General features: G+C 70.9%; 52 protein-coding genes and 2 tRNA genes (1 of these 54 cut by a window edge). 27 read left to right on the top strand and 27 right to left on the bottom strand.

The window, feature by feature from the left end:
* The 10 genes from LY625_RS08620 to LY625_RS08575 form a co-directional block, all read left to right on the top strand.
* A protein-coding gene (locus LY625_RS08620; RefSeq protein ID WP_233739626.1) for an oligosaccharide flippase family protein crosses the window boundary here: on the top strand, window positions 1-1,279 show its 3' portion. Its footprint begins 293 nt before the window's first position; the window shows 1,279 of its 1,572 coding nt (coding positions 294-1,572); its start codon lies off the left edge, out of view; it ends in the stop codon at window positions 1,277-1,279.
* Window positions 1,280-1,312: 33 nt separating this feature from the next.
* Entirely contained in the window at window positions 1,313-2,428 is a 1,116-nt protein-coding gene (locus LY625_RS08615; RefSeq protein ID WP_233739625.1) for a glycosyltransferase family 2 protein, read from the top strand.
* 83 nt (window positions 2,429-2,511) lie between these two features.
* Complete coding sequence (locus tag LY625_RS08610) at window positions 2,512-3,840, top strand: O-antigen ligase family protein (protein ID WP_233739624.1); 1,329 nt, start codon at window positions 2,512-2,514, stop codon at window positions 3,838-3,840.
* Window positions 3,837-5,054: a glycosyltransferase gene (locus LY625_RS08605; protein WP_233739623.1), complete on the top strand. Its 1,218-nt coding sequence runs from the start codon at window positions 3,837-3,839 to the stop codon at window positions 5,052-5,054. Before LY625_RS08610 ends, LY625_RS08605 begins: the two co-directional genes overlap by 4 nt.
* 91 nt (window positions 5,055-5,145) lie before the next feature.
* A complete protein-coding gene (locus LY625_RS08600; protein ID WP_233739622.1) occupies window positions 5,146-5,394 on the top strand; it encodes an acyl carrier protein in 249 nt (82 codons plus the stop codon).
* Between the two features lie 7 nt (window positions 5,395-5,401).
* Window positions 5,402-6,913: an AMP-binding protein gene (locus LY625_RS08595; RefSeq protein WP_233739621.1), complete on the top strand. Its 1,512-nt coding sequence runs from the start codon at window positions 5,402-5,404 to the stop codon at window positions 6,911-6,913.
* Window positions 6,910-7,926: an NAD(+) synthase gene (nadE, locus tag LY625_RS08590; protein ID WP_233739620.1), complete on the top strand. Its 1,017-nt coding sequence runs from the start codon at window positions 6,910-6,912 to the stop codon at window positions 7,924-7,926. Before LY625_RS08595 ends, nadE begins: the two co-directional genes overlap by 4 nt.
* Window positions 7,923-9,146, top strand: coding sequence for a GNAT family N-acetyltransferase (locus LY625_RS08585; protein WP_233739619.1), 1,224 nt, complete (start codon window positions 7,923-7,925; stop codon window positions 9,144-9,146). The genes nadE and LY625_RS08585 overlap by 4 nt, the downstream gene beginning before the upstream one ends.
* A 68-nt stretch (window positions 9,147-9,214) precedes the next feature.
* Entirely contained in the window at window positions 9,215-10,408 is a 1,194-nt protein-coding gene (locus tag LY625_RS08580) for a glycosyltransferase family 4 protein (protein ID WP_233739618.1), read from the top strand.
* Window positions 10,405-11,625, top strand: a complete 1,221-nt coding sequence (locus LY625_RS08575) for a pyridoxal-dependent decarboxylase, exosortase A system-associated (RefSeq protein WP_233739617.1) — start codon at window positions 10,405-10,407, stop codon at window positions 11,623-11,625. The genes LY625_RS08580 and LY625_RS08575 overlap by 4 nt, the downstream gene beginning before the upstream one ends.
* On the opposite strand, the gene LY625_RS08570 is transcribed toward LY625_RS08575, so the two are convergent.
* From LY625_RS08570 to LY625_RS08550, 5 genes are read right to left on the bottom strand one after another with little or no spacing between them, the layout of a single operon-like run.
* Window positions 11,559-12,341 (bottom strand): acyltransferase, encoded by a 783-nt coding sequence (locus LY625_RS08570; RefSeq protein ID WP_233739616.1) that lies wholly within the window; start codon window positions 12,339-12,341, stop codon window positions 11,559-11,561. The genes LY625_RS08575 and LY625_RS08570 overlap by 67 nt on opposite strands.
* Window positions 12,338-13,639, bottom strand: a complete 1,302-nt coding sequence (locus LY625_RS08565) for a hypothetical protein (protein WP_233739615.1) — start codon at window positions 13,637-13,639, stop codon at window positions 12,338-12,340. Before LY625_RS08565 ends, LY625_RS08570 begins: the two co-directional genes overlap by 4 nt.
* A 23-nt stretch (window positions 13,640-13,662) precedes the next feature.
* Complete coding sequence (locus LY625_RS08560) at window positions 13,663-14,427, bottom strand: CpsD/CapB family tyrosine-protein kinase (protein ID WP_233739614.1); 765 nt, start codon at window positions 14,425-14,427, stop codon at window positions 13,663-13,665.
* Window positions 14,424-16,007 carry an XrtA system polysaccharide chain length determinant gene (locus LY625_RS08555; RefSeq protein WP_233739613.1) on the bottom strand — a complete coding sequence of 528 codons (1,584 nt, stop codon included), beginning with the start codon at window positions 16,005-16,007 and terminating at the stop codon, window positions 14,424-14,426. The genes LY625_RS08560 and LY625_RS08555 overlap by 4 nt, the downstream gene beginning before the upstream one ends.
* The gene (locus LY625_RS08550; protein ID WP_233739612.1) at window positions 16,007-16,627 is read right to left on the bottom strand and encodes an XrtA/PEP-CTERM system exopolysaccharide export protein; all 621 of its coding nucleotides are present in this window, start codon (window positions 16,625-16,627) and stop codon (window positions 16,007-16,009) included. The genes LY625_RS08555 and LY625_RS08550 overlap by 1 nt, the downstream gene beginning before the upstream one ends.
* A 185-nt stretch (window positions 16,628-16,812) precedes the next feature.
* Between LY625_RS08550 and galE the strand changes: the two genes are divergently transcribed.
* On the top strand, window positions 16,813-17,907 hold the full coding sequence (gene galE, locus LY625_RS08545; RefSeq protein ID WP_233739611.1) for a UDP-glucose 4-epimerase GalE: 1,095 nt from the start codon (window positions 16,813-16,815) through the stop codon (window positions 17,905-17,907).
* Here the strand turns inward: galE and LY625_RS08540 are convergent.
* The 6 genes from LY625_RS08540 to LY625_RS08515 are packed head-to-tail and all read right to left on the bottom strand — an operon-like array spanning window position 17,877 to window position 22,751.
* Window positions 17,877-18,746, bottom strand: coding sequence for an alpha/beta fold hydrolase (locus LY625_RS08540; RefSeq protein WP_233739610.1), 870 nt, complete (start codon window positions 18,744-18,746; stop codon window positions 17,877-17,879). The two genes, galE and LY625_RS08540, sit on opposite strands and share 31 nt — an antisense overlap.
* Window positions 18,743-19,555, bottom strand: a complete 813-nt coding sequence (thiD, locus tag LY625_RS08535; RefSeq protein ID WP_233739609.1) for a bifunctional hydroxymethylpyrimidine kinase/phosphomethylpyrimidine kinase — start codon at window positions 19,553-19,555, stop codon at window positions 18,743-18,745. The genes LY625_RS08540 and thiD overlap by 4 nt, the downstream gene beginning before the upstream one ends.
* A 49-nt stretch (window positions 19,556-19,604) precedes the next feature.
* Window positions 19,605-20,270, bottom strand: a complete 666-nt coding sequence (locus tag LY625_RS08530; RefSeq protein ID WP_233739608.1) for a YoaK family protein — start codon at window positions 20,268-20,270, stop codon at window positions 19,605-19,607.
* A 6-nt stretch (window positions 20,271-20,276) separates the two neighbouring features.
* The gene (locus LY625_RS08525) at window positions 20,277-21,671 is read right to left on the bottom strand and encodes a PhoH family protein (protein WP_233739607.1); all 1,395 of its coding nucleotides are present in this window, start codon (window positions 21,669-21,671) and stop codon (window positions 20,277-20,279) included.
* A gap of 13 nt (window positions 21,672-21,684) precedes the next feature.
* Window positions 21,685-22,173, bottom strand: a complete 489-nt coding sequence (locus LY625_RS08520) for a peroxiredoxin (RefSeq protein WP_233739606.1) — start codon at window positions 22,171-22,173, stop codon at window positions 21,685-21,687.
* Between the two features lie 17 nt (window positions 22,174-22,190).
* The gene (locus LY625_RS08515) at window positions 22,191-22,751 is read right to left on the bottom strand and encodes a glycine cleavage system protein R (RefSeq protein WP_233739605.1); all 561 of its coding nucleotides are present in this window, start codon (window positions 22,749-22,751) and stop codon (window positions 22,191-22,193) included.
* A gap of 210 nt (window positions 22,752-22,961) precedes the next feature.
* Here LY625_RS08515 and dapA point away from each other — a divergent pair, with 210 nt between their 5' ends.
* Together dapA and LY625_RS08505 are read left to right on the top strand one after the other, a co-directional pair.
* Window positions 22,962-23,864, top strand: coding sequence for a 4-hydroxy-tetrahydrodipicolinate synthase (gene dapA, locus LY625_RS08510; RefSeq protein WP_233739604.1), 903 nt, complete (start codon window positions 22,962-22,964; stop codon window positions 23,862-23,864).
* 13 nt (window positions 23,865-23,877) lie between these two features.
* Window positions 23,878-24,399 (top strand): hypothetical protein, encoded by a 522-nt coding sequence (locus tag LY625_RS08505; protein ID WP_233739603.1) that lies wholly within the window; start codon window positions 23,878-23,880, stop codon window positions 24,397-24,399.
* Between the two features lie 43 nt (window positions 24,400-24,442).
* Here the strand turns inward: LY625_RS08505 and fdxA are convergent, their stop codons facing one another.
* On the bottom strand, window positions 24,443-24,766 hold the full coding sequence (fdxA, locus tag LY625_RS08500; RefSeq protein WP_233739602.1) for a ferredoxin FdxA: 324 nt from the start codon (window positions 24,764-24,766) through the stop codon (window positions 24,443-24,445).
* A 114-nt stretch (window positions 24,767-24,880) separates the two neighbouring features.
* A tRNA-Glu gene (locus tag LY625_RS08495) sits at window positions 24,881-24,956 on the bottom strand.
* A 103-nt stretch (window positions 24,957-25,059) separates the two neighbouring features.
* Between LY625_RS08495 and pcnB the strand changes: the two genes are divergently transcribed.
* The 6 genes from pcnB to pgi all read left to right on the top strand — a co-directional run bounded on the left by pcnB (window position 25,060) and on the right by pgi (window position 30,785).
* Window positions 25,060-26,451, top strand: a complete 1,392-nt coding sequence (gene pcnB / locus LY625_RS08490; protein WP_233739601.1) for a polynucleotide adenylyltransferase PcnB — start codon at window positions 25,060-25,062, stop codon at window positions 26,449-26,451.
* A 6-nt stretch (window positions 26,452-26,457) separates the two neighbouring features.
* A complete protein-coding gene (gene folK / locus LY625_RS08485; protein ID WP_233739600.1) occupies window positions 26,458-26,991 on the top strand; it encodes a 2-amino-4-hydroxy-6-hydroxymethyldihydropteridine diphosphokinase in 534 nt (177 codons plus the stop codon).
* A gap of 9 nt (window positions 26,992-27,000) precedes the next feature.
* Complete coding sequence (gene panB / locus LY625_RS08480; RefSeq protein ID WP_233739599.1) at window positions 27,001-27,849, top strand: 3-methyl-2-oxobutanoate hydroxymethyltransferase; 849 nt, start codon at window positions 27,001-27,003, stop codon at window positions 27,847-27,849.
* A 63-nt stretch (window positions 27,850-27,912) separates the two neighbouring features.
* Window positions 27,913-28,767: a pantoate--beta-alanine ligase gene (gene panC / locus LY625_RS08475; RefSeq protein ID WP_233739598.1), complete on the top strand. Its 855-nt coding sequence runs from the start codon at window positions 27,913-27,915 to the stop codon at window positions 28,765-28,767.
* Window positions 28,768-28,858: 91 nt separating this feature from the next.
* Window positions 28,859-29,239, top strand: a complete 381-nt coding sequence (panD, locus tag LY625_RS08470; RefSeq protein WP_233739597.1) for an aspartate 1-decarboxylase — start codon at window positions 28,859-28,861, stop codon at window positions 29,237-29,239.
* A 1-nt stretch (window position 29,240) separates the two neighbouring features.
* Window positions 29,241-30,785, top strand: coding sequence for a glucose-6-phosphate isomerase (pgi, locus tag LY625_RS08465; protein ID WP_343223475.1), 1,545 nt, complete (start codon window positions 29,241-29,243; stop codon window positions 30,783-30,785).
* 15 nt (window positions 30,786-30,800) lie between these two features.
* Here the strand turns inward: pgi and queG are convergent, their stop codons facing one another.
* Complete coding sequence (gene queG / locus LY625_RS08460) at window positions 30,801-31,871, bottom strand: tRNA epoxyqueuosine(34) reductase QueG (RefSeq protein ID WP_233739755.1); 1,071 nt, start codon at window positions 31,869-31,871, stop codon at window positions 30,801-30,803.
* A gap of 55 nt (window positions 31,872-31,926) precedes the next feature.
* Between queG and LY625_RS08455 the strand changes: the two genes are divergently transcribed.
* The 6 genes from LY625_RS08455 to LY625_RS08430 all read left to right on the top strand — a co-directional run bounded on the left by LY625_RS08455 (window position 31,927) and on the right by LY625_RS08430 (window position 39,416).
* A complete protein-coding gene (locus LY625_RS08455; protein ID WP_233739596.1) occupies window positions 31,927-33,423 on the top strand; it encodes an NAD(P)H-hydrate dehydratase in 1,497 nt (498 codons plus the stop codon).
* Window positions 33,423-33,890 carry a tRNA (adenosine(37)-N6)-threonylcarbamoyltransferase complex ATPase subunit type 1 TsaE gene (gene tsaE, locus LY625_RS08450; protein ID WP_233739595.1) on the top strand — a complete coding sequence of 156 codons (468 nt, stop codon included), beginning with the start codon at window positions 33,423-33,425 and terminating at the stop codon, window positions 33,888-33,890. Before LY625_RS08455 ends, tsaE begins: the two co-directional genes overlap by 1 nt.
* Before the next feature lie 97 nt (window positions 33,891-33,987).
* Window positions 33,988-35,505: an N-acetylmuramoyl-L-alanine amidase gene (locus LY625_RS08445; RefSeq protein WP_233739594.1), complete on the top strand. Its 1,518-nt coding sequence runs from the start codon at window positions 33,988-33,990 to the stop codon at window positions 35,503-35,505.
* 72 nt (window positions 35,506-35,577) lie between these two features.
* A complete protein-coding gene (gene mutL, locus LY625_RS08440) occupies window positions 35,578-37,425 on the top strand; it encodes a DNA mismatch repair endonuclease MutL (protein ID WP_233739593.1) in 1,848 nt (615 codons plus the stop codon).
* Window position 37,426: 1 nt separating this feature from the next.
* The gene (locus LY625_RS08435) at window positions 37,427-38,377 is read left to right on the top strand and encodes a DUF1684 domain-containing protein (RefSeq protein WP_233739592.1); all 951 of its coding nucleotides are present in this window, start codon (window positions 37,427-37,429) and stop codon (window positions 38,375-38,377) included.
* 10 nt (window positions 38,378-38,387) lie between these two features.
* Window positions 38,388-39,416 carry a TraB/GumN family protein gene (locus tag LY625_RS08430; RefSeq protein WP_233739754.1) on the top strand — a complete coding sequence of 343 codons (1,029 nt, stop codon included), beginning with the start codon at window positions 38,388-38,390 and terminating at the stop codon, window positions 39,414-39,416.
* On the opposite strand, the gene rnfB is transcribed toward LY625_RS08430, so the two are convergent.
* From rnfB to LY625_RS08400, 6 genes are all read right to left on the bottom strand, one after another.
* Entirely contained in the window at window positions 39,413-39,817 is a 405-nt protein-coding gene (rnfB, locus tag LY625_RS08425; RefSeq protein ID WP_233739591.1) for an Rnf electron transport complex subunit RnfB, read from the bottom strand. The genes LY625_RS08430 and rnfB overlap by 4 nt on opposite strands.
* Before the next feature lie 2 nt (window positions 39,818-39,819).
* Window positions 39,820-41,853: a methionine--tRNA ligase gene (metG, locus tag LY625_RS08420; protein ID WP_233739590.1), complete on the bottom strand. Its 2,034-nt coding sequence runs from the start codon at window positions 41,851-41,853 to the stop codon at window positions 39,820-39,822.
* A gap of 81 nt (window positions 41,854-41,934) precedes the next feature.
* The gene (gene xseA / locus LY625_RS08415) at window positions 41,935-43,281 is read right to left on the bottom strand and encodes an exodeoxyribonuclease VII large subunit (RefSeq protein WP_233739589.1); all 1,347 of its coding nucleotides are present in this window, start codon (window positions 43,279-43,281) and stop codon (window positions 41,935-41,937) included.
* A gap of 28 nt (window positions 43,282-43,309) precedes the next feature.
* Window positions 43,310-44,272: a DUF6607 family protein gene (locus LY625_RS08410; RefSeq protein ID WP_233739588.1), complete on the bottom strand. Its 963-nt coding sequence runs from the start codon at window positions 44,270-44,272 to the stop codon at window positions 43,310-43,312.
* Between the two features lie 53 nt (window positions 44,273-44,325).
* Entirely contained in the window at window positions 44,326-46,557 is a 2,232-nt protein-coding gene (locus LY625_RS08405; RefSeq protein WP_233739587.1) for a TonB-dependent hemoglobin/transferrin/lactoferrin family receptor, read from the bottom strand.
* Window positions 46,558-46,663: 106 nt separating this feature from the next.
* Complete coding sequence (locus LY625_RS08400) at window positions 46,664-46,864, bottom strand: hemin uptake protein HemP (RefSeq protein WP_233739586.1); 201 nt, start codon at window positions 46,862-46,864, stop codon at window positions 46,664-46,666.
* Between the two features lie 103 nt (window positions 46,865-46,967).
* Here LY625_RS08400 and ispG point away from each other — a divergent pair, with 103 nt between their 5' ends.
* Window positions 46,968-48,236, top strand: a complete 1,269-nt coding sequence (gene ispG / locus LY625_RS08395; RefSeq protein WP_233739585.1) for a flavodoxin-dependent (E)-4-hydroxy-3-methylbut-2-enyl-diphosphate synthase — start codon at window positions 46,968-46,970, stop codon at window positions 48,234-48,236.
* Complete coding sequence (locus LY625_RS08390) at window positions 48,193-48,951, top strand: phosphatase PAP2 family protein (RefSeq protein ID WP_233739584.1); 759 nt, start codon at window positions 48,193-48,195, stop codon at window positions 48,949-48,951. The genes ispG and LY625_RS08390 overlap by 44 nt, the downstream gene beginning before the upstream one ends.
* Here the strand turns inward: LY625_RS08390 and LY625_RS08385 are convergent.
* The 7 genes from LY625_RS08385 to LY625_RS08355 form a co-directional block, all read right to left on the bottom strand.
* Window positions 48,911-49,813 (bottom strand): DMT family transporter, encoded by a 903-nt coding sequence (locus tag LY625_RS08385; RefSeq protein WP_233739583.1) that lies wholly within the window; start codon window positions 49,811-49,813, stop codon window positions 48,911-48,913. The two genes, LY625_RS08390 and LY625_RS08385, sit on opposite strands and share 41 nt — an antisense overlap.
* A 2-nt stretch (window positions 49,814-49,815) precedes the next feature.
* A complete protein-coding gene (murB, locus tag LY625_RS08380) occupies window positions 49,816-50,844 on the bottom strand; it encodes a UDP-N-acetylmuramate dehydrogenase (protein WP_233739582.1) in 1,029 nt (342 codons plus the stop codon).
* The gene (locus tag LY625_RS08375) at window positions 50,841-51,899 is read right to left on the bottom strand and encodes a quinone-dependent dihydroorotate dehydrogenase (protein ID WP_233739581.1); all 1,059 of its coding nucleotides are present in this window, start codon (window positions 51,897-51,899) and stop codon (window positions 50,841-50,843) included. Before LY625_RS08375 ends, murB begins: the two co-directional genes overlap by 4 nt.
* Window position 51,900: 1 nt before the next feature.
* On the bottom strand, window positions 51,901-52,236 hold the full coding sequence (locus tag LY625_RS08370) for a DUF4190 domain-containing protein (protein ID WP_233739580.1): 336 nt from the start codon (window positions 52,234-52,236) through the stop codon (window positions 51,901-51,903).
* A gap of 12 nt (window positions 52,237-52,248) precedes the next feature.
* Window positions 52,249-53,781 (bottom strand): aldehyde dehydrogenase family protein, encoded by a 1,533-nt coding sequence (locus LY625_RS08365; RefSeq protein ID WP_233739579.1) that lies wholly within the window; start codon window positions 53,779-53,781, stop codon window positions 52,249-52,251.
* Between the two features lie 249 nt (window positions 53,782-54,030).
* Window positions 54,031-54,107: transfer RNA gene (locus LY625_RS08360), tRNA-Arg, on the bottom strand.
* 647 nt (window positions 54,108-54,754) lie between these two features.
* Window positions 54,755-55,945, bottom strand: a complete 1,191-nt coding sequence (locus LY625_RS08355) for a DUF6161 domain-containing protein (RefSeq protein ID WP_233739578.1) — start codon at window positions 55,943-55,945, stop codon at window positions 54,755-54,757.
* Between the last annotated feature and the right edge of the window lie 66 nt (window positions 55,946-56,011).

The following is a 56,011-nucleotide window of genomic DNA, read 5'->3' as shown; positions in this document are numbered from 1 at the left end:
CCGTCGCCAGTGGGCCTGCATGCTGCTGGTGGGCGTGGGCTTCGTGCTGCTGGTCCCGTTGCTGGTGCCGGCGGGCTGGGGCGGCGACGAGCTCGGCCTGTTCGTGGCGGTGACCCTCGCCGCCGGCCTGCTGAAGGCGTGGTTCATCTTCGATGTCTCGGTCGCCAAGGGCTACGGCCACTACGGCATCGAGGCGGCCTCGACGGTGCTGGTGAGCGTGCTCAACATCGCCGCCGTGCTGCTGTTGTGGTGGCTGGATGCCGGGCTGGAGGCCTACCTGCTGCTGTTCGCGCTGGCCGGCGGCGGCTACGCGCTGACCGGGCACCTGCTGCGCCGGCGCGCCGGACTGGTCCCGGCGCGTGGCGCGGTCGACGCGGTGGTCCTGCCCCGCATGCGCCGCCACCTGTACTGGACGGTGCTGCTCGCGCTCGCCTGGGCATTCAGCAACCGCTCGATCGAGACCTGGCTGCTCAACCGGCTGGTCGGCGCGGCGGCGGTGGGCTACTTCGCCATTGCTGCCGCACTGGTGCGCGGCGGCGTGGACATGCTGGCATCCGGGCTCGCCACGGTGCTGATGCCGATGATGGCGCACGCTTTCGGTGCCGGCGGCCAGGCCCGGGCCGGCGAGATCATGGGCAACGCGATGCGCTATTTCACCTGCATGGGCCTGCTGCTGGCGGGCACCGGCGCGCTTGCCGCGGAACCGCTGATCGCGCTCCTCTACGGGCCCGCCTACCAGCCGGTGGTGCTGCCGTTGCAGGTGATGTTCGTGGTGGGCGGATTGACACTCGCCGAGGGCGCGTTCAACGCCCTGCTGTCGACCACCGACAACCAGAAGCTGAGGGTCGGCTTCGTCGGCCTGTCGCTGGTGGCGACCGCGCTGCTGGCGGTGTTGCTGGTCCCCCGCTACGGGCTCATGGGGGCGGTGGCCGCACATGCGTGTTCGCGGGTGCTGGTGTTCGCCGCGATCGGGTTCGGGATCACCCGGATGATGCACATGAAGCTGCCGTGGCCCGAACTGGCGCGCTTGCTGGCGGCCGCGCTGGTGGCTGCCGGGACCGGGCTGGTCCTGTTGTCCGTGCTGTCCTCGCGCTGGGCCGGGATCGCCGCGGCGGCCGTGTATGCGGTGACCCTGATCGCCTGCACGGTCGCATTCGGTGCCTGGCGCGAGCAGGACCTGCGCGAGCTGGGCATCTTCACCGCGCGCTATCCGCACCTGCACTCGGCGGTGCGGCCGTTCCTGGGCTGGGCGAGCGGGGGAGCGGCCGGTGGCCGGTGAGCGCCCGCGCCCGGGTGACGGGGGGTGTCGCTGATGGCCACGGTGTTCTGGGCGTGCGCGGCACTGGTCGCTTTCACCTATGCCGGCTACCCGCTGTGCATGCTCGCCGCCGCGCGGCTGTGGCCCCATTCGCTGGAGCGCACCGCCGCGCAGCCCCGCGTCAGCGTGTTGATGGCGGTGCACGACGGCGAGGCGATGGTCCAGGCCAAGCTGCGCAACCTGCTGGCGCTGGACTATCCGCCCGAGCGGCTGGAGATCGTGGTCGCCTGCGATGGCTGCAGTGACCGTAGTGCGCAGCTCTGCCGCGAGCTGGGCGACCCCCGGGTGCGGGTGCTGGAGTTCGCTGTCCGCCGCGGCAAGGCGAGCTGCCTCAACGATGCGGTCGCCGCGGCGTCGGGCGAGCTGCTGCTGATGGTCGACGTGCGCCAGCGAGTCGAGCCCGGTGCCTTGGCGGCGCTGGTCGCCTGCCTGGGCGATCCCGCGGTGGGCGCCGCCGGCGGGCAGCTGCGCTTCGAGGATCCCGACACCGGCTTTGCCGCGAGTGTCGATGCGTACTGGCGCTACGAGACCGCGCTGCGCGCCGCGGAGAGCCACAGTGGCTCGGTGGTCGGGGTCAGTGGCGCGCTCTATGCGATGCGACGGGCACTGTACCGGCCGCTGCCGGAGGCCACCGTGCTCGACGACGTGCTGGTGCCGATGCAGGTGGCCGCGGCGGGCGCCCGGGTGGTGTTCGAGCCCGCGGCAGTGGCCTGGGACCGCGCCTCGCAGTCGCCTGCCGCCGAGCGGCGCCGCAAGATCCGCACCCTGGCCGGCAACCTGCAACTGGTGCAGCTGGCCCCCTGGCTGCTGGACCCGCGGCGCAATCCGCTGTGGCTGCGGTTCGTCGGCCACAAGCTGCTGCGGCTGCTCGCGCCATGGGCGATGGCGCTGATGCTGGTGGCGGCCTGCGCGCTGGCCGGCCACCCGTTCTATCTCGCCTGCATCGGCGCGGCGCTGCTGGCGGCCGTGCTGGTGGCGCTGGCGCCGCGGGTGCCGGTGATCGCCGCGCTGTTGCCGGTCCGCTTGCTGGTCGCATTCGTGCACATGAACCTTTATGCGGCGCAGGCGGGCGTGGCGTTCGTCGGCCGGCGGCGGCTGCACCTGTGGTGACCGCGCCGGTGCCGCGTCCGCGTTCGACCAGGGGCGGCCCGCATGTTCGCGGCGGCCGCGTCCGTTGCTGACCCGGGGCCGGAATGCTGCAGTTCCTCTTCATCGCGCTTTACCTGGTCCTGGTGCTGGTACGCCCGCAGGAATACCCGCAGATGGTGGACAGTGGGGTGCCGCTGCTGCCGCTGGCCCTGGTGTCGGCGCTGCTGGCGTGGCTGGCCTCCACCCGCAAGCGCTTCGACGAGCCGCAATACCTGCTGCTGCCGCTGTTCATGCTGGCGACCTGCCTGTCCATCGCGTTCAACGGCTGGCCCGGCGGCGCGGTCGAGCAGTTCTCCCTGTTCCTGCCCAGCCTGGTCGGGTTCGTGGTGCTCGCCAACGCCACCAGCAGTCCGCGGCGGATGCTGGTCGTGCTCGCGTTGTTCACCGCCTGCGCGGCGCTGCTGGCGGTGCACGGCATGGAACAGGCGACGGTCGGCGATGGCTGGACCGGGATGCCGCTGGTCGATGACGGCCGGATCCAGTACGTGGGGATCTTCAGCGACCCCAATGACCTGGGCATGCTGTTCGTGATCTGCGTGCCGATGGCGCTGTACCTGAGCAGCCGGGGCGGGCTGCTGGGCCTGCGCCGGCTGTTCTGGCTCGGCCTGGCCGGGTTGCTGCTGCACGGCATCTACCTGACCAACTCGCGCGGGGCGATGCTGGCGCTGGTGGCGATGGCCGGGGCGTACCTGTGGCTGCGCCGCGGACCGCTGACCGCGATGGTGCTGGCCGGCGGATGCCTGCTGGTGATGCGCATGGTGCCCTCGCGCCTGGACCAGCTCGATGTCGGCGAGCAGTCGGCGTCGGGGCGGGTGGATGCCTGGTACGAAGGCATGCAGATGTTCATCGCGAACCCGGTGTACGGCGTCGGCACCGGCCGCTTCACCGAGTACCACCACCTGACCGCGCACAACTCGCTGATCCTGGTGCTGGCCGAGAACGGCTTCGTCGGCTTCGTGCTGTGGTTCGCGTTCCTGGGCTACTGCTTCTGGATGATGGCGCGCATCCTGCGCCACCCGGCACCCGCCGGGGTGGACGCCGACGCGGGGATGGGCGAGGAGGGCGGGGATGCGGCGGTAGACGCCGCTGCCGGGCTGCAGCTGCAGTGGCAGCGCGACCGGGCGATCGCATGCACGCTGCTGGTCTCGCTGGTGGGTTTCGCGGCCACTGCGTTCTTCCTCAGCCGCAGCTACGTGATCCTGCTGTACCTGCTGGCGGCGGTGGTGGTGGCGCATTCCAGCGGGGTGCGCGAGCGCTTTCCCTCGATTCCCGCCTTCAGCCTCGGTCGCGACCTGCCGCGCTGGCTGATGCTGTCGGCGCTGGCGACGGTGCTGTTCTACCTCGTGCTCAAGATCCTGCTGGCGATGTCATGAGCGGCCCGCGCATTGCCCTGGTCACCCCGATCCTGCCGGTGCCCCACGACCTCGCCCGCGGGCGCTACATCCACGAGACCGCGCGCGCCCTCTCGCAACTGGCGACGGTAAGGGTGATGTTTCCCCAGGTGCGCTACCCGCGGCTGCCGGGACTGGCGCCGCGCAGCTTCCTGGAAGGAACCGTGGAGGCCGGCTACCGGCTGCCCGGCATCGACCTGGAGGCCTACTCGTATCCCGCCATCCCCGGGCTGTCGCGGGCGGGCAACGGCATCACCGGCGGCCACGCGCTGCTGCCGCGGCTGCGCGCGTTCGCGCCCGACCTCGTGCTCGCCTACTGGGTCTATCCCGATGGTTATGCCGCACTGCGCGCCGCGCGCCGGCTGGGCGTGCCGTGCATCGTCGGCGCACGTGGCTCCGACATCCACGTCCGTTCCGGGCTCAACCGCTGGCTCACCCGCCGTACCCTGGCCGCCGCCGATGCGGTGCTCACCGTCAGCCAGGCCATGCGCCGGGCCGCGATCGCGGACTACGGCGTCGACCCCGGCAAGGTGCGCGCGATCGTGAACGGCGTCGACACCGCCGTGTTCCACCCGCGCGGGCGTGGTGCGATGCGGGCCAGGCTCGGCATCGACCGGGACGCCCGCCTGGTCGCCTACGTCGGCCGGCTGGTGGAGAGCAAGGGAATGCACGAACTGCTGGCGGCATTCGCCGCGATCGCCGGGCGCGATCCGCGGGCGATGCTGGCCCTGGTGGGCGACGGGGTCATGCGCGCGCAACTGGCGGCTCTGGTGGCCGCGCGCGGGCTGGCCGACCGGGTGTGGATGACCGGTGGCGTGGAGCCGGCCGAGGTCGCCGAATGGATCGGCGCGGCCGACGTGCTGACCCTGCCGAGCTGGTCGGAGGGTTACCCCAACGTGGTCGTGGAGGCGCTTGCCTGCGGGTGCCCGGCGGTGGTGAGCGATGTCGGCGGCGCGCGCGAGATCGTCGGCGAGGGCAGTGGGATCCTGGTGCCGCCGCGTGATGCCGCGGCGCTGGAGCAGGCACTGGAGCAGGCGCTGGCGCGCGACTGGGACCGCGCGGCGATGGCGCGGGCAATGGCCCGCGGCTGGGACGCGGTGGCCGCCGACACGCTCGATGCCTGCCAGGCGGTGCTGCGTGTCCACGGCCGTCCGAGCGCGCTCGCTGTTTCCGCCGGCGGCATCGATGCGCCCTAGCGTGCATCCGGGCGGGGCAGGCCGGCGAGTCCCCTGCCGGGCGCATTTTGCGTACACCGGTTTGGAAGCACGCGACACACAGGGGAACCCGGTGGATTTCAAGCAGACGATCAGGCCCTTCATTCTGGGCAATTTCCTGTTCACCGACGACGCTGCGGCGGTGGCCGACGACACCTCGCTGATCCGCGGTGGCATCGTCGACTCGACCGGGATCCTCGAGCTGATCGAGTTCCTCGAGGCGACCTATGGCATCCACGTCGTGCCCGAGGAAATGGTGCCCGCCAACTTCGACTCGATCGACACCATCAGCACCTTCCTCGCCCGCAAGAGCGCGGGCTGAGCACGGCATGGTCCCGCTTGTCCACCGGCTGCTGTCAACCGCCCGCTCCACGCCGGAGGCGGTGGCGATCGTCGACGGCGGCCGGCGCTGGCGCTACGCCGAACTGGCCGACGCGGTCCGCCGCTTTGCCGGCCTGCTGCGGGCACGCGGCCTGGGCGATGCGGAACGGGTGGCGATCGTGCTGCCAAACCGGTTCGAGGCGGTCGTGGCCTGTTATGGCGCCTGGCTCGCCGGCTGCATCGCGGTGCCACTCAATCCCCAAGCCAGTTCGCGCGAACTGGCGACCTGGCTGGCGCATTGCCGGCCGCGGCTGGTGGTGCTGGAGGCGGGTGATGCCGCGGCCGTCGCGGTGCCGGATGCGGCTCCCGGCGCGGGCTGGCTGCGGGTTGGCGGCGCCGGCGCTGGCGACCCGGCCGATGAAGCCTGGGAACATGCAATGCCCGCGGCGGCACCGCTGAGCGGGACCTGCATCACCCAGCCGCTGGCGGCGATCCTCTACACCTCGGGAACCACCGGCGCGCCCAAGGGCGTCACCCTGGGCCACGCCAATTTCGCGGCCAATGTCGATGCCATCGTCGATTACCTGGCGCTGGATGCCGGCGACAGCATCGTCTCGGTGCTGCCGTTCCATTACGCCTACGGCGCCTCGGTGCTGCACACCCACCTGGCGGTGGGGGCACGGCTGGTGATCGAACCCAACCTGGTGTTCCCGCACGCGGTGGTGGACACGCTGGCGCGCGAGCGGGCAACTGGCTTCTCCGGCGTGCCGTCCACCTTCGCCCTGCTGCTCGACCGCGCGGTGCTGGATGGGCACGCGTTGCCGCATCTGCGCTACATCACCCAGGCGGGAGGGCCGATGCCGCCGCCGCTGGCCGCGCGCCTGCGCGCGGCGCTGCCGGGGACAAGGCTGTTCGTGATGTACGGCCAGACCGAGGCCACCGCGCGCCTGGCCTGGATGCCGCCGGAGCGGCTGGACGACCGGCCCGGATCGGTCGGGCGGGCCATCGCCGGGGTCCGGCTGCAGGTCCGCGACGCCACCGGGGCGCCGCTCCCGGCCGGGTACGAGGGCGAAATCTGGGCACGCGGCGGCGGCATCATGGCCGGCTACTGGAACGATCCGCTGGCGACCGCGGCGGTGCTGCGCGACGGCTGGCTGCGCACCGGCGACCTGGGCTGGATGGATCCGGAAGGATTCCTGTTCATCGCCGGTCGCCGCAGCGACATGATCAAGACCGGCGCGCACCGCGTGCACCCGCAGGAGGTCGAAGAGGCCTTGCGGGAAATGGACGGCGTGCTGGAGGCGGCGGTCGCCGGGATCGGCGATGCGACCCTGGGGCAGGTGGTGAAAGCCTGGGTGGTCGCCGCCGGCGGACTGGACGCCAATGCGGTGCGTGCCCACTGCCGCGAGCGACTGGCTCCCTACAAGGTGCCGCGACAGGTCGAGTTCGTCACCCGACTGCCCAGGACCGCTTCGGGCAAGGTCCGCCGGGCAGCGCTCGCCCTGCAGGAGGCACCATGACCGCACTGGGTTTCGATGTGCTCGGACTGGACCTGGCCACCGAGGCCGACCGGATCGCCGAGCGCCTGCGCGAGGTCACCGCCCGCGTGCTGCACCGGCGCGGACTGGTGGTGGCGATCTCCGGCGGCATCGACTCGTCCTGCTGTGCGGCGCTGGCGGTGCATGCCCTCGGCGCGGGAAGGGTGTTCGGCCTGATCCTGCCCGAGCGCGATTCCAGCGATGACAGCGCCGAGCGGGCCCGGCTGCTTGCCGCGCACCTGGGGATCCGCACCCTCACCGTCGACATTGCCCCGGCGCTGGAGGCGATCGGCTGCTACGCCGAGCGGGACGCCGCGGTCCGCCGCGTGCTCCCCGAGTATGGCGAGGGCTGGCGGTTCAAGATCGTCATCGACGGCGGCATGCACGGGCGCATCAACGTGTTCCGGCTGCTGGCCGAGGATCCGCAGGGCGGCCGGCACGAGCGGACCCTGCCGCGCGCGGAGTACCTGCAGGTGGTGGCGGCGACCAACTTCAAGCAGCGCATCCGCAAGACCCTGGAGTACTACCACGCCGACCGGCTGCATTACGCGGTCGTGGGCACGCCCAACCGGTTGGAATACGACCAGGGGTTCTTCGTCAAGAACGGCGACGGCTCCGCCGACGTGAAGCCGATCGCCCACCTGTACAAATCGCAGGTCTATGCCATGGCGCGACACCTGGGGCTGCCGGAACGGGTCTGCGCCGCGGTGCCGAGCACCGATACCTACAGCCTGGAACAGGGGCAGGACGAGTTCTACTTCGCCCTGCCGCACCGGCAGATGGACCTGGCGTTGTGGGCGCTGGAGCACGGGCGTCCGGCGGCCGAGCTGGGCGAGGCCCTGGGCATCGGAGCCGCCCACGCACAGGCGGTCTATACCGACATCGCCAACAAGCGGCGGACCACCCGTTACCTGCACCAGCCACCGGTGCTGGTCGACCAGACGGGGCCGCCGCCGTCATCGCCTTGCACCTGCGGACGGGAGGGCCGGCAGTGACCATCGAAGTACTCGCCGGCAAACGCCGGCCGGCCTATCCGGCGCCCGGACCCGCCGGCTGGCAGGCGCATGGCGAGTTGATCGGACTGGAGCGCTATCCGGACCTGGGCGTCGACTGGACCGCGCTCGAGGCGCAGGCACGGGGCGCTCCGTTCACCTCCTGGGCCTGGGTATCGGCCTGGCTGCGCAACCTGCCCGACGGGGTGGCCCCGCTCGTGTTCCGCGCTCGCGACAGCGGGGGCCTGCTGGCACTCGCGCTGCTGGTCGCGGCGCCGGAGCACGGCGTGGGGCGGCTGTTCGGCCGGCGCTCGCTGTACCTGCAGGAAACCGCCGATCCGGTGCTCGACGAGGTCACCATCGAGTACGCTGGGCTGCTGGCGCGCGAGGGCTGCGCACGCCCGGCCTATGCCGCCCTGTTCCAGGTCCTGGCCGGCCTGCGCCGGGACTGGCGCAGGCTGTGCATCAGCACCAGTGCCGACGCCGGGGCGGTCGCCGCCGCACTGCCGCCGGCGCTGCGCGCGGCGAGTACCCTGGCGCGGCCGTGCCACTACGTCGACCTGGCGCGGGTCCGTGCCGAGCCCGGCGGCTACAAGGCCGTTCTCGGCCGCAAGGTGCGCGGCTCTATGAGGCAGACCGTACGCGACTACGCACGGTTCGGTCCCTTGCAGGCGGAGGTCGCGGCCGACGTCCCCACCGCGCTGGCCTGGTTCGATGCGTTGCAGGACCTGCATACCCGCTACTGGCACTCGCGCGGCCAGCCCGGGTGCTTCGCCAGCCCGTTCTTCGGCCGTTTCCACCGCGACCTGATCGCCCACGGCACCGGCGCCGGCTTCACCCGCCTGACCCGGGTCTGCGCCGGCGACGAGGTGGTGGGCTATCTGTACAACCTGGGCTGGCGCGACAACATCTACTTCTACAACAGCGGCTTGCGCTACGGATTGCTGGAAAAACGTGACCGCCCCGGCATCGCCACCCTGTACGCGGCCATCGGCCAGGCGGCGGCCGAGGGCCGCGCCGAGTTCGACTTCCTGGCCGGGGACCAGGAATACAAGCGGCGCCTGGCGACCGACGCCCGCACGCTGCACTCCATCGAGGTGCGCCGTGGCGGAATGCGGCCGATGGCCGAACGGCTGCTGGCCGCGCTGGCCCGCCGCGGCACCCCGGGCCTGCCGCTGGCACGCGCGCTGGCCATGGACGCGGCCGCGGGGCCACCGCCGTGAGTGCCCCGGAGCTCATGGTGGCGCCGCCGCGGGCCGTGGTTCCGCCCCGGCCCGTGGCCGATGCCGGCGTGCGCAAGGTGCTTTACCACCACCGCACCCAGGGCAAGGCGGTCGAGGGGGTGCACATCCGCGGCATCACCGACGCGCTGCGGGCACAGGGGGTGACCGTCGACATCCTCTCCTTGCCCGGCGCCGACCCGTACTCCGCGCCGGTGGCGATGTCGCCGACCCGCCAGGCGCGTCCTTGGCTCAGGCTGATGGCGCGGCTGCCCGAGCCGTTGTTCGAGCTGGCCGAACTGGCCTACAACCTGGTGGCCGGCTGGCGGGTGCTGGGCTGGTTGCGCCACAACCCCGACGCCGACTTCATCTACGAGCGCTATTCCCTGTTCATGTACGCGCCGGTGTGGCTGGCGCGGCGCCGTGGCCTGCCGATCATCCTGGAAGTCAACGACTCGGCGCTCGTTACCCGGGTGCGCCCGCTGTTCTTCCGCCGGCTGGCGATGGCGGTGGAGCGGCGCGCGTTCCGTGACGCCAGCGGCCTGGTGTTCGTTTCCGGCATCTTCCGCGAGCGCGCGCGTGCCGCGCACCCGGACATGGCGCCGGCGATCGTCACCCCCAACGCCGCCGATCCCGCCAAGTTCCTGGCCAGCCCGGCGCAGCGCGCCGCGACCCGTGCGCGGCTCGGTCTGGACGGCAGCGTGGTATGCGGCTACCTGGGCGCGTTCGTGCCCTGGCACGCGATCGATGCCTTCGTGCACCGGATCGCCGGGCGGCTTGCATCGGCCCCGCACCTGAAACTGCTGCTGGTCGGCGACGGGGCGACCTATCCGGCGTTGCGCGCCTTCATCGAGGAGCGGGGCCTTTCCGGACAGGTGGTGATGACCGGACGGGTCGGCCACGACGAGGTGCCCGGGCTGCTGGCGGCAATGGACATGGCGGTCCTGCCCAGCGCCGGCGACTACACCTCGCCGGTGAAGCTGTTCGAGTTCATGGCCTGTGGCGTGCCGCCGGTGGCGCCGGACTTCGCCCCGATCCGCGAGGTGCTGGAGGAGGGCGGGACCGGCTGGATGTTCCGCGCCGGGGACCTGGACGCGGCGGTGGAGGCGGTGCTCGCGCGCAGCCGTGACCCGCTGGAGCTGGAGCGGGTCGGCGCCAACGCGCGCCGCTACATCGCCGGGCACCGCCAGTGGCGGCACAACATTGCCGAACTGCTCGAATTCCACCATCGCATCCGTGCAGGCAAGACCCCTTGGACGCCATGACCCTCGTGCCCGGAACCGACGGGTGGCCGACCGACCAGGCCGGCGAGCTGCTGGTTGGCGGTGAACCGCTCTCGCGCGTGGTCGCCGCGGTCGGCGGCACGCCGTGCTACCTGTACGACCGCGGGCGGATCTCCGCGCGCGTCGCGGGCCTGCGCGCGATGCTGCCGCGCCGGGTACTGCTGCATTACGCAATGAAGGCCAACCCGATGCCGGCGCTGGTCGGCCACATGGCCGGCCTGGTCGACGGCATCGACGTGGCGTCCGCCGGCGAGCTGCGGGTGGCGCTCGACGCCGGGATGGCGGCCGCGGACATCAGCTTCGCCGGCCCGGGAAAATCCGATGCGGAACTGGAGCAGGCGCAGGCCGCCGGCATCCTGGTCAACATCGAGTCGTTCCGCGAGATCGGCCCGCTGGCGCGGGCCAGCGAGGCGGATGGCAGGCCGGCGCGGGTCGCCGTGCGGGTCAACCTGCCGTTCGAGCTGAAGGCGTCGGGGATGAAGATGAGCGGCGGCGCGCGCCAGTTCGGCATCGATGCCGAGCAGGTTCCCGAGGCGCTGCGCGCGATCAGCGCCGCCGGCCTGCGGTTCGAGGGTTTCCACATGTTCGCCGGCTCGCAGAACCTGCGCCACGCGGCGATCGTCGAAGCCCAGCAGCGCAGCTACGAGCTGGCGCTGCAGTGGCAGGACCTGTTGCCGGCGCCGCTGCGCAGCCTGAACCTGGGCGGCGGGTTCGGGATCCCTTACGCCCCGGGCGACCTGCCGCTGGAGCCGGGGCCGGTGGCCGACAACCTGGCCGCGCTGGCCGCGCGCATGCGCGGGGATTTCCCGGACGCGCACATGGTGGTCGAGCTCGGCCGCTACCTGGTCGGCGAGGCGGGGCTGTATGTCTGCCGGGTGGTCGACCGCAAGCATTCGCGTGGCCAGGTGTTCCTGGTGGTCGATGGCGGCATGCACCACCACCTCGCGGCCTCGGGCAACTTCGGCCAGGTGATCCGGCGCAACTATCCGCTGATGGTGAACGGCCGCCCCGGCGCGCGCGAGCCGGCGAGCGTGGTCGGACCGCTGTGCACGCCGCTGGACCTGCTCGGCGACCGGATGGAGCTGGGGGTGGCCGCGGAGGGCGACCTGGTGGCCGTGTTCCAGTCCGGTGCCTATGGCCGCAGCGCCAGCCCGCGGGGTTTCCTCAGCCATCCCGAGGTGCGGGAGGCGCTGGTCTGAGGCTCCGGCGGCGGGACGTTGCCGATCCGCCGCGCCGGGTTGCCGGCGACGATGGTGTAGGGGGCGACGTTGCCGGACACCACCGCGTGGGCGGACACGATCGCGCCCTCGCCGATGCAGCTGCCGGGCAGCAGCAGTGCGCCCGATCCGATCCACACGTTGTCGTGCACCACCACCGGCCGCACGTCGGCCGGGTCGGGCGCGGCGCCGGACTGGCGGCGCGCCGGGTCGGCGGGATGGCCGCCGGAATCGCGGAGGGTCACCCCGCCGGCGATCTGCACGTGGCGCCCGATGCGGATTTCGCGGCCGACCACGAAGCGGGTGTCGTGGGCGATGTCGCTGTAATCGCCGATCTCCAGTCGCGGCCGGGCACAGAAGCTGGCGGCGAAGGTGACGCCCAGCTTGCCGCTGATGTGGACGTGGTCGCCGAGCACAAGCTCGCCGTTGCCCTGCACCCACGGCACGTGCACGCCGGCGGTCACCCCCCTGCCCACGCGCGTGCAGTAGGCCTTCAGCAGCGGCTCGGCCACCAGCACCCGGCGCAGGAAGAACACCGTGCCGCGCAACGCGAGGAACACCCACAGGTACGGCCGGACCAGCAGCCGCGGCGCCGGCAGGGTCCAGCCGCGGGCACGGTGGCGCAGCCCCCGCAGCAGCGCGGCCGCCGGGTGCGGCGAACAGCGGGCCCAGTGGCGCAGTTCCGACAGCCGGTTCACAGCGGTCGGTTCCGGTAGGCCACGCTCAGGTACCAGACGTTCTGGTCGACATCGGTGCCGGGCAGGGCGTTCTCGCGCGTATACCGGTAGTACCCCAGCGAGGTGCTCCAGTGCCGGGTCCAGTACTTCTCCAGGGCCATGCCCAGCCGCCAGGTGTTGTTGCGCATCTCCGGGGCGGCGTACTCGACGCGCTGCATGTCGGCCCACGCCGACAGCTCCACGGTCGGGCGCAGGCGGTAGTCGAACCCCAGCAGCACGCCGCGCGACTTCTCGTCGGTTTCCGCGTCGTCGAGGTAGTCGATGCGCTGGGCATACGGCTCCAGCCGCAGCGCGGCGCGCTCGCCGGTGTAGTGGTAGCCGGCGGTGACCCGGTGCTCTGCGTACACCGCCGGATTGATCCGGGCGTCGTCCACCAGCACCGTGCCGGGGATGGTGGTGGTGGTGGTGGATTCGCTGCTGGCGAGGGCGGCCTCGGCGGCGTCGGAGAACTGGCGCACCGCCACCAGCGACAGCCGGCTGCGCGGTCCCGCCTGCCAGCCCAGTTCACCGCGCAACAACGGGTCGCGGTGGCGGCCGCCATCGGCGTAGTCCACCTGCGACCAGCCCGCGTCGATCGCCACCCGGGCACGATGGAAGTCGCGCTCGTAGCGGGCGTACAGGTCGCCGCGTTCGTGATCGCGGGCCGCCCGTTCATCGTCGTAGTCCACGTCCTGCCACTGGCCATTGAACGAGAGGCTGGCGCCCGACCCGAGGGCCCGCGCCAGGCGCAGGGCGGCACCGTGCCGGGTGGAGTTGAACTCCTCGGTCACCTCGGCATCGGTGTCGATGTAGCGCACCTCCACCCGCCCGTCGACCGAGGGCCCGAGCCTGAACATGAAGTTCGGTCCCAGCGAGAGCACGTTGACCTGCTGGCGGTTGTCCGGGGAGTCGGGCGCGAAACGGTCGACCGGCTGCAGCTCCAGTTCGTCCTCCACGGTGAAGTCCAGCCGGCCGGGAAGCAGGACCCAGTTGAGATGACCCGAGAGGATCCCCTCGACCGAATCGGAGTACATCGGATCCTGGTAGTCGCGGTAGTCCGCCCGGCCGGCCAGCCGCGCCTGCACCGTGGAGCTTTCCTGGGTGGCGAGGAAGCCCAACCCGGCGCGCCAGATCCGCTGGCTCACCGGATCGGCGGCGGTGAGGCGGGCGTTGTCGTCGTGTTCCACGCCGCCATCGACCACGTAGTCCACCCGCGCCGCCTGTGCCGGCGTGGCGATCGCCGCGCACAGCATCGCGGTCCGGATCATTGCCTTGGCCATCGCATCCCCTCCGCAGGCCCGGCTCAATGGATGTCGTTGAAGACGATCCCGGCGAGCTTTGGCGGGTCGAAGTTGGCGGCTGCCTTGTCGATGGCATCCAGGGTGACCTTGCCGTAGCCGGCCACCAGCACCACCAGATCGGCGAGGTCGGACAGGATGCGCGCATCGGGCGAGTTCAGCACCGAAGGGCCGTCGAGGATGATGTAGCGCCCCGGACTGCTGCCGCGCAGCGAGTCGATCATCGTGCGTGCGCGGCTGGAGGTGAAGTACTCACCGGCGATCTCGCGCACGCTGCCATTTGGGATCAGCTGCAGGCGCGGTATGCCGGTCGGGTACTGGATCGCCTGGACGTCCTGCACGCTGCCGTCCAGGTAGTCCATCAGCCCGCGCCCGGTCCGGCCGGTGCCCAGTGCAGTGTGCTGGCTGGGGTGCAGGGCGTCGCAGTCGACCAGGGTGGCGGTCTTGGTTTCGTCGAAGGCGAATGCCAGCGCCAGGTTGCGGGCGACGAAGCTGCCACCGCAGCCGTGGCCGACCGGCGCGACCAGGGTGACGAAGTTGCCGCTGCCGCCGAGGGTCAGCAACCGGGTGCGCAGGTCGCGAAAGGCGTCGGCCTGGACGCGCACTCCGTCGTGGCGGTGGATCAGTCGCCGTTCCTCCAGCGAGCGCGGGGTGAGTGCCGGGGGCGCGGGCACCGGCACCGGCAGCGGCACGTCCAGGCCGCGGGCCTGGTGGCCGCCTTCGGTGGCACGCCGGTCGGCCGGGTTGTCGAGCAGGGTTGCGGAGTTCATGCGGACACCAGTTTGTAGGCGTAGGTCAGGCCGTAGACCAGCCCCACGCCGCCGACCATCGCCAGGCTGGCCGCGATCGCCGCCAGCTTGCGCCGGCGTTCGCGGGGAGTGGGGTAGGCGGGAATGGTGGTCAGCAGCGGCAGCCGGCCGTGCTTCTCGATCAGGTGGGCGGAACGGATGCGCGGATCGAAGCGCGCCACCAGGAATACCAGCCCCAGCGGCAGCGCCAGTGCGAGCAGCAGTCCGGCGGCGGCGATGTGCATGAAGCGCAGGCCGGAAGGACGCAGGGGCATGACCGCCGGATCCTGCACGCGCAGGGTCAGGCCGCGGTTCTCCTGATCCAGGCCCATCGAGACACGGGCGTTCTCGCGCCGGCGCAGCAGGTCCTGGTAGATCTCGCGGTTGACCTCGTAGTCGCGGGTCAGTTCGGCCAGCGCGCCTTCGGATGCGGCGATGCGCCGGCTGCGGTCCAGCTCTCCGCTCAGCAGCGAGGTCGCCACGCCCAGCCGCGAGCGGGTGCCGGCGGCCTCGCGCCGGGCCTGCGCCAGCTGGCTGCGAAGCTCCTGGTACAGCGGGTTGGCGCGCGCCTCCTCGGACTCGATCGCCGAACGCCCGCCCGATGGCCGCTGGGCCTGCTCGGCGAGCGTGCGGCGGACGTCGTCCATCTGGTGGCGGACCCGGAGCACGTCGGGGTGCTGCTCGGTGAAGTTGAGCATCAGCCGGTCGTACTCGGCCTCCAGCTCGATGAGCCGGCCACGGTAGAGGCTCTCTCGGGTCTGGACCGCCGAGACCGCCGACTCGCCCGACAGCTGCGCGGCGATCGAGGCTTCACGCGACTCCTGTTCCATCAGCGCCATCCGGGTCTGCTCCACCTGGGTGCGCAGCGCGGCGATGCGGGTGTTGACGTCGGTGGCACTGCCCGGCTGGGCGTCGACGTTGCGCGACTGGTACTCCTGCAGGTTCTTTTCCGCGTCGAGCAGCTTGCGGTGGTAGCCCTGCACCTGGCTGTCGATGAACTCGTAGGCCTCGCGGCTCTCGCGCTCCTTGGTCGCCAGGGTCTCGGTGATCAGGGTGTCGCCGTAGGCTTCGGTGACCCGGAACGCGCGTTCGGGGTCGTTGTCGCGGTAGGTGATCTCCACCAGGTCCGGGCGCGGGCTGGTGATCAGGGTGCGCTTGCGGATGTCCTCCACCAGCCGGTCGCGCTCGAGCGGGCCGAGGTCCTCCCGGTTCCAGCCACCCACTTCCATGATGTGGTCGAGTACCTTGCGCCCGTAGAGGATCTGCCGCGCCATGCCGGCCCGGTCGGCGACCCCGGTGGGCACCGCACGGCCTTCCAGCAGCGGCTGGATGATGTCGCTGTCCTGGGCGAGGATCGTCACCGACGTCGAGTAGTTGCGGGGGATGACGAACAGCCCGACCACCAGCGTCAGCAGGGCGATGACGGTGAAGATCGTGGCCAGCGACAGCAGCCGGGCACGGCCCTCCCTGAACAGGATCGGCAGCAGCTCGCCGGGGGTGAGCTCGCCGGCGGCGGCGCGGCCCGCGGGGCGGCCGGGATCGGGGAGTGCGCGCGCGGACATCAGAACGTGCGCTCCGGCACGGTGATGATGTCGCCGGGGGCGACCGTGTAGTTCGTCGACAGGTCGCCGGCGGCCAGGATCCGGTCCAGCCGCACGGCGTAGGTGGCGGTGCCCTCGTCACCGTCGCGGCGGTACAGGCCGGAGCGGTCGGCGGCGGCGAACTCGGTGGTGCCGCCGGCGGCGAGCACCGCATCGAGCACCGTCATGCCCTGCCGGTAGGGGATCGACACCGGCTGGCGCACCGCGCCGGTGACCCGCACCCGGGCCAGGTATTCATGGCTGCGCAGGTCGGTGAGGATCACCGCCACCTGCGGCTCGCGCACGTAGGTCGCCAGCTGCTCCTGGATATCCGCCGCCACCGCGGACGGGGTGCGCCCGCCGGCGACCACGTCGCCGACCAGCGGGACCGAGATCCGCCCGTCGGGCCGCACCGGCGCGGTGATGCCCAGTTCCGGGTTGCGCCAGACGGTGACCTGGACCAGGTCGTCCACGCCGATCAGGTACTCGGACACCGCGGCCAGGTTCTGCTCCGGCGGCGGCGCCGGGTTGCCGCCGGAGGAAGCGCAGGCGGCAAGCAGCACGGCCAGCACCGGAGCGAGGAAGTGACGGGTGATGCGCATGGGCGGTGCTCTCGCGGGTTTGCGGTTACAGCCAACAACGCCAAGCACGCGCGGGGCCGGTCAGGGCGGCCGGGGTGGGCCCGGTGCCACGCCGCCGCGCGCCGGCACTAGCCGCCATTGCCGCGGTTTCGCGTTGGTGGATGTACCCGCGGCCGCTTCCGGCCGCCGTCGCCAAGGAGAACCCGATGCGGATCCTCGTCTGCGGAGGCGCCGGCTTCATCGGCAGCCACACCTGCACCGTGCTTGCCGAGCGCGGCCACGAACTGGTCATCGCCGACAGTTTCGTCAACAGCTCGCCACGGGTGGAAGGGCGGCTGGAGGCGATCCTCGGCCACGCGCCGGCGTGCCATAGGGTCGACCTGCTCGACCGGGGGGCGGTCGCCGCGCTGTTCGCCTGCGAACGCTTCGACGCGGTGATCCATTTCGCCGCGCTCAAGGCGGTGGGCGAGTCCTGCGAGCGGCCACTGGACTACTTCGACAACAACATCGCCGGCACCATCCACCTGCTGCAGGCGATGCGCGCGGCGGGCGTCGGACGGCTGGTGTTCAGCTCGTCGGCGACCGTCTACGGCGACCCCGACACGGTCCCGGTATGCGAGGACGCCGCGCTGCGGGTGAGCAATCCGTATGGGCGCAGCAAGCTGGTGATGGAACAGCTGATCGGCGACCTGTGCACGTACGATCCCGGCTTCCAGGCAGTCAACCTGCGCTACTTCAATCCGGTCGGCGCGCATCCCAGCGGCCTGATCGGCGAGGATCCCGGCGGCATACCCGGCAACCTGATGCCCTACATCTGCCAGGTGGCGGTGGGCCGGCGCGAGCGGCTGGAGGTGTTCGGGGGCGACTGGCCGACCGTGGACGGCACCGGGGTGCGCGACTACATCCACGTCATGGACCTGGCGCGGGCGCACGCCGACGCCCTGGACTTCCTGTTCCGCGAGCGGCGCAGCGCGACGGTCAACCTGGGCACCGGGCGCGGCACCAGCGTGTTGCAACTGGTGCGCGCCTTCGGGCGCGCCAGCGGCCGCGAAATTCCCCACCGGATCGTCGCCCGGCGGGCCGGTGATGTCGCCGAGGTCTATGCCGATCCTTCGCTGGCCCGGTCACTGCTGGGCTGGCAGGCGGAACTCGACATCGATGCGATGTGCCGCGACGCGTGGCGCTGGCAATCGATGAACCCGGACGGCTACGGCGACGAGCCCGCGGCGGGCACGGCCGCGCACGCGACCGCCTCGCGCCGGGTGCCGGATCAGGTGTCCGAAGCCATCGCGGGTGGATGACCGGCGTCCGCGGCGAGCGCCCGGGCAACCGCCGCCGGGTGCGTCATCCACTGGAAGTGGTCGGCGCGCACCCCGAGTGCGGACGTGTCCAGCACCTGGATCGAGGCGGCGGCGCGCGGCATCCTGCCCAGCAGGTACTCGAGCGAGCCGCGCGGCGCGAGCCAGTCGGCGCTCAGCACCAGCGCCCGGACGTCCACCTGCAGCCGCGCCAGCGCGGCCTCCAGGTCCACCGCCAGTCCGCGCGCGGCATAGCGTCCGCCGACTGCGCTGTGCGCCCAGTCGTTGATCAGCCCGCGCGCCTCGCGGCCACCAAAGCCGATCCGGCGGCCGGGCAGGGCACCGTTGCGATTGGCCAGCCAGGGCAGGAAGCGGTAGGCCAGGGGCAGCCACCAGCGGGTGGGCGCCGGGAACGCGCGCCAGTACGGCGCCCCACTGGCGACCAGCCACAGCCGGCCGGCGACACCGGGGGCCAGCGCCAGCCGGCAGCAGGCGAGCTGTCCGCCGAGGCTGTGGCCACCGAGCGCCGTCGGGGTGGTTCCCGGCACCGCGCGGGCCATGGCCGCCTCGCTGGCGGGCAGGTCGAACTCCAGCAGTTCGCGGTAGCCCCAGTCGCAATCGTGGCCGGCGCGCCGGTTGCTGCTGCCGTGGCCGCGCCACTCGTGCAGGAACACCGCGATGCCCTGCGCCGCCAGTGCCTCGGCCAATGGCAGGTAGTGCCGGGCGGCCACCCCGAGCGCCGGCAGCCACAGCAGGCGCGCGACCGGCGCCTGCGGCACCCGCGCCAGCAACTCCCAGCGGTGGTCGCCGGCCTCTACCGGCACCTGCAGCGCGTGGATCACCGCGCGGCGCCGAAGTGATCGAGCACCACCACGTCGCCCCTGCCGGGGCGGTATCCCCCCAGCAGGGCGCGGTGGACGTAGTCCGAGGCCTCGATGCAGGCCTGCCGGAGCGGCTTGCCGAGCGCCAGGTTGGCGGCCACCGCAGAGGCGAGCGTGCAGCCGGTGCCGTGCGATTCCAGGTCCAGCCGCGGGTGGGTGATGACCTCGATGCCGGCTTCGTCGGCCAGCAGGTCGGGCACTTCGCAGCCGCCGTCCTCCAGGTGCCCGCCCTTGAGCAGCACCGCGGCCGCGCCGTGCGCGCGCAGTTCGGCCGCCGCGTCGTGCATGGCGTCCAGGTCGGGGACCGGGTGGCCGAGCAGCAGCTCGGCTTCGGGCAGGTTGGGGGTGACCAGGCTGGCCAGCGGCATCAGCCGGGTGCGGACCGCCTCCAGCGCCCCGGCTTCGAGCAGGCGGGCGCCGGAGGTCGAGATCATCACCGGATCCAGCACCAGGTGGGCCGGGCGGTAGTGCTCGAGCGCATCGGCCACCGCGGTGATGACCGCGGCATTGGCAAGCATTCCGAGCTTCACCGCGGCAATGCGGAAGTCGCTGAAGCAGGCGTCGATCTGCGCGCGCAGGAAGCCGGTATCGGGCACCTCCACCGCGGTGACCCCACGGGTGTGCTGGGCGGTCAGCGCGGCGATCGCGCTCAGGCCGTGCACCCGGTGGGCGGCGAAGGCCTTCAGGTCGGCCTGGATGCCCGCACCGCCGCCGGAGTCGGAACCGGCGATGGTCAGGGCGCAGAAGGGGCGTGGGTCGTGGTCGTCCATCCGCCCATTGTCGCCGACCGGCGAGGTGCCGGGGTACGGCGTGCCGGGGTCATCGCCGGGCGGCGGGCCAGCGGATCGCGACGTAGCCGATGCCGGCGGTGCCGGTCAGCAGTGCCGGCAGGTAAAGGGCCGCGTAGCCCACCCGCGGGAACAGCCACGCGCCGAGCAGGCCGCCGGCGAAGAAGAACCCGATCACCAGCATGCACAGCGCCAGCCGGCGCCGGGCCAGCGGCAGCCCGCGCAGCGCGTGCCCGAGCATGATGCCCAGGTCGGTGAACATTCCGCTCAGGTGGGTGGTGCGCACCAGCGCGCCACTGTAGGTGGTCGCCATTGCATTCTGCAGCCCGCAGGCGCAGGCGGCCAGCACCGGGCCGGCCAGGTGGCCACGGGCGAACAGCGGCGCCGCGGCGACCAGCATCAGCGACTCCAGGGTGAGCGCCACCCCGTAGCGGCGGCCCAGCTGCAGGGTGCTGTCCTGGATCAGCAGCCCACTGAGCATCGAGCCGGCGACGAACGCGGCGAGCATCGCCGCCAGCTGCAGCGTTGCCGCGCCGTCGCCGGCCACCAGCGCCGCGCCCAGCAGCGAGGTGTTGCCGGTCAGGTGGGTGATCGCCTGCTGCTGGAAGCCCAGGAAACCGACCACGTTGATGATGCCGGCGACGCAGGCGAGCGCGGCGCCGCCCACCCAGACCCAACCGGCAAGCCGTTCGGCCATGGCGCGCTACAGCACCTCGGACGCGTAATCCGCCAGCCGCGAGCGCTCTCCGCGCCGCAGGGTGATGTGCGCGGCATGCGGCCAGTCCTTGAACCGGTCCACCGCGTAGGTCAGCCCCGAGGTGGTCTCGGTCAGATAGGGCGTGTCGATCTGCTCGACGTTGCCCAGGCAGATGATCTTGGTGCCGGGGCCGGCGCGGGTCACCAGGGTCTTCATCTGCTTGGGGGTGAGGTTCTGCGCCTCGTCCAGGATCAGCCAGCGCGACAGGAAGGTGCGCCCGCGCATGAAGTTCAGCGAGCGGATCTTGATCCGGCTGGCCAGCAGGTCGTTGGTCGCCGCCCGGCCCCAGCTGCCGCCTTCCTGGTCCTGGGTCAGCACTTCGAGGTTGTCGGTCAGCGCGCCCATCCAGGGCGTCATCTTCTCTTCCTCGGTGCCGGGCAGGAAGCCGATGTCCTCGCCGACGCTGACCGTCGCGCGGGTCATGATGATCTCGCGGTAGCGGCGCTCGTCCATCACCTGCGCCAGTCCGGCGGCCAGCGCCAGCAGGGTCTTGCCGGTGCCGGCGGTGCCCAGCAGGGTGACGAAGTCGATCTCCGGGTCCATCAGCGCGTTGAGGGCGAAGTTCTGCTCGCGGTTGCGCGCGCTGATGCCCCATACCGAGTGCCCGCTGCGGTAGTCGTCGACCAGCCGCAGGCGCACCCGCCGCTCATCGACCTCCATCACCTGCAACTCGGCTTCCTCGTCGCCGGGCAGGTAGACGAACTGGTTCGGGTACCACTGCTCGTCGTCGGTGGCGGTGACCTCGTACCAGGTGCGGCCGCGGTCGCTCCAGGACTTCAGGTCCTGGCCGTGGCGGCGCCAGAAGTCCCCGGGCAGCTCGCGCGAACCGGTGTAGAGCAGGCTGAAGTCGTCGAGCGCGCGGTCGTTCTCGTAATCCTCCGAGGCGATGCCGGCGATCGCCGCCTTGATCCGCAGGTTGATGTCCTTGGACACGAACACCACCGGCAGCTCCGGTTCGGCCTCCTTCAGGGCGAGGATCGCGCCGAGGATGGCGTTGTCGGGGACCACCGCGCCGAAGCGCTTGCCGGCGTCGAAGTTGCCGGTCTGGAAGCGCAGGCATCCGGCGCTGCTGGCGCCACGCAGCTGCAGCCCCTGGGGATGGTGCAGCGGGATCCCCTCGATCACCTTCGCGGTGCCGGCTGCTTCCACCAGCTCGTTGAGGAAGCGGCTGACCTGGCGCGCGTTGCGGCTGGCCTCGGAGTTGCCCTTCTTGCCGTTGTCGAGCTCCTCGATCACCTGCATCGGCAGGTAGACGTCGTGCTCCTCGAACTTGAACAGCGCCGTGGGGTCGTGCATCAACACGTTGGTGTCGAGCACGTAGATCCGCTTGCCTCGGGTCATCGTGGGCTTCCGGTCAGGACTGCTGGCGTGCCTTGAGTTCGTCGAGCACGGCCTGGGCATGGCCTGGCACCTTCACCGGCTGCCAGCGGTGGGCGACGACGCCCCTGGGATCGATCAGGAAGGTGCTGCGCACGATGCCCATCACCTTCCGGCCGTACATGTTCTTCTCCGCGATGACGCCGAATGCATTGCAGACCGTCTCTTCCCTGTCGGCGACCAGCTCGAAGCGGAAGCCCTGTTTGGCGCGGAAGTTGGAGTGGGTCTTGGCCGAGTCGCGCGAGATCCCGAGGATCTCCGCGCCCAGCGCCTGGAACTCCGGCAGCAGTGCATCGAAGTCGCGGCCCTCGGTGGTGCAGCCGGGGGTGTGGTCCTTCGGATAGAAATACAGCACCAGCCACTTGCCGGCGTAGTCGCCCAGGGTGGTGGTGCTGTCGTCGGAGAGGACCAGTTCCAGGTCCGCCGGTACCTTGCTGCCCGGATCGGGCGAGTCGGTCTTGCTCATGGGACTCCTCTGGAGCGTCAGAATTTCATCGGGTCCATGATCGCATCGAGGTTGAGGTGGTCACAGAATTCCAGGAAATCGTCGCGCAGCGCCGCGATGTGCATGCGCGCCGGGACCCCGATGGTCACCTGCGCCGAGTACATGTCCGCCCCGGTCTGCATCGCCCGGTAGCGCGAGCAGTGTAGGCTTTCGATGGTGATGCCCTGGCGGTCGAAGAAATCGGCCAGCTGGAAGGTGATGCCCGGCTTGTCGGCGGCGACCACCTCGACCACGTAGGGCAGCAGGTCGGTCTGCACCTGCTTGTCGCCGGTGCGATACCAGATCAGCTTGACCCCGTCCTCGCGCTCCAGCCGGCCAAGCGAGGACTCCAGCTTGGCGATCGCGTCCCACGAGCCCACCGCAAGCGCGGTCAGGGTGATGTCGCGTCCCACCGTCGACAGCCGCGCATCGAGCATGTTGCAGCCGCTGTCGGCCACCCGCCGGGTCACCTGGAGCAGAGGCGACTGCGGATGCGTGGTGAACGCATTGATGAGCAGGTGGTTCTCGTTGGTGGTGGGACGTTGTGCGGGGTCGTTCAAGGCATCGCCTGCGGGAGGGGGGACAGCCGCCCCGTGGGCCGGGCGGAACAGACGCGGCGCCCGGGCGGGCGACGGCTCCGGGCCAGCATACTTGCCGCTGCTTTCAGGCCGCAAGTAAGATCAGGCGGCCACGGCGCCCCGGGGTGATGCCCCCGTCCGCGCGGCGACGCGGGATCGCGCCGTACCGTCCCCACACATGAGGCGCCTCCCTTGCGACTTTCCGGCAGCATCACCGCGCTGGCGACACCGTTCGACCCCGATGGCGAGCTCGACCTGGCCGCCTGGCGGCGCCTGCTGGAACAGCAACTGGAGGCGGGCACCCAGGCCCTGGTGGTCGCCGGCTCCACCGGCGAGGCCGCCGCGCTGCTGGACGCCGAGTACGACGCGCTGCTGCGCTCGGCGGTGGAGATCGTCGCCGGCCGGGTGCCGGTGGTCGCCGGCACCGGCCTGTCGAACACCGCCAAGACCATCGAAATGACCCGGCGCGCCGGCAGCCTCGGCGCCGACGCCGCGCTGGTGGTCACCCCGCCCTACGTGCGGCCGACCCAGGACGGCCTGCTGGCGCACTACCGCGCGGTGGCCGACGACGGGGCGCTGCCGGTGCTGCTGTACAACGTGCCCGGGCGTACCGGCTGCGACATGCTGCCCGACACGGTGGCGGCGCTGGCCGGGCACCCGCGCATCATCGGCATCAAGGAAGCGGTCCCCGGGCCGGAACGGATGGCCGCGCTGCTCGCGCTGCGCGACGCCGGCTTCAGCGTCCTCAGCGGGGACGACCCGACCGCCTGCCGTGCCATGCTCGCCGGCGCCGACGGGGTGGTTTCGGTCGCCTCCAACGCAGTGCCGCGCGCCTTCCGCCGGTTGTGCGATCTTGCGCGCGCCGGCGACGATGGTCCCGCCGCCGGACTCGATGCGCAGCTGGCGGCGGTGGTGGCCTTCATGGGCATCGAGCCCAACCCGGTGCCGGTCAAGGCGCTGCTGCAGCGCCAGGGCATCGGCCACGGACTGCGGCGCCCGCTGCTGACGCTGTCGCAACAACACCAGGACGAGGCCACGCGGATGGCCGCGGCCTGCCAGGACATTGAAAACGCCTGCATCACTGCCGCGGGCTGAACCGGAGAATCCCATGCGTCCCACCGTTTCCCTTCCCCGCCTCGCGACGGCCGGCCTCGTGCTCGGCACGCTGGTGGCCACTTCCGGCTGTGGCTGGTTCAGCCGCTCCAATGACCTGTACGCCATGGCGCCGGAGGACCGTCCGCTGGAAGTGCCGCCGGAACTGGCGCCGCCGGGCGGCGAGGGCGCCGGCACCGGGTCCGCCGGCACGGTGACCGCTTCGGGTGCGGTTGCCGCCGCGCAGCAGGCGCGCCAGGCCGCGGTCACCGGTTTCACAGTCGAGGGTGAGCGCAGCCAGGTCTATGCCGCGGTCGACGCCGCGCTGTCGGCGATGGAGGGCGTGGAGATCACCAATCGCGCGGAGCTGCTGGGCGCGCTCGACCTGCAATATCGGGGCGGCAACTTCCTGGTCCGGGTGACCGAGGGCGTCGGCGGCGTGCAGGTCTCGGCGGTGGACCCGCGCGGTGCGCCGGCGACCGGGCCCGCGGTGGAGGCATTGATGGCGGCGCTCGAGGCGGAGCTCGCCGGGCGCTGACCGTGTTCCGGCGCAATACGCCGCCAAGGCGGCTATTGCGCCTTCAGCGTTCCAGCAACGGCAGCTTCCCCGGCTTGCCGTCCCATTCGTCGGCATCGGCCGCCGGTTCCTTGCGCGCGGTGATCACCGGCCATTCCTGCGAGAGCTCGGCGTTGAGGGCGACGAACTGCTCCTGACCGGCGGGCACGTCGTCCTCGGGGTAGATCGCGTTGACCGGGCACTCGGGCTCGCACAGGGTGCAGTCGATGCACTCCTCGGGATCGATCACCAGGAAGTTGGGCCCTTCATGGAAGCAGTCGACCGGGCACACCTCCACGCAATCGGTGTACTTGCACTTGATGCAGTTCTCGGTGACGACGAAAGGCATGGATCTTTCCGTGTAGGCAGCCGGGGCATTGTAACGGCCGGGGCGCCGGCGGGCGGTGCCCGGCGGGCGTTGAAAGCAGAAGGCCCGCACATTGCTGTGCGGGCCTCCGGGATTTGGCGCTCCCTACGGGACTCGAACCCGTGTTTTGGCCTTGAGAGGGCCACGTCCTAGACCACTAGACGAAGGGAGCAGGTGTCCGCGCCGACCCCAAGGCTGCGCGGCTTGCTAGTATATGGGGCTGCGTTGCACTCGGCAACGGTTCCTCCACAAATTTCTGCGGCGACGCCCGCCTGATGCCACCCGACTCCCAACTTCCCGAACCCGTGCTGCGGATCGTCCCGCGCGACCAGCACAACGTCTCCCGCAAGGACATCAGCCACAGCGCGCTGCGCGTGCTCTACCGGCTGCGCGAGGGTGGCTACGGCGCCTACCTCGTGGGCGGCGCCGTGCGCGACCTGCTGGTCGGGGGGCGTCCCAAGGACTTCGACGTCGCCACCGACGCCACGCCAGAAGAAGTCCGCCAGCTGTTCCGCAACTGCCGGCTGATCGGCCGCCGGTTCCGCCTGGCGCACGTGGTGTTCGGCCGCGAGATCATCGAGGTCGCGACCTTCCGTGCCAACGGCGATGACGGAACCGGCGCCCGCCAGGCGCTGGAGGACGGCCGGCTGGTGCGCGACAACATCTACGGCAGCATCGAGGAAGACGCGGTCCGCCGCGACTTCACCGCCAATGCCCTGTATTACGCGATCGAGGACTTCTCGGTGCGCGACTACACCGGCGGCTTCCAGGACGTCCAGGACCGGGTCCTGCGCCTGATCGGTGATCCCGAGACCCGCTACCACGAGGACCCGGTGCGCATGCTGCGCGCGGTGCGGCTGGCGGCGAAGCTGGGCTTCACCATCGAGCCGGCCACCGCCGGCCCGCTGCCGCGGCTCGCACCGCTGCTCTCTCAGTCCGCTCCGGCGCGGCTGTTCGAGGAATGCCTGAAGATGTTCCTGTCGGGCCACGGCGAGAAGAGCTTCATCGGGCTGGAGCGCCACGGGCTGCTGGGCGTGCTGTTCCCCGGCACCGCGAAGGCGCTGGCCGCCAACCGCAGCGGCGCGCTGCGCCGGGTGGTGCTGGCGGGCCTGCGTGATACCGACCGCCGGGTGGCGGAGGACGAGCCGGTCTCGCCGGCCTTCCTGTTCGCGCTGCTGCTGTGGCCGGACTACTGCCGCACGCTGGTGCAGCTCGAGCGCGACGGGCTGGCCCCGGCCGACGCCCAGCGCCGCGCCGCCGATCGGGTCACCGTGCGCCAGCTGGACATGGTCGCGCTGCCGCGCCGGTTCTCGGTGCCGATGCAGGAGATCTGGCTGCTGCAGTCGCGCTTCGGCCTGCGCCAGCGCAAGCGCGTGTTCCGCATGCTCGCCCACCCGCGCTTCCGCGCGGCCTTCGACTTCCTCGCCCTGCGCCTGGCCGGCTCCGACAGCCACGCTGCCGATGTCGGGTTCTGGCGTTCGGCGCAGGCGATGGGCGAACGTGAGCTGGCCGAGCGCCTGGACCCGCATGCCGGGGCTGGCGACAGGCCGGATGACGGGGGCGCGGACGATGACGGACCGGACCAGGACGGCCCGGCCGCGCCATCGCCGCGCCCGCGTCGTCGCCGCCGGCCGCGCCATCGCCCGGCCGGACCCGAGCGAAGCTGAGCGCGGATGAGCACGACTGTCGAGGCAGTGGTCGGCCTGGGCAGCAACCAGGGTGACAGCGTGCTCCTGTTGCGGGACGCACTGGCCTCGCTGGATGCGCTCGCCCACACCCGGATCGTGCGCGCCTCGCGCTACTACCGCACTCCGGCCTGGGGGGTCGAGGACCAGCCCGACTTCGTCAATGCCGCGGCGCTGCTGCAGACCCGCCTGGAGCCGCCGGAGCTGCTGGCGGCGATGCTGGAGATCGAGCGCGGGGCGGGGCGGACCCGGCGTGCCGACGGCGGCGACCGCTGGGGGCCGCGCACGCTCGACCTCGACCTGCTGCTCCATGGCGGGCGCATTACCGCGCTGCCGGGCCTAAGTGTTCCGCATCCGCACCTGCACCTGCGGGCCTTCGCCCTGGTGCCGCTGTTGGAGGTGGCGCCGGACGCGCTGATCCCGGGCATCGGCCCGGCGCGCGACCGGCTCGCGGGATTGGCCACCGGCGCGATCGAGGCGCTACCGTATGCGCCATACCCGGCGGACCCCCACCCGCCCTGAGGGAACCCCATGTCAGTGCATGCATCCGACCCCGCGCCGGCTCGTCCGGGCGCGGTGACCCGCAAGCCGTGGACCGTGCCGATGCTGCGCGCGGCCAAGCAGGACGGCCATCGCCTGGCGATGCTGACTTGCTACGACGCCAGCTTTGCCCGTGCGGTCGATGCCGCCGGCATCGACCTGGTGCTGGTCGGCGACTCGCTGGGCATGGTGATGCAGGGCCACGGCAGCACCCTGCCGGTGACCGTCGCGGACATCACCTATCACACCGCCTGCGTGGCCCGGACCCTGCGCCATGCACTGCTGGTGGCCGACATGCCGTTCCAGGCCGACGCCACGCCCGGGCGCGCACTGGATGCCGCGACCGCGTTCCTGCAGGCCGGCGCGGCGATGGTGAAGATCGAGGGCGCCGGTCCCAAGCTCGAGGTGATCCGCTATCTGGTCGAGCGCGAGATCCCGGTCTGCTCGCACCTGGGCCTGACCCCCCAGGCGGTGCTGCGCATGGGCGGTTACAAGGTCCAGGGGCGCGATGAAGGGGCCGCGGCGCTGTTGCGTGAGCAGGCCCGCCAGGTCGCCGCCGCCGGCGCCGAGCTGGTGGTGCTGGAAGGGGTGCCCAGCGCCCTGGCCGCGCAGATCACCGCCGACCTCGACATCGCCACCATCGGTATCGGCGCCGGTCCCGGCTGCGACGGCCAGGTGCTGGTGCTGCACGACATGCTGGGCATGGACAGCGGCCATCGGCGGCCGAAATTCGTCAAGGACTTCCTCGCCGAGGGCGGTTCCATCACCAGCGCGATGCGTGCCTACGCGGAGGCTGTGCGTGATGGCAGCTTTCCGGGGGCGGAGCATAGTTACACCTGACCTGGGGCATCCGGCGCAATATGCCGCTGCGCGGCCGCTGCGCCCTACATGGCTGTTTCGAACATGACCGACGTAATCAAGGAGCTCGACGCATTGCGCGAGCGGGTGGGGCAGTGGCGCCGCGAGGGGCTGCGGGTGGCACTGGTGCCGACCATGGGCAACCTGCACGGCGGGCACTTCTCGCTGGTGGAGCTGGCTCGCCGGCACGCCGACCGGGTGGTGGTGAGCATTTTCGTCAACCCGGCCCAGTTCGGTCCCGGCGAGGACTTCGACCGCTATCCGCGCACGCCCGACGCCGACGTCCAGGGGCTGGCGGACGCCGGTGCGGACGTGGCCTGGATGCCTTCGCTGGAGACCGTCTATCCGTACGGCAGCGAGGCGGCGGTGCGGCTGCGGGTCCCGGGCATCACCGACGTGCTCGAGGGCGCGCACCGGCCCGGGCACTTCGATGGCGTGGCGACCGTGGTCGCGCGGCTGTTCAACCACGTACAGCCCGACGTGGCGGTGTTCGGCCGCAAGGACTACCAGCAGCTGGCGGTGATCCGCTACATGGTCCACGACTTGGCGTTCCCGGTGGAACTGGTCGCCGCCGACATCCTGCGCGAGGACGACGGGCTGGCGATGAGCTCGCGCAACCAGTACCTGGACGGGGGCGAGCGCCCGGTGGCGGCGGAGATCCGCCGCGCGCTGGAGGGCATGGCCGAGGCGGCCCGTGCCGCCCGTCCGCGGCAGCTGGTCGAGCAGGAAGCCCGCGAGCGCCTGGAGGCGGCCGGTTTCGTGGTCGACTACGCGGTGCTGCGCCGGACCGACCTGCTGGAGCCGGAGGCTCCGGGCAACGATGACGGTGGCCGGGTCGCGCTGGTCGCCGCACGCCTGGGCGGCACCCGCCTGATCGACAACCTCGAGTTCAGCCTGTAACCGGGCGCAGCGCCGGTCACGTCGCTGTCAGCCTTGCGCTTGCTAGAATTGCCGGCTGCAGACATCCGCACCCCACGCGGTCGAGACTCCCATGCAACTGAACCTGCTCAAGGCCAAGATCCACCGTGCCACCGTCACCCACGCCGAGTTGCACTACGAGGGCTCGTGCGCGATCGACGGGCGCCTGCTCGACATCTCGGGCATCCGCGAGTACGAGCAGATCCACGTCTACAACATCAACAGCGGCCACCGTTTCGTGACCTACGCGATCCGTGCCGAGGAAGGCAGCGGCATCATTTCGGTCAACGGCGCGGCCGCGCACTGCGCCAGCGTCGGCGACCTGGTGATCATCTGCGCCTACGGCCACTGCGACCAGGACGAGGCGGCGAAGTTCAGGCCGACCCTGGTCTATGTCGACGGCGACAACCGCCTGACCCACACCAACGACTCGATCCCCGCACAGGCGGCCTGACGTGGCGGCCACCGGCGAGGGAACTCCGGAGCCTTCCACCCTGCTGGACAGCCTGCCGGCACATGCCGCGCGGCTGTCGCGGATGCCGATCCGCCGCCTGGTCGGAGACGACCCGGCGCGGGCCGGGGATTTCGCGCTGCGCGCCGGGCCGGTCTGCGCCAGCTTCGCCCGCCAGCGCTACGACGCCCAGGCGCTGGACGACCTGTTCCGGCTCGCCTCGAGCGCCGACCTCCCCGGCCGGCTGCGCGCGCTTTTCGAAGGCGAAACGGTCAACCCGACCGAAGGCCGCCCGGCACTGCACACCGCACTGCGTGCCCGGGACGCCGCCCCGGGCCTTGCGGGCGAGGCGATGGCGCTGGCCCATCAGGCCCGCGCCCGCATGGGCGGGGTGCTGCGCGACATCGAGGCCGCGGGCATCACCGACGTGGTGAGCGTCGGCATTGGCGGCTCCGACCTGGGGCCGCGGCTGGTGGTCGATGCGCTGGCCCGCCACGGCGACGGGCGGCCGCGGGTGCACTTCCTGTCCAATGTCGACCCGGCCGCGGCGATGGCGGTGACCGCCGGACTGGACCCGTCACGCACCGCCGTGCTGCTGGTGTCCAAGAGCTTCGGGACCCAGGAGACCCTGCTCAACGGCCGGATCCTGCGCGACTGGCTGGGCGATGATTCGCGGCTGTACGCGGTCACCGCCACCGGCGCCCGCGCCCGCGAAGCCTTCGCCATCGACCCGTCACGCGTGCTGCCGATGTGGGACTGGGTGGGCGGGCGCTACTCGATGTGGTCGGCGGTCGGCCTGCCGATCGCGATCGCCTTGGGGATGGAGCGCTTCGAGGCACTGCTGGCCGGTGCCGCGGAGATGGACGGCCACGTGCTGTCGGCACCGCCGCGCGACAACCTCGCGGTGTGGCATGCGCTGACCGCGGTGTGGAACCGCAACGCCCTGGGCCTGCACACCCACGCCGTGCTGCCGTACGCCGAGCGCCTGCGGCTGTTGCCGGCCTACCTGCAGCAGCTGGTGATGGAGAGCCTGGGCAAGTCGGTGCGGCTGGATGGCCGGCCGGTCGGCGCCGACACCGTCCCGGTGTGGTGGGGCGGGACCGGTACCGACGTCCAGCACAGCTTCTTCCAGGCCCTGCACCAGGGGACCGGGATCGCCTCGATGGACTTCATCGGGGTGGTCGACGACGGCATCGACGGCCACGAAGACAACGCCCGCGCGTTGCTGGCCAACCTGCTGGCGCAGTCCGAGGCGCTGGCCAACGGCCAGGCCAGCGACGACCCGCACCGTGCCTATGCCGGCAACCGCCCGGGTACCGTGCTGCTGCTGCACAGGCTGGACGCGCGCTCGCTGGGCGCGCTGGTGGCGCTGTACGAGCACAGCGTCTACCTGCAGGGCGTGCTGTGGGGCATCAACCCCTTCGACCAGTTCGGCGTCGAGCTGGGCAAGCAGGTCGCCAACCGCTTGTTGCCGGCGTTGGCCGGCGACGCCACTGCCGACGACCCCGTCACCCGCGACCTGATCGCGCGGATCCGCAGGGCGCAATAGCCGCCCACCGGCCGGCTATTGCGCCCTGCGGGTGTTCGGGTGGCGGGAGAGGGCCCATTGGACGTGTTCGCGCACCAGGGGGTCGGGGTCGTCGCGCCGGGACTCCAGCGCGGCCAGAACCCCCGGCGTCGTCGGTGCATTGCCCAGCGCAACCGCGATGTTGCGCAGCCAGCGCCGGTGGCCGCTGCGACGGATGGCGGAGCCTTCGGTGCGCGCCAGGAACTCCTCTTCGGTCCAGGCGAACAGCTCGGCCAGGCTGGCCTCGTCGAGCCTGTTGCGGGCGCGGAAGTCGGGTTCGTCGCTGCGACGGGCGAACTTGTTCCAGGGGCACGCCAGCTGGCAGTCGTCGCAACCGAAGATCCGGTTGCCGATCGGCTCGCGCAGTTCCTCCGGAATCGGGCCGTCGTGCTCGATGGTCAGGTAGGAGATGCAGCGCCGCGCGTCCAGCCGGTAGGGCGCGATGATCGCCTGCGTCGGGCACACGTCGATGCAGCGGGTGCAGGTGCCGCAGTGATGGGTGGCCGGCAGGTCGACCGGCAGCGGCACGTCGACGTAGATCTCGCCGAGGAAGAACCAGGAGCCGCCGTCCTTGTCGATCAGGCAGGTGTGCTTGCCGATCCAGCCCAGCCCGGCGTTGCGCGCCAGGGCCCGCTCCAGCACCGGCGCGGAGTCGACGAAGACCCGGTGCCCGAACGGGCCGACCAGTTCCGCGATGCGCCCGGCCAGGCGCTGCAGGCGCTGGCGCATCATCTTGTGGTAGTCGCGCCCCAGGGCATAGCGGGCGACATAGGCCCGCTCGCCGTCGGCCAGCGTCTCCCAGGCCTTGACATCGTCGCGGCGACCGTAATCCAGTCCGACCGAGATCACCCGCACCGTGCCCGGCAGCAGTTCCGCCGGCCGGGCGCGCAGGCTGCCGTGCCGCGCCATCCATTCCATGGTTCCGTACAGGCCCCTGCCGAGCCAGTCGGCCAGGTGTGCCTCGTCTTCGCCCAGTTCCACGCCGGTGATGCCGCAGCGTTGGAAGCCGGCCTCGCGCGCCAGGCCACGGATGCGCGCAGCCAGTCCGGCCGGGTCGGCGGCCGGCATGTCAGCAGGGGCAGGGGACAGGCTCACGATGGTGCCAAGTATAGAATCGGCGCCCATGCCGGCCCCTGACTTCCCGCATCCAGTCAAGCTGTACTCCATCGCGGCGCTGCGCGCGCTGGAAGCCCGCGGCATCGCCGCCGCCGGTGGCGACCCGCGGGCGCTGATGGTGCGCGCCGGCCAGGCCGGCTGGCGGACGGTGCTGGAACACTGGCCGCGGGTGCGGACCCTGCTGGTGGCCTGCGGGCCCGGCAACAACGGCGGGGATGGTTTCGAACTGGCCCGCAATGCCCTGCAATCCGGACGCGCGGTCACCGTGATCGCGCTGCCGGGCGCGGGTGCCCCGGCAACCCCGGCCGGCGCCGCGCGCGCCGCGTGGGAGGAGGCCGGGGGCCGCACCGCGCTCTGGAACGGGGAATTGCCGGAGGCCGGCCTGGTGGTCGATGCGTTGTTCGGGATCGGCCTCTGCCGTCCGCTTGAAGGAGAGGCGGCGCAGCTGGTCGATGCGATCAACCGGCTCCCGGTGCCGGTGCTGTCCCTGGACGTGCCCAGCGGGGTGGATGCCGCCACCGGTGCCGCGTCCGGCCCGGCGGTGGTTGCCGATCACACGCTGGAATTCATCGCCCCGAAAGCCGGGCTGCGTACGGGCGCGGCGCGTGGGTTGAGCGGCGGGCTGTCGCTCGACGGCCTGCAGGTGGAACCCGGTCCCGTGGCGATCGGTGCCACCGCCGAGTGCCTGGGCCGCGACGCGCTGCGGCGCTGGCTGCGGCCGCGGGAACGCGACAGCCACAAGGGCCGGCACGGCCGGGTGCTGTGCATCGGCGGCGACCACGGCTACGGCGGGGCGGTCATGCTCGCCGCCGAGGCCGCACTCCGCAGTGGCGCGGGCCGGGTCGACGTGCTGACCCGCCCGCTGCACGTCGCCCCGCTGCTGGCGCGGCTCCCCGAGGCGATGGTCCACGGCTGCGATGGAGCGCGCCCCGATCCGGCGCTGCTGGCGTCGGCGGACGTCATCGCAATCGGCCCCGGGCTGGGCAGGGAGCCATGGGGGGCAGGGCTGCTGGAGGCCGCGATGGCGGCCGGCAAGCCGCTGGTGCTCGATGCCGACGGCCTGAACCTGCTGGCCCGGGCGCCCGCCGTGCTGCCCCGGGGCAGCGTCATCACCCCGCACCCCGGCGAGGCGGCGCGGCTGCTGGGCTGCTCCACCGGCGAGGTCCAGGGCGACCGGTTCGGGGCCGTCGACGCGCTGGCCCGCCACCACGGAGTGGCGACCGTGCTCAAGGGCGCCGGTTCGCTGGTCGCCGCACCCGGCCGGTTGTCGCGGCTGGTCGATGCCGGCAATCCGGGGCTGGCCGTGGGCGGTACCGGCGACGTGCTGACCGGGGTGGTGGCCGCGTTGCTGGCGCAAGGCCTGGAGGCATTCGACGCGGCCGCAGCCGGCGCCCTGATGCATGCCGCGGCCGGTGACTTGGCGGCCGCCGATGGCGAACGCGGACTGTTGCCAGGCGACCTGATGCCGGCGCTGCGGCGGCTCGCCAACCCGGAGCCCGCGTGATGCTCCGTTACCTGTTGCCCACTCCCGAGGCCACGGACGCTCTGGGCGAGGCCTTGGCCCGCGCGCGTCCGGACAGCGCAGTGGTCCTGCTGCATGGCGACCTGGGCGCGGGCAAGTCGAGCCTGACGCGGGCGATGCTGCGCGCGCTGGGCGTGGCCGGCGCGATCCGCAGCCCGACCTACACGCTGGTCGAGCGTTATCCGCTGGCCGGGGGCGGCGAAGCCTGGCACATGGACCTGTACCGGATCGCCGATCCCGGGGAACTGGAGTTCCTCGGCCTGGACAGCGGGGAAGCCGTGCTGTGGCTGGTCGAGTGGCCGGAACGCGGCGCCGGCATCCTGCCGCCGGCGGACCTGGAGCTGTGGCTGGAGGTCGCAGGCCGCGGCAGGGCGGTCCGCCTGGAGCCGCGCAGCGCGGCCGGCCGGGCCTGGGTGCAGCGCCTGCCGGGTGAACTGGCATTTGCGTGACACTCCTGAACGTTTCCCAAAGGATGTACCCACAGGTAGCGGATTCATAAGGGAAAACTACTTGCATTCAGGCTCCGGCAATGTTTGACTGCTGCCCATGCGCGCGCGCTCGGCCACCATTCAGAAAGTCCTGCTCGGACTCGCCTTGCTGGCGGGACTTGCCTGGAACCTTGCACATGCCTCTGAAATCAAGGCCTTGCGCCTGACCGAAGGGGCGACCGGCACCCGTGCCGAAATCAGCCTGGACGGTGCCGGCGAATACACGGTGATCCGCCTGTCGAATCCCGAGCGGCTGGTGATCGACCTGCCATCGGCGGGGCTGGCCAAGGGGCTGGCCCTGCCGGCGGGCTCCGGCGTGGTCAAGGCCGTGCGCACCGGCAAGCCGGTCGACGGTACCACCCGCATCGTGTTCGACCTGGCGCAGCCGGTGGCGGCCCCCGAGCCATGGATCGAGCAGGGCAGCGACGGCCCGCGGCTGGTGGTCGAGTGGCCCGGTGACGGAAGCGCCGGCGCTTCCGCAGTGGCGACCGTTCCCGCCGCTCAGGTATCTGCCGGCGGCGCCCGCGGTCCGGCCACGGGCATCACGGCCAGTGCCGATCCTGGCGCGCCCGCCATCGACACCGCCGCATCCGCGGCGGCCACCACCCGGCTGATCTCCCAGCTGGCCGCCCAGGCTGCTGCCCGCGGGACCGCCGCATCCAGCCCGCCGGCCGCCGCCACCGCGAACGTGGCCACGACGACCGCCACGGCAACCGCCACCAAGGCGCCCGGCGGCGCGGCCACATCGGCCGGCAGCGATGCGCAGCCCGCGGCGGCGGCACCCGCGCCGGCGCCCCGGCAGGTCGCCCACGAGGCCGGCATGCGTCCGCTGGTGATCGCCATCGATCCCGGCCACGGCGGCCAGGACCCCGGCGCCATCGGCAAGAACGGCACCCGCGAGAAGGACGTGGTGCTGGCGATCGGCAAGGAACTGGCGCGGCAGATCAACGCCACCCCGGGGCTGAAGGCCTACCTGACGCGCGACAACGACGTGTTCATTCCGCTCAACCAGCGCGCCAGGCTGGCGCGCAAGGCCGGCGCGGACATGTTCATCTCGATCCACGCCGACGCCGCCGAGAACCGCAACGCCGATGGCTCCTCGGTCTACGTGCTGTCGCTGCGCGGGGCCACCTCCCAGCGCGCACGCTGGCTGGCCGACAAGGAAAACTCGGCCGACCTGGTGGGCGGCGTGCGCCTGGACCAGACCAACGACACCCTGGCTTCGGTGCTGCTGGACCTGACCCAGAGCGGGCACATGAAGGCGTCCGAGGATGCCGCCCGCGACATCCTCAGCGGTCTGCAGCAGGTCGGGAACGTGCACAAGCGCAACGTGGAGAAGGCCAACTTCGCCGTGCTGCGCACCTCCGACATGCCGGCGATGCTGGTGGAGACCGCCTTCATCTCCAACCCCGACGAGGAGCAGCGGCTGCGCGACCCCGCGTTCCAGCGCAAGCTCGCCGGCGCGGTGCTCGACGGGGTCAATGGCTACTTCAGCCGCCAGCCGCCGCCGGGCACCCTGTACGCGGCGCGCGCCGCCGCGCAGCAGATCGCCGGGGCCGCCGGCGGCAGTCCTTGAGGCCTGGCCGGGTCATCATCGTGACCGTTGTGTGAGGCTATGATGGGCGGCCGCTGCTGCCGTCCATTCCCAGTGCAGATCCGTCCGCTCCCCGACACCCTGGTCAACCAGATCGCCGCCGGCGAGGTCGTCGAGCGGCCGGCGTCCGTGGTCAAGGAGCTGGTCGAGAACGCGCTCGATGCCGGTGCCGGGCGGGTCGACATCGACCTGGAAGAAGGCGGTACCCGGCTGATCCGCATCCGCGACGACGGCCGCGGCATCGCCGCCACCGAGCTGCCGCTGGCGGTCTCGCGCCACGCCACCAGCAAGATCGCCTCGCTGGAGGACCTGGAAGCGGTGGCCACGCTGGGCTTCCGCGGCGAGGCGCTGCCCTCGATCGCTTCGGTCAGCCGCTTCAGCATGGTGTCCCGGCGCGAGGCCGACGGCCACGGCAGCGCGATCGAGGTCGACGGCGGCCGGGTCGGCGAGCCGGGCCCGCGGCCGCACCCGCGCGGGACCACCGTCGAGGTCCGCGACCTGTTCTACAACGTGCCCGCTCGGCGCAAGTTCCTGCGCGCCGAGCGCACCGAGCTGGGGCACATCGAGGAGTGGCTGCGCCAGCTGGCGCTGGCCCGTCCGCAGGTCGAGCTGCGTCTGACCCACAACGGCAAGCCCTCGCGGCGCTGGAAGGGCGAGGCCGACCTGCTGTCGGACGTCCGCCTGCACGAGACCCTGGGTCCGGAGTTCGCCCGCCACGCCATGCGGGTCGAGCACGAGGGCGCCGGGCTGCGCCTGCATGGCTGGGTCGCCAGGCCGGCCTACAACCGCGCCAGCGCCGACCAGCAATACCTGTACTGCAACGGGCGCGCGATCCGCGACCGCTCGGTGGCCCATGCGGTGAAGCTGGCCTACTCGGACGTGCTCTACCACGGCCGGCAACCGGCCTACGTGCTGTTCCTGGAACTGGATCCGCGCCGGGTCGACGTCAACGTGCACCCGGCCAAGCACGAGGTGCGCTTCCGCGACGCACGGCTGATCCACGACTTCGTCTACCGCACCCTGCAGTCCGCGCTGGCGGAGACCCGCGCCGGGGTGGAGGGGCAGGGCATGCAGCCATCCGCGCCGCCGGGTGGCGGGCCGGCATCGATGGACGGGGCGGGCTGGCAGCCGCGGCCCCAGGTGCCGCTGTCGCTGCGTGAAGTCGCCGATGCCCGGGCCGGCTATGCCGCGCTCTACGGTGCCCACGACGGCGGTGCCACGGTGATGGAAGCGCCCGGTGCCACGGCCCCTGGTGTCACCGCTTCCGGTACCCCGGTGCCGGCATGGCGCCCGGACCCGGATGATGCCGCCGCCGGTTTCCCGCCGCTGGGCTACGCCATCGCCCAGCTGCACGGCATCTACATCCTGGCCGAGAACCGCGACGGCCTGGTGGTGGTCGACATGCACGCCGCGCACGAGCGGATCGGCTATGAGCGGCTCAAGGCCGCGCACGACAGCGAGGGCCTGCGCAGCCAGCCACTGCTGGTGCCGGCGAGCCTTGCGGTCTCGGCGCGTGAGGCCGAGGTCGCCGAGCGCGAGGCGGCGACCCTGGCCGAGCTCGGCTTCGAGGTCACCCGCTCCGGGCCGCAGGCGGTCACCCTGCGCGCGGTGCCGGCGCTGCTGGCACACGGCGAGGTGGAAGCGCTGCTGCGCGACGTACTCGCCGACCTGCTCGAGCACGGCGCCTCGCGGCGGGTCGCCGGTGCCCGCGACGAGCTGCTCTCGACCATGGCCTGCCACGGCGCGGTGCGCGCCAACCGGCGGCTGACGGTTCCCGAGATGAACGCGCTGCTGCGCGACATGGAGGCGACCGAGCGCTCCGACCAGTGCAATCACGGGCGGCCGACCTGGACCCGGTTCGGCCTGGCCGAGATCGACCGCTGGTTCCTTCGCGGACGCTGACATGCGCCCCGCCGCCACGCTCGCCGCCGTGCTGATCGCCTCCCTGGCGCTGGCCGCGTGCGGGGACGGCGGCATTTTCGACTTCCAGCAAGAGGACACGATGAGCCCCGAACAGATCGCCTTCAAGCAGCGCGAACAGCAGTGGCGCGAGCAGCGCCGCGCCGAGCTGTTGTCCGAAGAGGGCTGGGCCAGCCTGGTCGGGCTGCACTGGGTCGGGCCCGGCCCGCATTTCCTGGGCAGCAATGCCGGCAACGGCATCCAGTTGTCGGTGGGCCCGGAACACCTGGGCATGATCGAACTGCGCGGCGACGGCCGGGTGCGTTTCGTGCCCGAACGCGGCGTGCAGGTACGGGTCGATGGCGTGCCGCTGGCCGGGCAGGCGTGGCTGCGAACCGATGCCGACCCCAAGGGGCCGAGCCGGCTGGAGTTCGACGGCGGCCGGGGCGTGGCCACGGTGATCATCCGCAACGGCCGCCACGCCCTGCGCGTGCGCCACCAGGACGCGCCGACCCGGACCGGCTTCGGCAGCCTGGCCTATTGGCCGGCGGATCCGGACTGGGTGCTGCCGGCGCGTTTCGAGCCCCACCCCGAGCCGCGCGTGCTGGAGGTCGCCAACATCATCGGCGGCTTCGAGCAGATGCCCAACCCGGGCGTGGTGGTGTTCCAGCGCGACGGTGCCGAGCACCGGCTGGAGGCGATCGACGAAGGCGGTGACCGGCTGTTCCTGGTGTTCGCCGATGGCACCAACGGGCACGGCAGCTACGGTGCCGGGCGTTTCGTGTACGTGCCGCGGCCGGACGCCGAGGGCCGGCTGGAGGTCAACTTCAACCGCGCCTACAGTCCACCGTGCGCCTTTACCCCGTTCGCGACCTGCCCGTTGCCGCCGGACGCGAACCGCCTGGCGCTGGCGATCACGGCCGGCGAGCAGGCCTACCAGCCGCGCGGAAGCTGAGCCGGTGGCGATGATCCGCTGGTGCCGGGGCGTGATGGCGCTGCTGCTGGCGATCGGCATGGCCGTGCCGGGTGCCGGGCTGCGCGCGCAGGATGCCGGCGCTGCGCCAGCGCGGGCCCCGGAGATCTTGCAGGAGAGCGGCGACCGGCCCCCCGGCAACGCGATCACGCCGCCCGGGTATTTTCCCGACGCCGCGTACGAGGGCGGCTACCAGCCCCCGGTGCCGCTGCTGTGGAAGGTCTGCGACCATGACAGCACGCTGTGGCTGCTGGGCGCGTTCCACCTGCTCAAGGAAAGCGACTATCCGTTGTCTCCGGACATCGCGCGGGCGTTCTTCGAGGCCGAGAAGCTGGTCTTCGAACTGGCGCCGGAGGAACTCGACGGCCCGCACACCCAGGCCCGCTTCCTGGCCTCGGCATTGTTTCCCGACGAACGCAGGCTGGGCGACGTGCTGCCGCCGGCGGGCCACGAGAAGCTGGCGCGGCTGCTGGCCCGGCAGGGCGGCTCGATCGACAGCGTGGCCGGTTACCAGCCGTGGTTCGTCAACCTGTCGCTGGTGCTGGGCCTGGCGCACTCGATGGGCTACCAGCCGGACCTGGGGGTCGACCGTTTCCTGATGATGCAGGCCGCACGCGCCGGCAAGCCGGTCGGCGGGCTGGAGACCCTGGAAGTGCAACTGGCGGCGCTGGCCGGTGCGCCGATGGAAGAGCAGGTGCGGGCGCTGCAGGAGCACCTGGACGCCCCCGAACAGATGCCGGTGCGCCTGGACGAGCTCCACCGGGCCTGGCGCGCCGGGGACGTGGCGCGGCTGGAACGGCTGACCCGGCTGGAGATGATGCGCCAGACACCTGAGACCTACCGGATCGTCAACGTCGAGCGCAACGACGCCTGGCTGGAGCGGCTGGACGCGATGCTGCGCCACGATGCCGGCGATGCGCTGGTGGTGGTCGGCGCGCTGCACCTGCTGGGTGCGGATGGCCTGGTGGAGCGCCTGGCCGCGCTGGGCTACCAGGTCGAGAGGGTCTGCAGCGACTGCTAGGCCGCCGGCAGCATCACGATGCAGTCGACCGGGCAGGCCGGCACGCACAGCTCGCAGCCCGTGCACAGCGGCTCGATGACCGTGTGCATGTGTTTCGCGCCGCCCATGATCGCGTCGACCGGGCAGGCCTGGATGCACTTGGTGCAGCCGATGCAGTCCTCCTCGACGACCAGCGCGACCCGGCCGGGGCGGTATTCGCCGAGGCCGCGGTCGTAACCGGCCGGCGGGAGGCCCAGGGCGCGGGCCAGGGTCCGGGCACCCTGGTCGCCGCCCGGCGGGCAGCGGTCGGCGCCGGCCTCGCCCGCGGCCATCGCCTCGGCATACGGCCGGCAACCGGGATAGCCGCACTGGCCGCACTGGGTCTGCGGCAGCAGCCGGTCGAGGCGGTCGGCCAGGCGCATGCCTAGCGGACGGGCATGCCCGGTTCGGCGGTGGCGTCGGCATCCAGCAGCGCCAGCGCGCCGGCATCGAAGCCCGCCGACAGGATCATCCCCTCGCTCAGCCCGAAGCGCATCTTGCGCGGGGCCAGGTTGGCGATGAACACCACGTTGCGGCCGACCAGCTTTTCAGGCTCCGGGTAGGAGGCGCGGATGCCGGAGAAGATCTGCCGCGTGCCCAGCGCCCCGGCGTCGAGTTCGAAGCGCAGCAGCTTGTCCGAGCCTTCCACCAGTTCGCAGGCGGTGACCCTGGCGATGCGCAGGTCGAGTTTGGCGAAGTCGTCGATGCCGATCGTCGCCGCGGCCGGTTCCTCTCCCGCGGGAGCGGCCTGGGCATTGGCGGTGGGCTTCATGGAGTCGGTGCTGGCTTCGGTCATGGCTTCGATGCGCTTGGGGTCGATGCGGGTGAACAGGGCGGTGTAAGGCTGGATGGCGTGGCCGAGCAGCGGCCGCGACAGCTCGTCCCAGTGCATCACCGGGGCGTCCAGGAAGGCTTCGGCGCGGGCGGCGGTGCCCGGCAGCACCGGCCGAAGGGCGGTGTTGAGCACCCGGAACAGGTTCAGGCCCTGGGTGCACACCGCCTGCAGCTCGGCCTCGCGGCCTTCCTGCTTTGCGATCACCCACGGCTTGTGCTCGTCGATGTAGCGGTTGGCCTCATCGGCCAGCGTCATCGCCAGGCGCAGCGCGGTGGCCGCCTCGTTGCGGCGGTAGGCGGCGTAGATCGGCTCGAGCTGGGCGGCGAAACGCGCGTACATCGCCGTGTCCGGCAGCGCGTCGGCCAGCCGGCCGTCGAAACGCTTGCTGATGAAGCCGGCGCAGCGGCTGGCCAGGTTGACGAACTTGCCGACCAGGTCGGAGTTCACCCGGGCCACGAAGTCGGCCAGGTTCAGGTCGACGTCCTCGACCCCGCCGGAGGTCTTGGTGGCGAAGTAGTAGCGCAGCGCCTCCGGATCCAGCCCGTTGTCCAGGTAGGTGCGCGCCATCACGAAGGTGCCGCGCGACTTGGACATCTTCGCCCCGTCGACGGTCAGGTAGCCGTTGACGTGCAGCCGGGTCGGCGCGCGGTGGCCGGCGCCGTGCAGCATCGCCGGCCAGAACAGGCCGTGGAAGTTGACGATGTCCTTACCGATGAAGTGGTGCATCCGGGTGTCGCTGCCCGGTTCCAGGAACGACCAGAAGTCCAGGCCCTCGCGCTCGCACAGCTCGCGGAAGCTGGCCAGGTAGCCGATCGGGGCGTCGATCCAGACGTACAGGTACTTGCCCGGGTGGCCGGGGATCTCGAAGCCGAAGTAGGGCGCGTCGCGGGAGATGTCCCAGGCGCGCAGCCCGCCCTCGCCGTCCAGCCATTCGCTCAGCTTGGCCTTGATCCCGGCAGGGGCGACGTCGCCGGCCAGCCACTCGCGCAGGAACGCCTCGAAGTGGCCGAGCTCGAAGAAGAAGTGCTCGGACTCGCGCAGTTCCGGGATCGCGCCGCTGACCACCGAGCGCGGCTCGACCAGTTCGGTCGGCGCATAGGTGGCGCCGCAGTGCTCGCAGTTGTCGCCGTACTGGTCGGGGGTGCCGCAGCGCGGGCAGCGGCCCTTGACGAAGCGGTCGGGCAGGAACATGCCCTTTTCCGGGTCGTAGAGCTGCTCGACCGAGCGCCGGCTGATGTGGCCGGCCTGGTCCAGGCGGGTGTAGATCGCCTCGGTCAGTTCGCGGTTGGTCGCCGAATGGGTCGAGGAGTAGTTGTCGAAGGCCACGCCGAAGTCGGCGAAGTCACGTTCGTGGCTGGCCTGGATGCCGGCGATGTACTCCTCCGGCGTGCGGCCCGCCTTCTCGGCGGCCAGCATGATCGGCGTGCCGTGGGTGTCGTCGGCGCAGACGAAGTGGGCCGTATTGCCCGACAGCCGCTGGGCGCGCACGAACACGTCGCCCTGGATGTAGCCCACCAGGTGGCCCAGGTGCAGGGGGCCGTTGGCGTAGGGCAGGGCGCAGGTGACGAGGAGCTCGCGGGACATGGCACTCAGCGTGGCGGAAAACAGCCGATTATCGCACCCCTGCCGACGGGTGGGGCGCAATGGCCAAAGGCGTATTGCGCCTCACGTGCGGTCGGAGGGGTCGACCCGGACTGCCAGGGTGCCGTCGGCCAGCCGCGCCTGCAGCAGGTCGCCGGGTTGCGCGTCGAGCACGCCGCGCACGACCCGGCCGTCGGGGTGGGACAGGATCGCGTAGCCGCGCGCCACCGTGGCCAGCGGACTGACCGCTTCCAGTGAGCGCGCCAGCCCGCGCAGCTGCAGGGCGTGGTTGCCCAGCCGGCGCGCGATCGTGGCCTGCGGGCGGTGCGACACCGCCGCCAGCCGCTCGCGCAGCCGCGACAGGCGCTGGCGCGGGTGCACCGCGCGCAGCACCGCGCCGGCATGGCCGACGCGTGACTGCTCGCGGGCGAGCCGGCGCTGCCAGGCCGCGCGCAGCCGGCGCAGCGCCTCGGCCTGGCGGCGGTACAGCAGGTCCAGGCGCGCCTGCGGGCGGCAGGCGTTGAGCCGCAGTACGGCGCGGTCGCTGCGCTGCATCGCGCGCTGCAGGTGGTGGCGCTGGGCGGCGGCCAGGCGCCGGGACAGCAACTGCAGCCGGTGTTGCAGGTCCTCGCAGCTGGGAACCAGCAACTCGGCGGCGACCGAAGGGGTCGGTGCGCGCAGGTCGGCGGCGAAGTCGGCCAGGCTGAAGTCGGTCTCATGCCCGACCGCCGAGACCACCGGCACCGGACTGGCGGCGATCGCCCGCGCCAGCGCCTCGTCATTGAAGGCCCACAGGTCCTCCAGCGAGCCGCCGCCACGGGCCAGCACCAGCACGTCGTAGCGGGTGCAGTGCCCGGCGCGGTGCAGCATCGCGGTGATCCGCGTCGCCGCCCCCTCGCCCTGGACCGGGACCGGCAGCACCTCGGCGTGGACCAGCGGGAAACGCCGGCCGAGCACGCTGAGCACGTCGCGCACCGCCGCGCCGGTCGGCGAGGTGATGATCGCGACCCGCCGCGCGTAGGCCGGCAGCGGCCGCTTGCGGCCCTCCTCGAACAGTCCCTCCGAATGCAGCTTCGCCTTCAGCTCGTCGAAAGCGCGCCGCAGCGCGCCCTCGCCGGCCTCTTCCATGTGGTCGAGCACCATCTGGAACTCGCCGCGGGCCTCGTACAGGGTTACCCGGCCGCGGGCCAGCACCCGCATTCCCTGGCGTGGCTGGAACTTCAGCCAGCCGGCCCTGGACTTGAACATTGCCGCGCGCACCTGGGCGCGTTCGTCCTTCAGCGTCAGGTACAGGTGCCCGGAGGACGGGCGGGCCACGTTGCCCAACTCGGCTTCGATCCACACCGACGGGAACCCGCCCTCCAGCATGTCCCGGGCCAGGGTGTTGAGCTGGCTGGGGGTGAGGGCGTTGGCGGGTTGTTCGGCAGGCATGGCAGGGTGGGGCGGGCGGCTGGATACCCTACCTCGGGGGCGGGGCGGGCTCCACCCATTCCTCGAACACGGCATCGATCTCCGCGTCGCTGACCTCACCCCCGTCCTGCACCTGCTGCGCCTGGGTGAACAGCGGCTCGATGATGGCCATGCCGTCCACCGGGGTCTTCAGGTGCAGGCCCGGCGGTTGCGACAGCAGGGCGTTCCAGCGTTCGCGCACCCGCGCCCAGTAGTCCGAGGTCGCCTCCCAGTACGCCAGGGCCGGGCTGAAGTCGACCTCGTGCTCCCTGCGGTAGTCGTTGAAGCCGAACTCGCGCACGATCACCCGCTCGACATCGCCGCCGGCAGTGCGCACCACCTTGAGGTTGTCCTGCTCGTGGGTCCAGCCGCCGGGCACGATGGTGTGGCGGTTGACCACTTCCAAGGCGTTGTAGTCATCGCGGGTGGTGTACTCCCGGCGCGGCAGCGGCCGCCAGCTGCGGTCGGAGGTCCAGGTCGAAGCCGCCCCGGCGTGCTCCCAGCGGCCAGTGCCGCAATAGCGGGGGGCATCGCTCACCTCGTACACGCACTGGGTCCAGGCGCCGCGCGTGGCCTCCGCCGGGATGTCGCGCACCTGCCAGGTCTGGTCGGCGCTGAATTCGAAGCGCCGCGGTGCTTCCCAGGTCCAGTCCTGCCGCCAATGCTTGGTGACATGGCCGGTCGGGGCATGGACGAGGATGTGCTGCAGCACGATCCGGCCTGGCGAGTCCTCCACCACCAGGACGATCTCGCTGCCGCCGCTGCGCTTGGCGCTGGCGTGCTCGTAGCCCGGCGCATAGGTGACGGTTTCATCGAAGGAGAACTCGACGTCGTACTCGCCCTGCATGGCGAGGATGGCGGCGCGGTCGCGGCTGGGGGCCGGATCGGCGGCTGCGGGAACCTGCGCCGCCGCCGGGGCGAGCGCGAGCAGGAGGGGCAGGCAGGCGGGCAGGATCCTGCTGGCGGGCTTCATGGGGTGTCTCCTGTGGGAGTGGGACGACGGGGAATGGGACTGGATGTGCACCGCTAGAACGCCACGGCCAGGCTGAGCGCGAAGCTGCGGCCCGGCGCGGTGTAGCGGTCCACGGTGTTGCTGGTGCCGGCCAGCGCCTGGGGGAGGTTTCCGGCGCCCCAGTACTTGCGGTCGGCGAGGTTGCGGATGCCGGCGTCCAGGCGCAGCTGTGGCGAGAGCTGCCAGTGCGCGTACAGGTCCAGGACCGCATGCCCGGGTGCCTGGAACAGCGTGTCGGACGAGACCCGGCTGCGGGCGTCCGCCGCGCGGCCGATCAGCTCCGCGCCCCAGGTCCCGGTTGCGTAGGCGATGCCGAGCGTGGCGGTGAGCGGGTCGATCGAGTCCAGCGGCACGTGCGCGGTACGGTCATCGCCGCGCGACCAGGCCGCGGCACCCTGCACGCTCCAGCCCTTCCAGGCCGGCGACAGCAGTGCGCCGAGCTCGACCCCGGCCTTCAGCTCGGCGCCGTAGATGCGCGCCTCGGCCACGTTCTGCGACTGGTACACCATCAGTCCTTCATCGTTGAAGCCGATGAAGCGCATCGATTCGATGAAGTCCTCGTAGCGGTTGTGGTACCCGGTCATCGAGGCGTGCAGGGCCCGGCCGGTGTGGCGGATGCCGGCCTCGAACCCGCGGCTGGTCTCGGGCCTGAGATCCGGGTTCGGGATCGCGGTGTAGCCGAACATCGTGTTGGTGAAGCCGATATTGACGTCGTTGTACGGCGGCGCGCGGAAGCCGTGCGCGTAGCTGGCGAACAGCGACCAGTCGGGCTGGAAGCGCCAGACCATCCCCAGTTTCGGCGACGCCTGGGTGTGGGTCAGCCCCGACAACGGGACGCCCGGATTGTCCCCGGTGAAGATCGGATCGGCTTCCGGCTTGAGTTCGTAACGGTCGAGGCGCAGTGCCGGCACCAGCCGGAACGCGCCACCGGCAAGGACGATTTCATCCTGCGCGTACAGCGCGGCCGTGTCGGTGCGGCTGACCGGGAAGTCCCGCACCGGGAAGACGTCGGGCAGCATGGCGTTGCTGGACGCGCCGGTCAGCAGGTCGGTGACCCGGCCATCGCGCTTTTGCCGCGTATCGGTACGTTGCAGGTCCAGGCCCCAGGTGAGCGCGTGCTCGGCGTTGCCGGTGCTGAACTGCTTGAGGGCATTGGCCTGCAGGCCATGGCTGCGCTGGTCGAAGTTGAAGCTGCGTTCGCGCCGCTCGGGCGCGCCGGCGCCGGTGATGCGTTCTTCCAGCGTGTCCTGGGTGGTTTCGCTGTCCTGGCGGTAGACCTGCCAGTCCAGTGCATCGGCAAAGCCGGCGACCGGCGAGTCCAGCTCGTGCGCGAACGAGACCCGGGCACGGGTCTGGTGGTCCCGGGCAAGCACCAGGGTGTTGGTCGCGCCGGTCATGGCCTGCAGGCCGCGCGAGGTCAGCATGTCGGTATCGGCGCTGTCCTCGTTGCCCTCCACCGTCAACCGGAAGCGCTGGCCGGCGGTGGGAGCGAACACCAGCCGTGACAGCAGGCTGCGGCCGTCGCTGCGCTGCGGGTTGGGCCGGGTCCGCGCCGCGCCGATGCTGTCGTCGCTGCCCCTGTTTCCGGTTTCCCGGCCCTGCCGGTGGCCCACGTTGACCAGGCCGGACCAGCGCCCGCCGCCGAAGGCACCGGTGGCGCTGGCGCCGAACCCGTCCCGGTCGCTTTCCGCCCCCAGCCGCAGGCCCAGGTGGCTGCTGCGCCCGTCCTCCAGGTAGTCCGATGGATCCTTGGTGATGAAGGCGACCACGCCGCCCAGCGCGTCCGATCCGTACAGCGAGCTGGTCGGCCCGCGCACCACCTCGACCCGCTTGAGGGTGTCGGGGTCGACGAAGTTGCGGTTGGCACTGGAGAAGCTGCCGATCGAGAACGCATCGGAGACCGGCACCCCGTCGGTGAGGATGCGCACGCGGTTGCCGCCAAGCCCGCGCACGCGGATGTCGCCGATGCCGAAGCGGCCGAAGCCGCGGGTCACGGTGATGCCCGGTTCGTAGCGGAACAGGTCGGCGACATCGCGTACCAGCAACTCGTCCATGCGCCCGCGGTCGATCACATCGACCGTGTTGGGCACATCGAGGATCAGGCGCTCGGTGCGGGTGGCGGTCACCACGACGCGGTCGTGGTCGCGGGCCGCGGGATCCACGAGCGGACCGGCGGAAAGGGCAGGGGGGACGGCGGCCAGGCCGAAGGCCAGGCCGAGCGCTGCAGACAGGGGATGGGGACGCATTGCTCTCGCACGTTGGGTAACGGGCGGCGAGCTGGCGTCCGGTCGTTGCAGACCGGTGGCGGGCAGGCCCGGGAAGGGAGGGTGGAACGGCGCCGGGAGGGCGCGGCTACTTGGTGAGGATCAGCTTGTCGTTGCGGGTATGCCGCAGCCGGTAGGTTTCGTTGCCGTGCTGGATGCGGATCTCGCGCTGGCCCCCGAGCAGGGAAGTGCTGTCGAGTACCGGTGGCGGGGGCGCTGGCGGGCGCGGCGGTGTGGTGCCGTGTGGCCCGGGCGGGGAGGAGGTCCCATGCGGGCGTGCGACATACATCGGCAGGCTCCTTCGTCGTGAAGGCAGTGGATGTTAATGATTCTCATTTGATAGTCAACCATCGTCCCCTGTGTTCGTGGGGGCACCGGTACAATCGCCGCCCATGGGATACGACAGCACCATCGACTGCACGCCACGCCCGTTCGGCCCCGAGGGCCGCCGCCTGACCCGCACGGTGGTTGTCGGCGGGGTGAAGATCGGCGGCGGCGCGCCGGTGGTGGTGCAGTCGATGACCAACACCGATACCGCGGATGTCGCCTCCACCGCACGCCAGGTCGGCGAGCTGTGGCGCGCCGGCTCGGAAATGGTGCGGATCACGGTCAATACGCCGGAGGCCGCGGCCGCGGTGCCGCGGATCGCCGAACGGCTGGCGATGCAGGGAGTGGAGGTGCCGCTGATCGGCGACTTCCACTACAACGGCCACCAGCTGCTGACCGCCGAGCCGGCCTGTGCCGAGGCGTTGGCCAAGTACCGCATCAATCCCGGCAACGTCGGTTTCGGCAAGAAGAAGGACAGCCAGTTCGCCACCCTGATCGAGCTGGCCGCCCGGCATGGAAAGCCGGTGCGCATCGGCGCCAACTGGGGCTCGCTCGACCAGGCGCTGGCGAAGCAGCTGATGGACGAGAATGCGACCCGCGCGGTGCCTTGGGATGCCGGCCGGGTGCTGCGCGAGGCGCTGATCCGCTCGGCGCTGGACTCGGCCGCGCGGGCCGTGGAGCTGGGCCTGCCGGCCGAGCGGATCATCCTCAGCGCCAAGGTCTCCGGGGTGCAGGAACTGGTCGCGGTGTACCGCGAGCTGGCCAACCGCGGCGACTACGCCCTGCACCTGGGGCTGACCGAGGCCGGCATCGGCAGCAAGGGCATCGTCGCCTCCAGCGCCGCGCTGGCGATCCTGATGCAGGAGGGCATCGGCGACACCATCCGCATCTCGCTGACCCCCGAGCCGGGGCAGTCGCGCAGCAACGAGGTGATCGTCGCCCAGGAACTGCTGCAGACCATGGGCCTGCGGGCCTTCACCCCGATGGTCACCGCCTGCCCGGGGTGCGGCCGCACCACCAGCACCTTCTTCCAGGAACTGGCGCAGAGGGTGCAGGAGCACGTGCGGGCGCGCATGCCGGAGTGGAAGATCACCCATCCGGGCGCGGAGAACCTGACCCTGGCGGTGATGGGCTGCGTGGTCAACGGGCCGGGCGAGTCGCGCCACGCCAACATCGGCATCTCGCTGCCGGGAACCGGCGAAGCGCCCTCGGCCCCGGTGTTCGAGGACGGGCAGAAGACCGTGACCCTGCGTGGCGAGGGCATCGCCGGCGAGTTCATCGAACTGATCGATGCCTACGTCGAGCGCCACTTTGGCGGCGCCCGGCCGGCGTGAGGCCAAGGCTCCCTCGCGGGAGCCGACTCCCGGCTGGCTGGCCCGCCACGGTTGGCGCGTGCTGCTGGTCTTCGCCGGAGTGCTGCTGCCGATGTGGGGCTTCGCCGAACTGGCCGGCGAGGTCCACGCGGGCGAGCCGCTGCCGTTCGATCGGCCGCTGCTCGAGGCCGCCAGGGCCATGGCGGGCGCGCGCCTGGATGCCTTCTTCCTCCGGGTGACGCGGCTCGGCTACGAATACGGGCTGGTGCCGTTCGACATCGGATTCGTGCTCGCGCTGGCCTGGTTGCGGCACCGGCGCGAGGCGCTGTTCGCCGCGCTGGCGCTGGGCGGCTCGGCACTGCTGAACATGGGCACCAAGGCACTGTTCGCCCGTGATCGGCCGGCACTGTGGGAGTCGATCGCCCCCGAGGAGACCTTCAGCTTCCCCAGTGGCCATGCGATGGGCTCGGCGACCCTGGCCTGGGTGCTGGTGCTGCTGGCCTGGCGCACCCGCTGGCGCTGGCCGGTGCTGCTGGCCGCGCTGGCCGGCGTGCTCCTGGTCGGGACCTCGCGTGTGTACCTGGGCGTGCACTACCCGTCGGACATCCTCGCCGGGTGGGCGGCGGCCAGCATCTGGGCCGTGGCCTGCTTCCTGCTGCTGTATGGCCTGCACCGGCACCCGTGGGCCGGACGGGCTACTCCGCCGGCTTGTTCGCCGCTGGGGTCGCCCCGGTAACCGGGCGGCGCCGGGCCAGCTGCGCCTCGCGGTGGGCGATGTACCCGTTGGCGCCGAGGATGATTGCCGCCCCGGTGACGGTCCAGGCATCCAGGGCCTCGGAGAACAGCAGCCAGCCCAGCAGCGCGACGATTGGCAGCTGCAGGAAGCTGATCGGCGACAGCGCGCTGACATCGCCCAGCTTCAGCGCCCGGGTCCACAGCATGTGCCCGGCGGTGCCGAGCACGCCGGCGGCGACCACCCACAGCCAGGTGATGCCATGCGGCCACTCCCAGACCGCCAGCGCCGGCAGGAACGACATCGGCACCCACAGGATGGTCGTCCACAGCACCACCCGGTCGGCCGGTTCGGTGCGGGTGAGTTGCTTGATCTGGATCGCGACCACCGCACTGATCACCGCCGCGGCGACCGCCACCATGCTGCCCCAGCTGAAGCCCTCGGTGCCGGGACGGACGATCACCAGCACGCCGATGAACCCGGCGATCACCGCGCTCCAGCGCCGTGCCCGGACCTGCTCGCCAAGCCACAGCGCGGCGGCGATGGTCACGAACAGCGGCGAGGAGTACGACAGCGAGACCGCGTGTGCCAGCGGCAGGTTGGCGATCGCCCAGAAGCCGCAGAACATCGCCGCGGTGCCCAGCATGCAGCGCACGATGTAGCGCGGGAACTGGTCGGTCTTCAGCAGCCCCGGTCCATGGCGCCGCAGCAGCGGCAACGCGGCGAGCATGCCGAAGAAGGAGCGGAAGAACGCGACCTCGAAGGCGTGCAGCTCGCCGGATGCCAGCCGGATGGTGAGCACCATGAAGGCGAAGAACACCGTGCTGCCGAGCATCAGCAGCGCGGCGTGGAGCGGCGCGGCCATCCTCACCAGCGCGCGCCCACCAGCCGTGGCTCGGGCTCAAGGTCAACGCCGAAGCGCGCCCGTACCGAGTCCGCGATCCGCCTTGCGAGCGCCAGCAGCTGCGCGCCGCTGGCACCGCCACGGTTGACCAGCACCAGGGCATGGTCCGGCGAGACTCCGGCGTCGCCGTCCCGGTGGCCTTTCCAGCCGCAGGCATCGATCAGCCAGGCCGCCGAGAGCTTGCGGGCGGTGCCGCTGCCGAAGCAGGGCAGGCCGGGGTGTGCATCCAGCAGTGCCTGTGCCCGGGCGGCGGGAATGACGGGATTCTTGAAGAAGCTGCCGGCATTGCCCAGCACTGCCGGATCCGGCAGCTTGCGCTGGCGGATCCCGATCACCGCCCGGGCGACATCGAGGGCGGTCGGGTGCCCGATGCCGGCCGCGGCGAGCGCCTCGCCCAGGCCGGCGTAGCCGAGGCGGGGCGCCGCCTGGCGTGGCAGGGCGAAGTCCACCGCGGTGATCACCAACCGGTCGGGCTCGTGCTTGAACAGGCTGTCGCGGTAGCCGAAGGCGCAGGCGGCGCGGTCGAGGCGGTGCCAGCGGCCGCGTGCCGGCTCCCAGGCGTGCACGGCGTGGACGAACTCGCCGGCCTCCACGCCGTAGGCGCCGATGTTCTGGATCGGCGCGGCGCCCACGGTGCCGGGAATCAGCGCCAGGTTCTCCAGCCCGCACAGGCCCAGGTCCAGGCTGTGCAGGACGAAGCGGTGCCAGTTGGCCCCGGCCTGGGCGCGGACCATGGTCACCGGTCCGTCCTCGCCGAGGACCTCCACCCGCTGGCCGGTCAGCGCGAGCAGCGGCCGGTCCGGATCGCCGGCCAGCAGCAGGTTGCTGCCTCCGCCGAGCACCATCGGCCGGGCGAATTCCGGGCGCGACAACAGCTGCGGCAACGCCGCGGGATCGTCGACTTCGGCCAGCAGCGGGGCGGTCGCGGCGACGCCAAAGCTGTTGCGGCCGGCAAGCGGGGCATCGCGGAGGATGCGCACGGGTGCACTCATGCGTCGGGCGGCAGCGAACCGCGGCTGGGGGCGAAGCGGCGGCGGCGGATCGCCTCGACGCATTCGCCCACCAGGCCCGGGCCGCGGTACACCAGCCCGGAATAGCACTGCACCAGGGTCGCTCCGGCGGCGAACTTGGCCACCGCGTCGGCCCCCGAGAGGATGCCGCCCACGCCCACCAGCGGGATGCTCTCCGGCAGCCGGGTGCGCATCATCCGCAGCACCGTGGTCGAGCGCGCCAGCAGTGGCGCCCCCGACAGCCCGCCAGCCTGGTCGGCCAGCCGGTCGCCTTCGACCCCCTCGCGCGAGGTGGTGGTGTTGGTGGCGATCACCCCGTCGACCTGCAGCTCGCCCAGCACCCGGGCGCAGGCCTCGATGTCGCGTTCGCTCAGGTCCGGGGCGATCTTGACCAGCATCGGCACCCGCCGGCCGTGCTTGGCGCCCAGGCGCTCCTGCTCCTCGCGCAGGGTGCCGACCAGCTGGCGCAGCTGCTGTTCTTCCTGCAGTTCGCGCAGGCCGGCGGTATTGGGCGAGGAGATGTTGATGGTGACGTAGTCGGCGAGCCCGTAGACCCGCGACAGGCCATACATGTAGTCGCCCGCGGCGATCGCGTTGGGCGTGTCCTTGTTCTTGCCGATGTTGATGCCCAGCAGCCCGGGACCGCTGCGGCGGGCGCGCTCGACGTTGCGCACCAGCACGTCGACGCCGCCGTTGTTGAAGCCCATGCGGTTGATCACCGCCCGGTGCCGGGGCAGGCGGAACAGCCGCGGGGCCGGATTGCCCGGCTGCGGGCGCGGGGTCACGGTGCCGATCTCGATGAAGCCGAAGCCCAGCGCGAGCAGCGCGTCGATGTGCGCCCCGTCCTTGTCCAGGCCGGCGGCCAGGCCGACCGGATTGGGGAACTCCAGCCCGAAGGCGCGGGTGGGCAGGGGTGCGGGCGTGGACGGCAGCAGCGACGGGGCGCGGGCATGCGCCCAGTCGAGCGCCTGCAGCGTCAGCCCGTGGGCACGCTCGGCATCCAGTCCGAACAGCAGGGGCCGCGCGAGCGGGTACACCTCAGGCCCACCCCGCACCCAGCGCGCCCAGCCCCAACAGGCCGCCAAAGAACACCACCGCGACCAGCAGCGCCAGCGCGGCGGTCGCCAGGTTGGCGTAGCCCAGGATCAGCCCGGCAACGGCCAGGCCGTCGCCCTCCAGCCGGCCCGGCTCGCGCCGGATCTCGGCACGCGCCAGGTGGCCGCAGACCACCGCCACCAGGCTGGCGACCACCGGGGCCACGACCCAGCTCAGCACCCCGGTGACCAGGCTGGCGATCGCCAGGGCACTGGTCTGCCGCCCGCCCGCGGGCAGGGCGGGGGGCATCGGGGAAGGGGTGCCGGACGTGGGTTCCATGGCCCGCCTGCCTCAGAGGTCGAACTTGATGCCCTGGGCCAGCGGCAGCGCGTCGGAGTAGTTGATGGTGTTGGTCTGCCGGCGCATGTAGGCGCGCCAGGCGTCGGAACCGGACTCGCGGCCACCGCCGGTTTCCTTCTCGCCGCCGAAGGCGCCGCCGATCTCCGCACCGGAGGTGCCGATGTTGACGTTGGCGATGCCGCAGTCCGAACCGGCCGCCGACAGGAACTTCTCCGAGGCCTTCAGGCTCTCGGTGAAGATCGCCGAGGACAGGCCCTGCGGGACGTCGTTCTGCATCGCGATCGCCTCGTCCAGGTCGCTGAACTTCATCACGTACAGGATCGGCGCGAAGGTCTCGGTCTGGATGATCTCGGCGTCGTTGGTCAGGCCGGTGATGATGGTCGGCAGGACGAAGTTGCCCTTGCGGTCGAGCTTCCCGCCGCCGGTCGCCACGGTGCCGCCGGCCGCCTTGGCCTTCTCGATCGCGTCCAGGTAACCCTGCACGCCCTCGGGGCTGTTGAGCGGGCCCATCAGGTTGGCCGGGTCGGTCGGGTCGCCGATCTTCTTCTCCACCTGCTTGTAGGCGGTGACCAGCTTGGCCAGCACGTCATCGTAGATCGAGTCGTGGATGAACACCCGGCGGGTGGTGGTGCAGCGCTGGCCGGCGGTGCCGACCGCACCGAACACGATGGCCGGGATCGCCAGCTTCAGGTCGGCGGTCTGGTCGACGATCATCGCGTTGTTGCCGCCCAGCTCCAGCAGCGAACGGCCCATGCGGCGGGCGACGCGCTCGCCGACCTGGCGGCCGACCTTCGTCGAGCCGGTGAAGCTGACCAGCGCGATGCGCCGGTCGTCGACGAACTTCTCGGCCAGCTCGGTGCCGGCGTCGTTGATCAGGAAGAAGATGTCCGGGAACCCGCCCTTCTTCAGCGCCTCGTTGCAGACGCGCATGGAGGCGATCGCCGACAGCGGGGTCTTGCCCGACGGCTTCCAGATGCAGATGTCGCCGCAGGCAGCCGCGACGAACGCATTCCAGGCCCACACCGCGACCGGGAAGTTGAACGCGGAGATGATCCCGACCAGGCCCAGCGGATGCCACTGCTCGTACATGCGGTGGCCGGGGCGCTCGGAATGCATGGTCAGGCCGTACAGCTGGCGCGACAGGCCGACGGCGAAATCGCCGATGTCGATCATTTCCTGGACTTCGCCGTCGCCCTCGGGCTTGGACTTGCCCATCTCTAGCGCGACCAGCGAGCCCAGCGCGTCCTTGTTTTCGCGCAGCGCATTGGCGCACAGGCGCACGGCCTCGCCACGCAGCGGCGCCGGGGTGGTGCGCCAGACCTTGAAGGCGGCCTGGGCACGCTCGATGACCTTCTCGTAGTCCTCCGCGCTGGTCGCGCCGACCCGCGACAGCACCTCGCCATCGGTCGGGTTCATCGGCTCCAGCACGCCGGCGGCGGTGCCCTGGGCCCACTCTCCATTGCCGAGGTAGGTGCCTGATTCGGTGTCGTTCAGGCCAAGCGCGGTGAGGACGGGATGGGTCATCAATAACTCCTGTTTCCGGGACTGTGTTGCAGAGGCGGTCTGGCGACCCCGGCACGATTCGAACGTGCGACCTTCCCCTTAGGAGGGCGCGATTTCGTGTAAGAAAATACGTTATAAATCAATAACTTACAAGAGGTCGAACGAAGTGCTGGGACGATTCTGGGGCGATGGTGAAACTTTGGCCAACTTCCTGGGACGGTTAGTGGCTCATTTGGTGAAAAATTGACCACTAGTGCTGGTCACGAGGCTTGGCGACCCAGGCAGGACTCGAACCTGCAACCTCATCCTTAGGAGGGATGCGCTCTATCCAGTTGAGCTACTGGGCCGAAGGCGCTAAGGATAGCAAGGCTCGTAGCGTCACGGCAGACCCTGCCGCACAAGAACAGACCGTGTTAGGCGGTCAGTCCATCCATGATGGATCCCCGCAGAGGGGAACGCTCTTTTGAGACCTTCGTCGGGGCAGGGGAACGCTCTTTGGGGGGCACCTTTCGCACTTCACGGCAAGCCTGAGGCATTCATCGGCGTCAATAGTGGAGCCGAATTTATCTTTTAAGGTTTCAGATATTGTGGTTGCAAGTTCCCTTACCTTCTCTTCTCCAATTGACGTGATGTTTTCTCCACAGTAGGTGGTTCAAGTAACCTAATGCAATTCTCCAAACTGTCAACCAGTGTTTTCATTCCCTCTCCTAATGTTATTTCCGCTGAGAGGGCGTGGTTCTTGTCGTATAAGGCAAGTATGTTGTCTTGACTAATAAGCCCGCTTGTTTCCTCTAAACCGAGACATTCTTGTTTGAGGTGCTGTAAAGTGGGGGGGTGGTCTGTTTCATTTGAATACTCCTGTTTGATTGTCGATATATTCAGTTAAGCAGAAAATATCAACTACGCAAGAGGGTAATTGTAAATTTGTTCGATTAGCCCACAAAAAAGCCCCTGCGGTTAGGCAGAGGCTTCTTAGAAAAACTGGCTGGGGTGACTACTTAGACTTGAACGCCTCCAGGTAGTGAAGAGGTGGGGCATCATCCGTAGCCGTCACAGCTGAAGGACGGAAGAGAGCGTGGAGGATGATCTTTCTGTCCTCGTCAGTGATGACCTCCTTACCAGTGGTCTCATCACGCATAAGAGCCAAGAAGGTCTTCACCATCGTCTCTCTCTCGTGTGCGTCTTGGGCAATCATCAAGTTCTCGGACAGGAGCCTTCCAAGTATCCGTAGGACCCAGATGCCAGCAAAGGCGGGAACCAGCACTGGAAGAACTGCCAGCACAACGGACTCCGTGCCTGGGTCGATGAGGTGGGTGACGCCAAGCCATCCGAACACCGCTAGGAAGGTCGCCAAGGCGCCACCGAAGGCATACGCGTAGTGCTTAGCCCTCTTCTTGTGGTCGATTGAACGGTCCCGCCAGTATTCGGTAGGGGCGAGTAGGGCCAACTTCTCATCGTAAATGCGTTTGAGTTCGTCCCACTCTTCATTGCACTTGGCCGTCAGTGCCTTCCAGGACTCGCCACGTTCCTCCACCGTAGCTTGATAAATGGCTTCTCGCTCACGGGTGCGGGCCACTTCTTGGTCGATGAGGCCCCGCACCTCTGCAATGTCTTCATCGGCACGCTTGCGCAGAATGGACAGCTCTGCTTTGAGGGTCTTGATTGTCTTGCGTTTGGCAAGGTCGAGGTAGGCGTGACTAGGCCCGATGCGGGCGATAGCGTCGAGCCCCCCGGCTTGCCCGAGCAACCGGCTCCCGTTTGACAGGCAGGCTAGCAATAGTGATGCCCCGGCGTCGGCGTCCGCTTCCGCCAAGACTTGGGCGTGGGAAAAGAATGGGTGACACCTATTAATCACCTCTCCATTGGAATACTTCGAAAGGTGTTGAGCCAAGCTTTGCTGGAGTTGGTTCAGTTGTTGGACGTGTGTATCGGTGAACTGCTCCATCCCTTTTGTTTGCAAAAGCTTCTCTATCTCTCTTGCGATCCCTAAGGTCCGGCCTGCAAATCCGCGGAGGCTCTCCCAGTGCTTCTTCAAGTGGGCATTGGTTGGAGTGGCTTCTGTCCACTCTCGCTGTTCTCCTTCCAGCCAATCGATAACATCCGATACCCTCTCAAAGGTTCTCTTATCGTCTGTGCCCCACAGCGATATCGTGATGGGTTCAGGCAGAAGTGGTGATGTGCTCATATCCTCACTTGCTCCTTGCCTCGTTGAGTTCAAACAGGCGCTTCTCTATTTCTGCGTCCGTTAGAG

It is taken from the genome of Lysobacter sp. GX 14042, assembly GCF_021390425.1.
Taxonomy (GTDB): Bacteria; Pseudomonadota; Gammaproteobacteria; order Xanthomonadales; family Xanthomonadaceae; genus Novilysobacter.
This window is presented reverse-complemented; position numbering and strand designations above follow the sequence as displayed.

Coding starts and splice junctions, on each gene's coding strand:
- LY625_RS08615 (WP_233739625.1), top strand. CDS start 1,313: ATGGCCACGGTGTTCTGGGCGTGCGCGGCACTGGTCGCTTTCACCTAT.
- LY625_RS08610 (WP_233739624.1), top strand. CDS start 2,512: ATGCTGCAGTTCCTCTTCATCGCGCTTTACCTGGTCCTGGTGCTGGTA.
- LY625_RS08605 (WP_233739623.1), top strand. CDS start 3,837: ATGAGCGGCCCGCGCATTGCCCTGGTCACCCCGATCCTGCCGGTGCCC.
- LY625_RS08595 (WP_233739621.1), top strand. CDS start 5,402: ATGGTCCCGCTTGTCCACCGGCTGCTGTCAACCGCCCGCTCCACGCCG.
- nadE (WP_233739620.1), top strand. CDS start 6,910: ATGACCGCACTGGGTTTCGATGTGCTCGGACTGGACCTGGCCACCGAG.
- LY625_RS08575 (WP_233739617.1), top strand. CDS start 10,405: ATGACCCTCGTGCCCGGAACCGACGGGTGGCCGACCGACCAGGCCGGC.
- LY625_RS08565 (WP_233739615.1), bottom strand. CDS start 13,639: ATGGCCAAGGCAATGATCCGGACCGCGATGCTGTGCGCGGCGATCGCC.
- LY625_RS08560 (WP_233739614.1), bottom strand. CDS start 14,427: ATGAACTCCGCAACCCTGCTCGACAACCCGGCCGACCGGCGTGCCACC.
- LY625_RS08555 (WP_233739613.1), bottom strand. CDS start 16,007: ATGTCCGCGCGCGCACTCCCCGATCCCGGCCGCCCCGCGGGCCGCGCC.
- LY625_RS08550 (WP_233739612.1), bottom strand. CDS start 16,627: ATGCGCATCACCCGTCACTTCCTCGCTCCGGTGCTGGCCGTGCTGCTT.
- galE (WP_233739611.1), top strand. CDS start 16,813: ATGCGGATCCTCGTCTGCGGAGGCGCCGGCTTCATCGGCAGCCACACC.
- thiD (WP_233739609.1), bottom strand. CDS start 19,555: ATGGACGACCACGACCCACGCCCCTTCTGCGCCCTGACCATCGCCGGT.
- LY625_RS08530 (WP_233739608.1), bottom strand. CDS start 20,270: ATGGCCGAACGGCTTGCCGGTTGGGTCTGGGTGGGCGGCGCCGCGCTC.
- LY625_RS08525 (WP_233739607.1), bottom strand. CDS start 21,671: ATGACCCGAGGCAAGCGGATCTACGTGCTCGACACCAACGTGTTGATG.
- LY625_RS08520 (WP_233739606.1), bottom strand. CDS start 22,173: ATGAGCAAGACCGACTCGCCCGATCCGGGCAGCAAGGTACCGGCGGAC.
- LY625_RS08505 (WP_233739603.1), top strand. CDS start 23,878: ATGCGTCCCACCGTTTCCCTTCCCCGCCTCGCGACGGCCGGCCTCGTG.
- fdxA (WP_233739602.1), bottom strand. CDS start 24,766: ATGCCTTTCGTCGTCACCGAGAACTGCATCAAGTGCAAGTACACCGAT.
- pcnB (WP_233739601.1), top strand. CDS start 25,060: ATGCCACCCGACTCCCAACTTCCCGAACCCGTGCTGCGGATCGTCCCG.
- folK (WP_233739600.1), top strand. CDS start 26,458: ATGAGCACGACTGTCGAGGCAGTGGTCGGCCTGGGCAGCAACCAGGGT.
- panB (WP_233739599.1), top strand. CDS start 27,001: ATGTCAGTGCATGCATCCGACCCCGCGCCGGCTCGTCCGGGCGCGGTG.
- panC (WP_233739598.1), top strand. CDS start 27,913: ATGACCGACGTAATCAAGGAGCTCGACGCATTGCGCGAGCGGGTGGGG.
- panD (WP_233739597.1), top strand. CDS start 28,859: ATGCAACTGAACCTGCTCAAGGCCAAGATCCACCGTGCCACCGTCACC.
- queG (WP_233739755.1), bottom strand. CDS start 31,871: ATGCCGGCCGCCGACCCGGCCGGACTGGCTGCGCGCATCCGTGGCCTG.
- LY625_RS08455 (WP_233739596.1), top strand. CDS start 31,927: ATGCCGGCCCCTGACTTCCCGCATCCAGTCAAGCTGTACTCCATCGCG.
- tsaE (WP_233739595.1), top strand. CDS start 33,423: ATGCTCCGTTACCTGTTGCCCACTCCCGAGGCCACGGACGCTCTGGGC.
- LY625_RS08445 (WP_233739594.1), top strand. CDS start 33,988: ATGCGCGCGCGCTCGGCCACCATTCAGAAAGTCCTGCTCGGACTCGCC.
- LY625_RS08435 (WP_233739592.1), top strand. CDS start 37,427: ATGCGCCCCGCCGCCACGCTCGCCGCCGTGCTGATCGCCTCCCTGGCG.
- LY625_RS08430 (WP_233739754.1), top strand. CDS start 38,388: ATGATCCGCTGGTGCCGGGGCGTGATGGCGCTGCTGCTGGCGATCGGC.
- rnfB (WP_233739591.1), bottom strand. CDS start 39,817: ATGCGCCTGGCCGACCGCCTCGACCGGCTGCTGCCGCAGACCCAGTGC.
- metG (WP_233739590.1), bottom strand. CDS start 41,853: ATGTCCCGCGAGCTCCTCGTCACCTGCGCCCTGCCCTACGCCAACGGC.
- xseA (WP_233739589.1), bottom strand. CDS start 43,281: ATGCCTGCCGAACAACCCGCCAACGCCCTCACCCCCAGCCAGCTCAAC.
- LY625_RS08410 (WP_233739588.1), bottom strand. CDS start 44,272: ATGAAGCCCGCCAGCAGGATCCTGCCCGCCTGCCTGCCCCTCCTGCTC.
- LY625_RS08405 (WP_233739587.1), bottom strand. CDS start 46,557: ATGCGTCCCCATCCCCTGTCTGCAGCGCTCGGCCTGGCCTTCGGCCTG.
- LY625_RS08400 (WP_233739586.1), bottom strand. CDS start 46,864: ATGTATGTCGCACGCCCGCATGGGACCTCCTCCCCGCCCGGGCCACAC.
- ispG (WP_233739585.1), top strand. CDS start 46,968: ATGGGATACGACAGCACCATCGACTGCACGCCACGCCCGTTCGGCCCC.
- LY625_RS08390 (WP_233739584.1), top strand. CDS start 48,193: ATGCCTACGTCGAGCGCCACTTTGGCGGCGCCCGGCCGGCGTGAGGCC.
- LY625_RS08385 (WP_233739583.1), bottom strand. CDS start 49,813: ATGGCCGCGCCGCTCCACGCCGCGCTGCTGATGCTCGGCAGCACGGTG.
- murB (WP_233739582.1), bottom strand. CDS start 50,844: ATGAGTGCACCCGTGCGCATCCTCCGCGATGCCCCGCTTGCCGGCCGC.
- LY625_RS08370 (WP_233739580.1), bottom strand. CDS start 52,236: ATGGAACCCACGTCCGGCACCCCTTCCCCGATGCCCCCCGCCCTGCCC.
- LY625_RS08365 (WP_233739579.1), bottom strand. CDS start 53,781: ATGACCCATCCCGTCCTCACCGCGCTTGGCCTGAACGACACCGAATCA.
- LY625_RS08355 (WP_233739578.1), bottom strand. CDS start 55,945: ATGAGCACATCACCACTTCTGCCTGAACCCATCACGATATCGCTGTGG.